Here is a 55,526-nt window from a genome sequence, read left to right on the forward strand (position 1 = left end):
CCCTCAAATACCTCCTTGGTTTGGTGAGCGTTATCACTCGTCAGGACGGCACAAGTGCGCCCATGACTATGAATGCACTCAGCAATGTGCCGCGCGTTTTCCTTACTGGTACTAAAGAATAGTCCTGCACGGCGACCTTCAGACATAACCATGTCTTCCGCGACAGCAACCTCAATGATCTTTTCAGCGGCGGCCGATAGTTGTCCCGGTATGTAATCGCCACCCCTAGACCCAACTCCCTTTAGGTCAATTTTCGCGTTTGTCTTGTGACTGGTGAGCTTCGTCAGGTAGCCATTTTCTATTAACTCCGCGATGCCGATTTCATAAACGACATCGTCAAACAACTTGAACCTGACTTTATTGCCATCCTCATCTACATCGTCGTCGGAATCCATTTCATCGGTCAGACGGCCTGAATCCATACGATAATCGGTTGCTGTAGTGCCAGCCGTTCTGCTGTCTGGGTTCTCCTCACGTACATCTCGAAAGAATTTGCCGTATTGGGTATTAGCATTTCGGCTAATGGCATGAGCCTCGTCGACCAGAACAAGGTCGATCGGGCCCAATTGCTTGACCTTATTCCAAACCGACTGAATGCCACAGAACAGCACTTGCGCCCTACTGTCACGACGATTGAGGCTGGCGGAATAAATGCCAGCAGGCGAAAACGGGCAGAGACCCAAGAACTCCTTGAAGTTCTGTTCGACCAATGACGCCGAATGCGTGACATTGACGATCCGCATGTCTGGGTATTGAGCAAGCAACTCCTCAATGATCTTGGCAATAACCAGGGCTTTCCCGGCACCGGTAGGCAGCACAATTAATCCGTTGCCGCCGCCATTGGCCCAATATTCATAAAGCGCGTCTATGCTTTCGCGTTGGTAAGACCTGAGTTCCAGCATTACAATAGCCGTCCATTTTGTTTCGCAAATTCAAGTGGATGCTTTGCACCCTTAATGTCATTACATAGAGGGCAAAGGATCTGAAGGTTTTCTGGCCAGTTTGATCCACCGAGAGCTAGCGGCATTATGTGATCCACATGCTTAGCTTTTTTGGTAGAAACACCGCACTCAGCGCACTTGTATTTTTGTGCCGCATGGATCCTCAAAATATCTTCCCCTGTATGAACGCCATCAGCTCCACGCCGTCGCGCACGCCTAGTCCTCGAATGTGCATTCACAATTTCTGGGTTTGCTTTCTTCCATGATTTTTTTGCTGGCCGACTTTGATCATTAACCTTTTCGCGGAATCCAGGTTCATTCACTATTCTCCATTTTTTCCGCTCGTTTTGCTTCTTGCGCCGCTCTGGCTTTGCGTCGAGTACGCGGCCAATCTCCCTAACTTTCTCTAGGAATTCAGGATCTTCAGTTTTCCTTTGGGCTTGATAAACACGCATATAATCTCGCACGCTTTGAGCTGTTGCTGCAGATGTCCTTAACTTGAGACCATTTTCATAACTGCAAGCAACGCAGTTGCGGCTAGATGCGAAACGAGGCGATACGTGTCCACGCAGACATGGGTTCCCATTAAAATATTGTGTAGCACCGACAGCGAGTGCCGCCGCCTTAGTGGGGAGCCAAGGACCATAACGAATTGGCTGATTATCATTATCGTATTTCACGCCGCCTTCCTCCCCTCGCCATCAACCCACACCTCACCGCTCTTCATGCGATACGTGATCGTCTCGGCGTCCTCGTCGACGTCGATCTGTTCACCATTCACCATGCCCGGCAGATACAAATGCGCCGGGCAACCGTCGCGTTGCTCGTCGATAGACAAAGGCTTTGCCCATCGTGCGCACGAGATATGGCAATCACCGCCGCTTTCAGGTTGAGCATGAAGGCAGGTTCGGCAGTTCACACGCGGCTGTGCATCGTGATGACAGACGGCCTTGTGCTTGCAAAACATGCATCCGAAGAACTCCGGGTTTTCGCTAATTCTGCTCGGCGGCATGTCCGAAAACACGATGCGTTCGCAGCGAGCGACAAGCCTTAAGCAGAACTCCAGATCGTATTCGATGCGCTCGGAATAGAGACTGTCGCTGTCCTTGCATGAGACGAGATAAAGGCACCGGCTTAAACCGAAGGCATGCATTCCAAGCTGACATTGCGCATAATGCAACGGCTTTGCTTTTTGACAGCCATCCTTAACAATCAGTGCGAAGCCTTTGGCGTTGCTCGACTTGAACTCAAGCAGGTGTTCGGTCTTCGATGCCTCCGGCACATTCATTGCCTTACCGTCGCACTTGCCGCGTACGAAACCTGACACAAGCCGGATTTTGTCTTGCTGCCCGTACACGTCGACGCCGATGCGTTCGAGATCAGCGACGAGACGGTCTTCCTCGATGTTACCCGTTTCAAACAAGCGCAGCTGGCGGCCGCTGTGGACTTCGTGGGCTGACGCCCATCGGAAACCATACCAAAGCGCCCTGTCGCATTCGGTGCCTGCCTCGCCCACGCTGATGCCCCACGAGTCCCAGGATTTCGCCTGGGCCTCGTAAGCAGCATAGATCGCGCCGACGGTTGTAGATTGTGGTTTGGGGAGTGGAGCCACAGTCTATGTCCGCATCGGCATAATTACGCACCTATACCCCGGCCTGCTCGCCGACGTGATGAGCGCAGGCGAACCGGCATCTGCCATTGACATCGTTATTTCATCCGCACCAAATGCTGCCATGAGGTCGGTGACATACTGACCGTTGAAACCGATCGTCAGCGGCTCGCTGCTGAAATTGACTTCCATCTCCTCGGTAGCGTCGCCGCGATCTGGATTAGCGACATTCAATGTCAGAGCATCAGAGGCAAATGAGAAGCGAACGGCCTTCCCACGTTCGCTGGCGATGACCGACGTGCGACCGACAGCTTCGCGCAGTGCTTTTGCCGACAGCGTAGCGACACGCTCTGATGGTTTTGGAATAACGCGCTCGTAATCCGGATATGTGCCGTCGACCAGCTTCGACAAGATTACAGTCGAACCGCTCTCAACCATGACCTTATTCGATGACAACGAAACTGACACGACGCCGGTCGGCAGCAAGGACAGCAGCTTGTTAGGCAGAATGACGGGAGTAAACGTCGCTTCCTGCTCAATGCGTGTCGATGCAAGGCGATGACCATCTGTCGCCGTGGCAACGATATGGCTGTCCTTCGCTTCCAGAAAAACGCCGCAGAGATAATAGCGAGTTTCTTCCGTGCTGACAGCAAACTGCACTTCCTGCACGAGTGATGCCAGATCTACTTTGATCGTGGTGTCGAAGCTTCCGTGGTTGAAGGATGGGAAGTCAGCAGCTGGCAGCGTGTCCAGCTTGAAGCGACTTTTCCCAGATTTAACGACCAGATAACTGCCGTCGGCTTCCAAATTAACGTCGCCAGTTGCCTTCTTGGCAATGTCTGCAAGCAACTTGCCTGCAACCGTGACTGTGCCGTCCTGACTGTCCAGAACCGGCAAGCTGGTGCTGATTTCCAGATCAAGATTTGTACCGGTGATGCTCAGCTGTCCTTTGTCCGCGGACAAGAGCACGTTGCCAAGAATTGGGATTGTCGTTCTGGCCTCGACTGCCTTTGTCACGGTCGACAAGGCATGCGCAAGCTGCGCTCGGTCAAGCGTTACCCGCATGGGTTTCTCCTCGTGTTGGTGGTAGGCGCGGCTGGTGACCGCGCCGTGGTTGGTTCTTACTTAGACCAGGGACGGCTGCCCGCAGCTTTTGCAGGCTGCGCTGGCTTGTTGTTGTTTGCAGCTGCAGGGCGGTTGTCATTGGCTGGTCGCTGCGCTGCCGCCGCAGGCTGCTGAGCGTCAATGCTCGGCTCAGGCACGTTATTTTCGTCGGGGAAGAAATATTTCTTGATCTCGGCGCGCGCCGGATACTGGCCGTCCTTTGAAGGCTTGCCGAGGGCCACTCGCACCGTGAACGACTTGAAGAGCAGGTCGTCGGTGTCTTCTACCGAGGACATTTCGAGCGCGCGGCAAAGGCTGGCGAACTGCCGCTGGCCGATCTCTGCGCCTGCGGATTCTTATTCTCGATGTTGTAGTTGTTGAACAGCTTGCGATCAGCATATTCAACAGGCTCGAGCACCTTCATCGTGGTTTTCAGAATCGTGCCGCTGCCGGTAGATGTTGCGGCAACGTCGGCCGCTTCGATTTCCATCTTGTATGTGCCGTTCGGCAGCTCGGAATAGTCCGACTGCGTCGTGTCGTGTTGGGTGGCGTCAAACGCCGTTCCAAGTCTCGCCATGTGTTAGTTCCTCGTGTTGGTGATGTGGTGAATGCGCAGATTAAGATTTTGCGCGAAACACGGTGGGTCGGAAGAACCCACCGATGAAGCCAAGCGCAGCGCCAATCTGCCAAAGTGACAAGTGACCAGCATTCACGCCTAACGCTGCAAGGAATTCCTGCACTGTTTCAGTGAAGAAGAAACCGACAACCCATCCCGAAAACGCGCCAAAGAGAACGCCGATTAGCGGTGCAAAGAAAAGGATGGCGGCAACCGTGACCAGTCCCGCTAGTGCTTTTTCCATCAAGCAGCCTCCTGCAGCGTGACCGGCCAATACTTCGCAAGCTCGGCGAAGCCCTGCCCTTTGCGGTATGGAACGGCGTCGGGCATTGAATAGCGGTTCTTGGCATTGAAGCCAGCACCTTCATTCAGATGGATCTGGCGCTCTTTGCCGCCCTCTGCATGAGCGACCTTTGTCTGGCGCGCGACTTCCTTTTCCTTGATTGAAACGCGATAGTTCATGAACGCCACAACGTCAGACTTCTCGCGAACAAGTGCGTTGGCGCGCTTGTGAAGCTTCGGCTGATACCTCGAATAAGGATCGGTCGTCGGGCTATCGAACCGGACAATCTCGGGGTGGGCAAGGATGACCACATAAATGCCAGCTTGCGCGAGCGCCGACAGGGCCGACATGAGCTCATTCCATTCGGTGTCAGCTTCCACGTAGCCTTTTCCGAATCCAGCTTCCTCAATACTGGTGATGCCAAGGCGGGCACAGGTCGCAGCCCAGACAAGCGGTTCGAGGCCGTCCGCGCTGTCAATAATGACGGTGCGCCGATCGTGCTCAACTGTCAGCAGTTCGCCGATAATGTTGAGCAAGTCGTCGAAGCTTTCAATCGTGCCTGGCGTTGCCATTTCGACGTCGGACGGCGGACGCTCGCCTTCTGTGGCCAGATAGATCGGATCTGGAAACTCAGCGGCAAGACTGGTCTTTCCGATGCCGTCGACGCCATACAAAAGCATGACTGGCGGGTCGTTTCTCTTCGTCGATTTGAGGCTTGATAGGCTGATAGCCATAAGTAACTCCCCGTGTGTGTTTGGTTGGTAGTTAGTGGCGGAGCGAACCCCGCCAAGTTTGCTTATTGCAGCTGCAGCATTGGCACCGAGCCGCCCGGCAGCATCGTGGTTGGCAACTGGCCATTCCACTTTTCAGCTTGCGTCAGAGCCACAAGACCGGGATTTTCGCGAAGTGCATCGCCGCGTGCCTTGATCGAAGTCGCTTCTGCATCACCCTTAATCCGGATTGCTTCGGCTTCTGCATTCGCTTTTGCACGTACCGCGTCAGCGTTGGCCTTTGCCTGTGTGACCGTGATTTCTGCCTGCACCTTCTCACGTTCGGCGTTCTGGCGAAGTTTCTGCACCTCCACCTCTGCAAGCATGCGTTGCTCGATGCTGGCCTCGTAAGCATCTGAGAAGTCGATATTCTCAATCTGCACACTGTCGATGATGACCGGGCCTTTCACCGAACTTTGAATCGCAGAAGCGACTTCAAGATTAAGGCGGGATCGCTCCTGAATTGCTGCTACTGCAGTGAACTTGCCGAACACGGTTTTGAGGTCTTCATTCACTCGTCGATCGACGAGCCGAGACAAAAGACCATCCTCCCCGCCGTAGACGCTGTAGACTTCTGTCACCTTGTCGGCTGGAATTCGATAATTGACCGACAGGGAAAGAACCGCTGACTGCTGGTCTTTCGAGTAAGCTGGCACTTCCTTATAGAGCTGAGCTCGCGACTGGACTGAGACCTTCACCACCTCTTCGATCCAAGGTGTTTTGAAACCCAGACCAGGTTGAGCAGTACCCACAAGCGCGCCGTTGCGCAGCAGAACGCCTCGTTCGCCTTGGTCGATTGTGTACCAAGAGCCGAAAACAACTGTCAGCGTGATGATGAATGCAAAAAATCCGAAAATAGCTGCGAGAATACGCATTATCTTCTCCTCGTGGTTGGTTTGGTGGTGGTTTTGATGATGATCTGAGCAACGCCGACCGCAATGATCCCGCATAGGACGAGGCCGCCGATTAGAGCTAACGCGTTCATGCCAGCCTCAATCCGATCATCATGGCCAGCAGGATAAGCGACCCGATCAGCCAGACTGGCGCAGAAGTTGTCAGCGTGGGGAACCGTGGGTAGGTCACAACAGCACCCATGAGTAAAAGCCGATGGCCAGAGCTAATGCTGCAACAACTAACAGCCCTTGGACGAAGCGATCACCAAGGCCCAGCGTACTTTCGCTGGACAAGATGCGGTCGTCTTCGACTACGTAGTCTTTGAAGGGCGCCATCAAGCTACTCCCCTCGTCTTTGTTTTTGCGGTCAGCTTCACACCCTTGGTGAAATCGACCGGAATGACATTGTCTTCTTCTGTGCCGATCTCAGAGCCGCCACCGCCGTCGCCATCATTGGCCGGTGGTTCGACTTCGAAGCGCGAAACTTCAATCGTCCCAAGCCCGGTGCCTGGTATCCAGAACCGCACTGTTAGGAACATGCAGCCATCTCGATCGCCGATAATGATGCCCTTCCATCCTGTCAGCTTGTGGGTCACAATTGAGCCGGGCAGATCCCAGCAGTCACCGCACTCGCAAGTCACGCTGCACCCCGCTTCGTTCTGCTGAAGGACACAGGAGCGTTCGAAACATACCGACCGTCTTTAAGGACGGCAGTGTCTCGGGCATGCAGCTTCTGCGCGGCTGTTCGATAAGGCTTGCGGTTCGTCGTGTCCCGCTCACCAGTCCGCGTGAATTTGGTTTGGTAAGCCTTGTGTGGCTCACGCAAGTTATGGGATTTCATTGATATTCCTCCTGTTAGGAGGTTGATCTGTGGCCGGTCAAAAATACGTAGGTTTATAATTCCGACGCGGCCATCGTTGCTCAGGCTGCTATTGCGCCCGGCTCGTAGTTATCGTTCGCGGCTTCTAGCGCACGAATGCGTGGCATTGCGATATAACTGACGCAGTGATTGGCCGTGGACCATCCACCGTTCGAAACACACCGCACAACAATGCGGTCGGCTGTAGGTTTTGGTATCGGACGGCGCAGAATTGAGGCTACTGTCGATCTGGGCAGGCTAAGCGCGTTTCCAATCTCAGTCGGAGTGGCGCCCGCCTCGTGCATACGATGCACCTCTTCTATTGTTTCATAATCTTTCATGCTCTCCTCGTGTTGGTGTTGGTTGACAAATGGCCTTGGTGAAGCCATCTGTCTGGTCGGCCCGGGTGGTACTGGGCAAGGAAACCAGCGTGTAGAAGCGGCGTAAGCCCTCCTCGTGTAAGCGCTGGGATTACGAGGCGGAGCGAGCAGCGGGTGGTGCCGGCTCATAAACTCCGCCTTTTTATGCTTTCGCCGCCTTATATTGCGACCAGATAATGGCGGCGAATTCTTGCCTGTCGGATTCGTCTAGGGCAGCCCATGCATCCCAGAATGCCTGACGATTCTTGTCCTTATTAGACGCCACTGCTTTGGCAGCGTCGTCGGCAATGACATCAAACGCTTTGTCGGCAGTTATTGGCTTGGTATTCGGTGCTGGTCGAGCGCTCACTTTTTCACCCGCTTCGGCACGGGCGATGAGACTTTCGCGCTTGTCGGCGGTAAGCTTAATGAGCGCGTCCATTTCAACGCCACTGTCAAGGCTGGTATTCGCAATTTTTTGGGCATCATCGCCAAGCTCACGTGCGCGACGCAGCTTACGATTGATGTCAACCTTGGACGAACCTGTGACTTCTGCGAGTTCGGCTGCGAATTGTTTGTTCCCGCGCCCGGTAGTTCGTAAAGTGGAACAATTTGTTTCACTTTCTGACTTACTAATCTCACTCCAAATGACCTGCCTCCGCAAGATATGTGCGGCTTCCTGTGCTGGCGACAGTTCGGATCGAGCCAGATTTTCATCGATCTCCATCAGTTCAGCACGAAGTTCATCTACTTCGTAGACCTCACATTCGATCACTTCATGGCCGAGAGACTGCATGGCAAGTAAGCGATGCCGTCCGTAGATGAGGATGGGTACACGCCCCCATTCCTCACCATCAATCACCATCGATTCAACCACGCGGACAGCAGGCGGATTCATCAGCCCGACCTCAGAGATGCTTTTTGCTATCTCTGCAACCTTTTCCATATTCGCGCCGCGCATGCGTTTATCGTCTATATGGATGTCCTGAATATCATACCGCCTGCGTGCCATTTTAAGCTACCTTACGGATGTCTTTATTGAAGACGACTTCGCGGAGCTTGCCACCCGCCTTCCAAGAAATGAAATGATGAACAAATGCTCGCAGCCAACTTTCACGAGACAGCTTTAATTTGTGCTCGGAGTTGAACAATGCCTTATGAAGAATAAGAGCGGGATTGCCACGTTTCATGTCTTCCCCATTCCGAACACGTCGGAAGAAGTCATTAATGTCGTTCGAAATAAATCCGAGTGACAGAAGATGAAGGGCAGCTACGCCACAAACAGACGGGCCAGCGCCCTTAACTGGCGTACCAGCAGCGCTAGCCGCTTCTTCAATCTGGTTGCGATTCTCGTGGAAATAGTCGTCGACCTCTGAAGGTGTCGGTGATCGATCAAAATATGTCTCGAAAGCAAAGGACGCGATTGCTGACAGGCGCACATAGTCGTTTACGCCGGCAATGGCTAATCGGTCCTTTGCTTGACGCTTATCGCCGATATCAACAGTCCGCATTGACTGCTTTGTAACACCGTATGAAACAACCGTCTCGATAGACTTTCCAGTCAGAAGAACCCCAAAAGAGCGATGCTGACCATCGTTGACTGTTCCATCCTTGCAAATGATGATGGATTCACCGTTGACCTCAAAACGACCTTCGGCGATATCCCGCATGATCTTGGCAAGGTTTAGGGCTTTTACGCGACGATTACCGTCGTTGTTCAACAGAAGGATTTGAGCGCGTTCAGATGTGATGATGTGAACATTTGCATGTGGCTCGCCGTCGGTAATCATTCGACGATGCCAGGCTATCGCCTTATTAAACTCAGGCGTGCCGCTGTAAACGAAGAAGCCTTCATCGTTGTCTGCATTGATCAGACGCGCTGCGATACGGGCTGCCTCTTCAAAACGCCCTTCACGCACCAAGCGGAAGACCTTGTCGTGTTCAGTTTCATTCGTCGATGCATGCTTAACGGCTGCCGACCGAGTAGCAAGACCGGACGTAATTGCCGCCTTCGGCGCATCTTCTAAAATACGCGGCTTAGCTGCAGCCGCTGGCTTATTAAACAAAGCCTCCGCGCGAGCCCGCTCTGGCGTGTATCTTTTGTTACGGGTCATTACAGGAATTTCTCGGCCTCTGGCCTGCACAATCTGCATATCAATTCTCCTCATGGTTGTACTTTGTTTGGTTGCATGCTTATGGGTAGATGTCGGTGGGGAGCAAATAGCCACTCTGCAGCTTCGGCTGTTCTCATGTAGGCGAAGCGGCGCATCACTGCGTTCGCTGAGAGGCGGCTTTAACCGTCAGAGCGTGGAGGTATTGGCTTATGCTGAAACCTAAGTTGGTCGCAGTTCGTGCTTACGTTCGTCTGCGATTTGGCCGACTTGAGCATGTCAGTGCTCATTGGCGGTCGTGGCCGGGACAACTGGCCTTCGATTTCTAGGCTGACGTTACAAACCAGCTCAATCCCCACCGGCACCTATTCTTTTGTTCTATATGCTTCTATTCTTGCGCATGCTTATGTGAGAGTGTCGGTGGCCGCTTTCCCCGTGCTCGATGTGTGTCGTGTTAGCAAACACTGGTCATCCATGAATGGCCGTCAGTCTAAACACCCACCAAACACGCGAGGAACAGCAGCATGAAAAAGATTATTGAACGTCTCGTCCACATACGCTCTTATGTACGGTTCAGACTTGGAAGGCTTGAAAACGTCCGAGAGCACACCCGTTCCTGGCCTAATCAGCTTTCATTCAACTTCTAATATTGTACGGCCACCGGCACTCACTAATAAGCACGCGCAACATCGCCAGCCTCATATGTGAGGCCAGCGCTCCTGTTGGTCTACGGTGGGTATTTGTCGTTGACGGCGAAAAGCGCTCTGATCGAATTGGTCATGATTTTCTCCTCGTGTATTGGCTGGTCGTCTTGGGATTTTTTGTAGCTATCTGTCCGGTCGCGGGAGCTCCGGCTTCTCTTTGTGCAACTCATTCTCCTTTTGTGCGTCCCGACATTCTGTGTGTCGGCTGATGATTGGAAGATATACGTGATTCGTATTTATGTCAACGAGATGTGATACGTTTTTCGTATTTTTTAAAAGGATAACAAAAAAGGCCGCTTGCGCGACCTTGAATATTCAAACGATAATCGTATTAGAGTGAGCGCCAAAATTCCCTTGGCATCCGCATTACAAACTTCCTAGCCCACACAATTTCTACATCTTCGATATCCGGAGCATTTGTACTGGTTAAAGTGTAGAGGCCAGGAGCCACACCGCGACGAACGGTTTTTATAAGGACGCGACCATCTTGCAGTTCAACCATGCAAGTCTTGCCGAGTGCGTCTTCGGGTAGCATCTCGATTCCTGAGTAGGCGACGAGATCCCCATCCTCAAAAATGGGATACATGCTGTCGCCGCGAACAATAGCGCCAACGGTGTCTTTCGGCAGCGCGCTACTGATGGTCACGTCGTACAGTGGATCGCCATCGTCGATCGGGTAAACTTCGGCGCCAGCACCTACATATCCAAGCACAGGTATCTTTGTGCTACGATCCGGCAGTGCCATTCCGCTCAGCTTACTCATTATGACCATTTCATTGGCCTTGAGCTGACGCTTGCCTTTCAGAATTTCACTTATCGCAGGCTGTCGGTTTAATCCGAGCTCTTTGGCAACTTGTTCTTGCGTCAACCCACAAGCATCAAGCGCTTCAGCGAACCATTTAATTATATCCGTTTCCATAGAAGATATATCGCATAATCGTATAACTGTGTCATATACGCATTTCGTATTTTCGAGTTGACAGCAAAATACGTTTATCGTATATGTTTTTCCAACAGCACGAAGACACCCAGACGAACGGGCCGATCTGCTGAACCAACCCACACGAGGAGTACCAATTATGACTGCAGTTTCACCGAGAAGAAGAAGATCGCCAGCACCTCGCAAGAACGAAGTAATCGGCGGCGGATTCTTTGTATTCCGCCGCGGCAAAATAACCGGCCGCGTCAGCGTAGCTACTACCCTGCCTTATGAGCACGGCTCTTTTGAGCAAGCACTGGCTGAGGCAACACGCCTCGCCAAGCTCTGCCCGGGCGAAACATACGAAGTTTTCCAGACAAGCGGCGCTATTGCTACCAGCAATGAGGCCTTGTTTGACGCGCTGCCCGCCAGCGCAGAGCCTGCCGACGAAGCCATGGCGGAGGCTGCGTGATGAACCGCGCCCTGCTGGAAATGCTCGCCGACATGGAGCCAGACCTGCACACCGAAGTGCATCGTGCTTGCAGTGACGAACCAATGCGTCGCCCGGATCACCGCGCCAAAAAGCACGCTCGCCCCATGCCTTGGATACGATACGCAGCGCGCGAAGCCGTTGAGATGACGGTTGTCATTGGCTTCTTTGTGACGGTTGGCGCAGTAGGGCTCGGCGTCACATGATTTATCGCGAAAGATAGCGACGGGGCGTAGCGCCTCAGGATTTCCCAAAAATCGACGATCCACGCGTTTTCACGCCACGGGTCGTCACGCTTACCAACACCACACGAGGAGCACCAATGATGTCCGCAAGACAAATCCTTACCGCCGACGAGTTCATTGCTCAGGGAACGACCGCAGCAGCGATCCTTTCGATTGCCCGTTGGTATCGCGTGAGCGACCCGGCGACTGCCGCAAAGATCAAAGACATTGCATATGATGTGTCACGCAAGACGGGCGAGCAGTTCCGTATGCGCCGCGTGCGACCGGTTAACGACAATCGCCGTCCTTTCAAGCGGAGGGCGGCGTGATGGACATACGAGCCCCAGACATACGCGGCAGCAATATCGACGCCGCATTCCTCAACGCGTTGCGGCTAGGCCCGCAGCGCATAGGGAACCACGGCATACCAGCGCCCGTTGCTCGCCGTCTGGCAGCAGCAGGTCGGGCTGTCGTCGTTGGTGATGAGATGCGTTATGTTGGTGAGGTCCTGCGATGAATAATTATCCACAGGCTGCAGGCGTCAGCGTCCAAAATAAGAACAAATGCGGATCAGATGGAGATTCCGCAGCCGCCCCATTCCTGCAACGGGTGTCATCCCCACGTGCGCAGGCGTTGGAGGAAGCGGCTAAATGGCACGAGAGCGAAGCAGAAGGTTATGAGGCTGAAATCGGTGGTACTGACGTTACTGGCCTAATGCTCGCTAAAGAACACCGTATCAGCGCTATAGCCATTCGTGCCCTTTCTTCTCAGCCTGTATCGGATGGCTGGTTGCCTACGCATCGGCATAAGAAGCGCGGCACCGAGTACGCCCTGATCGGCATTGGAAAGATGCAGGCTGACAATTGGCAGGTGAGCCGTGATGGCTTTGACCAGTCAATTGATATGGAAGAAGTCGCAATCTATCGCAGCGTAGATGATGGCGCGATCTGGGTACGCCCACGTGAAGAGTTTGAAGACGGTCGCTTCGTCACCCTCCCAGCCTCACCGGGAGCGTCGGAATGAGAGAGCTTTCAATAGATGCCCGCGTAATTGCTCAATCGGTTTTTGGTTTTGGTGAAAAATCAACACTCCGGGTAGGAGGGACCAGATCGGAAAACGTCCTAACCGACAGGTCTTTAACGGCTATCAATGAGTTGATCGAACATGGCTTTGTTCAGTCCCGACCTTTCAACGATTACGGTCGGATAGAGTATCAAGGCACCGCGAAGCTATCTCAAATCCCTAAGCTAAGTTTTGCGGAAATGGAAACTCATGGACAGTTTTCACTAACCCGCCCGACAGGAGGAAGCAATGTCTAACCTTATTAGTCTGATTGACGCTCTGTTAGAACTTGATGCGAAAGGCGCTCTCGTTCCGCATGGCATCGGTGGACACGCAAGAACACTGCTTCAAAGGTGCAAGGATGAGCTTAACACCCGCCCCGCGCCTGCCGCTACAGATACGGGACTGGTGACGGTAGGATATGTGACACCCGGATGGCTCGCTAAGCATTGTTCGGCGCATACTATTACTGCACAACCAACTCCAGCATGGACAGAAGCAGTCGTCACCCGCTCGCAGGCCGAGGCCATCATTGCGGTGGAACGGGCTATGCGCAAAACCGCAGAGCAACGTCTCGCACAATCTCAAGATGACTTGAAGCAAGTGAGAGCCGACAACGCGGCGCTGACTGTGGAGATAGAACGTCTGCAAAAGATCAACGCCATGATTATGGGCGATGATGAAGCTGCACCACGATACACGACTAAGCGGATGAAGCAGGAAGTCGAGCGCGCCACCCAAGTTATGCGCGGAGAAGCATCAGATCGAGAAGCGTACGTCAGATCCCTCGAAACCCAACTCGCGGCAGCAAGGAAAGCGCTCGAGGAAATCGCCAGTTTCACCCAGACAACCGATCTTTGTGGTGGCAAGAACGCGCCCGCGCCGCCTTGAGACCGCCACATGACCCTCATTGACAGACTATCCAATCTGGACGGGCCTGATAGGGAAATAACCGAACGCGAAGGATATATTCGCGAACTCTCGAAAGGCACTCAATACGGATTTGAGAACGATGCGAAAGCTATTTCCCACCACATGGGTCGCATCGCCCTCTTGCGCGCAAAGGAGGGCAGCAATGCCGAGTAAGGAACTCATAGAGATGGTCGCGTATGGCGACAGAACACAGGCAGAAGCGCTGCGTATCGCCTACGACCGTCTGAAGTCTCTTGGCTGGAAGTTCACCCATCACGATGTTGGAAGGGTTGCGAAGGAGATAATCGAAGCCCTCAACGCCAGCCCACTAGGGGAGCAGAGCGAATGAACCATCAGGAAATCTGGTGCCAGCCTTCCGACCAGCCAAAGCGCCAGTTTATAGTTCTGTTTGACGATATACAGATGGATATGGCCGTCTTTGATGATGAAGATGAAGCGCGGGATTATTGGGAAAAAGCAAACCTTAATTGGAATTGCTACCTACTCGGCACCATGCCTCGCACCCCTGCCGGTCGCCAAGCCCTGAAAGGCGGTGACGCGTGAGCAAATCAAATAATGAGGGAATCAATATGCAGCATGAAAACGACAACGAAGCTGATCTGCTTATGGGCGTCGAGCCTATCGCCAAGTATCTTGGTGTCACCAGGCGCCAAGCTTATCGGCTGGTTTACGATAAAATTATGCCTAGTTTCAAACTTGGTGGCACAGTCGCCGCTCGCCGATCCAGCCTCAAAAAATGGATGGAAAGCTTGGAAGCCGAGCGGACCGCGTAAACCGTGTGCCATGTGTCAAACCATGTGCCGCCGATTCCCCGCGCATTCCTGAAAATGCACGTTTTTCTGGGAAATTCGTGACCATCTGCGGCACATGGCTAAAGCTGCCACACCAAAATCAAACAATTGATATCGTTGAAGATTTTTGGTGAGCGCGCAGGGATTCGAACCCTGGACCTACTGATTAAAAGTCAGTTGCTCTACCGGCTGAGCTACGCGCTCCCTAGAGGAACAAATCGTCCCTGGAAGTGCGGCGGAACATAAGGGCGGCTTTCGCATTGGTCAACACCATAAAATCAAGTTTCTCCAACATAAATTCAAAAAATCAGCGCCAATTGATCGAAACTCCGAGCCCACAGGGCTTGTCGATGAAATCGCCACGCTTGAATTCGTCTTTTTGGCAAAGAATTTGATCTGTTGCGTGCCGAAAAGATAGAATCGCGCCGCTCAATAGCCGTTACAAAGAGCCTAAATGATTCCAGAAATCGATTCCGGTTGTCGAAATGATACTGTAGGCTACTCTGCGTAACTCATTCCAACGTTTCGGTTTTTCATGTCATTTGTCGCCAAAGCCGTTTTTCGTTTCAGACATTCCCTTTCCGGCATCGGGCTGGCACTGGGTACTCTGCTTTTCGCAGCAGCTCTGACACCGAGCCTCGTTCCACGAACATATGTGATGCAAGGTATCTTGTGCGGCGTGGCATTTGGTTCTGGATATGGTCTTGGCGTTTTTTGGCGTTGGATCTGGCACTACCTTGAATTGCCTGAACCTCACGACCGTTTACGCAGCCGCGTTAATCTGGTCGTCGGTCTTATTTGTCTGGCCGTCGCGATAGCAGCACTTTACCTTTCAGCTGGCTGGCAGAACTCGGTGCGATCTGTAATGGGCATGGAGCCCGTGCCAAGCGCTTATCCCGCAAGCGTCTGTGGATTGGCTATCGTTACCTTTCTGATCCTGTTGCTGTTGACGCGCGCGCTCATCTGGCTTGGGCACTACATTTCAGCAAAAATATACCGCGTTGTGCCACGAAGAGTGGCCAATGTGGTGGGGATAGCGCTGACCGTCGCCCTGATCTGGACGATTGCGAACGGCCTTCTTATTCAATCAACATTTGAGGTGCTTGATCGCTCGTTCCGTGAGTTTGACGCATTGATTGAGCCAGATCGTCCGCAACCCGTCGCGGCTGATAAAACCGGAAGCGCCGCGTCTCTCCTGAAATGGCAAGAACTGGGACGTGCCGGTCGTGAATTTGTAGCATCAGGGCCAACTGCTGACGAAATCTCGTCATTCACAGGGCGTCAGGCTGTGGACCCTATCCGGGTCTATGCCGGCCTGAATGTGGCCGATCAGCCCAGGCAGCGTGCAGAACGCGCCCTTGAAGAACTTAAGCGCCAAAACGGGTTTGACCGTTCGATCCTTGTCATCATCACGCCGACAGGTACGGGTTGGGTTGATCCGGCGGCAATGGATGGCCTTGAATTTCTTCATGATGGCGATGTTGCCAGCATTGCTATGCAATACTCCTATCTCAACAGCCCGCTTTCGCTGCTTTTCCAGCCCGAATATGGAGCGGAAGCCTCACGTGCACTGTTTACAACGGTTTATAACTACTGGAAAACCCTGCCGAAAGACCAGCGTCCGCGCTTGTATCTCTATGGCCTCAGCCTCGGTGCAATGAACTCCGAAAAATCCATTGCCCTGTTTGAAATGCTGGCAGATCCGATCAACGGAGCATTATGGAGTGGACCACCCTTCCCAAGCCGGGATTGGAAACAGATCACACGGGACCGAAATGCGGGTTCTCCAGAATGGCTGCCTGTTTTCCGGGACGGCTCTTTTGCCCGTTTCATGAACCAAAAAGGAGAAGCTCCTGGCAACGGTAACCGGTGGGGGCCGCTTCGTATCGTCTATTTGCAATATGCGAGCGACGCCGTGGTCTTCTTTGACAGTCACGCATTCTATCGCCAGCCGGAGTGGATGAACGCTCCACGCGGATTCGATGTTTCACCGCAATTGCGGTGGTATCCGGTGGTTACGATGTTACAGCTCGCGTTGGATATGGCTTTCGCGACCACAACACCGTTGGGTTACGGTCATGTTTATGCGCCGGAACACTATGTAGATGCATGGATTGAAGTCGCAGATGTCGATGGCTGGAGCGAAGATCAGATCAGTCGGCTCAAGCAGTATCTGCATCATAAGATGACCGGCGAAGACGTTGAAGGATACGACCAGCGCGGTGGTTAGAGCGCATCCCGAAAAGTGTGAAACGGTTTTCGGACAAAGATGAGCGTTAAAACAAATATTTGGAGCATCTACGAATTACCTCCAAACAAAAAACAGCCGCCCTTTTGAGGCGGCTGTTTTCCGAAAGCTTAATTTATCAACGGTAAGGCGAATAGCACTGCTGACGCGGACCGTTGTAAGGCTGGAACGTATTGTCCGAAGCACGGTAGGACTTGTAGCGGTTATAGCACCACTGAACGTGGTTGTTGCTATAACGATAAACCGGCTGAGGCGCAGGCTGTGCAATCGCACCGCCGATAATTGCACCAGCGCCGAAGGCTGCCAGTGGATACCACCAGCCATCATTGTGACGACGGTAGCCATTGCGATAGTGGTTATAGCCGCGATGACCGTTCCAATAACCTGGGCGCGGGCGATGATTGCCGTTCCAGCCCGGACGACCTGGGCGATGGCCATTCCAACCTGGACGACCCGGACGATGACCATTCCAATTGCCGTGACCACGGCGATCCCAACGGTCATTCCGAACCGGAACGACGTTATCGCTGCCAGCCACCTGAGCAGTGAGCAAGACCGGAGCAGCAGAAACTGGCGCCATCGCACCGATCATAAAAGTCGCGCCGATTAAGCCAACCATCATTTTTTTCAAGGTGTTAATCATCTTGTTCTCCAGTTCAACTGCACACATCATGGTCGATGTTAGATGAACGTGTGCTGAATGACAGCCAAGAATATATAGCACCCTATATATCTGGCAAGTGATGGGCCTGAGCTCAGCACAAACATAATTAATGCAAAACCAGCCTGGTGCCGATCCGGTGTCATGATAGCGAGTGCATTTTTCGAACCTGACGTATGAAATAGCATTTGCATTGGTCGGGATTCAAACGTCAAACTCTACCCACCAGGAATAAATGTGATTTTATTCGCAATTGCTGCCATTATCAGCTAACTTTACAACCTTCTAAAATGAGTTGTAACGGCGTGTGTGCGTTGGGGGTGTCGTGTCAACTGAATTAGAATCGGCCAGCAATTTCGCCTCGGACTTGATGTCAAAAGAGGCCAATCCATTTCTGGCTGCGGTGGAACATACGCCGACGCCGATGCTGATCACCGATCCACGCTTGTTGGACAACCCAATCGTCTATGCGAACAAGGCCTTCCTGCAACTGACAGGCTATCTGCCAGATGAAATCATCGGGAAAAATTGCAGGTTTCTGCAAGGCGTGGGAACGTCTCCCGAGCATGTGGCGAAAATCCGAGCCGCTTTGACGGCGGAAACATCCATCGATGTCGACATATTGAACTATAAGAAATCTGGCGAGGCTTTTTGGAACAGACTGCATATTTCACCAGTCAAAGGCCCTGATGGCGCGCTTCAGCATTTTGTCTCAACTCAGCTTGATGTCACGCTCGAACTCAAACGGCTTGTCGAACTTCAACAAGAGCGAGACTCGCTATCCAATGAAACAAAACGCCGCCAGAACCACCTCGATTACATCGTAGATGTTGCCAATATCGGCTATTGGACCCGTGATATGAAGACCGGCAACGTCACGGGTTCAGCTGAATGCCGTCGCATTTTTGGGTTCGAGGAAAGCGAACATATCCATTTTGACCAGATCATCGACATGGTAGTGCTCGAAGACAGAATGGCAGTGCTGCAGCAAACTGAAGAGGCCTTCGCGACCGGCGAACCCTATTCCATGGAATATCGGATCGTAAACAGAGCCGGCGAAACCATATGGGTGGAAACACGTGCAAAAGCTCTGCTCGTTGAAAACCCGACATTGCTTGGCGTGATGCTGGATGTCACTGAACGCAAGCAAACCGAAGCCGACAAAGCCCTCGTAACCCGCGAGATTTCTCACCGCTTCAAGAACTCGATGGCGATGGTGCAATCCATTGCTAACCAGACATTGCGCAATGCCAGCAATTCTGAGCAGGCAAGTCAGCTCTTCAACGAGCGTCTGCATGCGCTCGCCCAAGCACATGATATGTTGCTTCAGGAAGACTGGGGCGGCGCGACCATCACGCAAATATCCAATATGGCGCTGGCTCCGTTCAACAGAACATTCGGCAACCGCATCCGCATGAGCGGCCCTTCGTTGTTCGTGAGTGACCGCGTGACAGTGTCACTTTCACTGGGGCTATATGAGCTTGCGACCAACGCCGTCAAATATGGCGCTCTATCCAATGAACACGGCAGCATCGATTTCAACTGGGACGTCGTCGATGATCAGGGTCAAAAGAAATTCCAGATGCGCTGGATAGAAACAAACGGACCGTCTGTCACGCGCCCGTCACACCGTGGTTTCGGCCAGCGCTTGTTACGCCTTGTGCTGGCGGAAGAACTGAAAGCACGATGCGATATTGATTTCGCCGCTTCAGGTCTGAAAATCAATGTTCTGGCACCGATCACCTCCGACGTGTTTCCTGGGTTCGACCACAAGATGAAATCAGGTCAATTGATCGCCTGAGTTTGCTCGACGGCAATGCACAGAGGCATTTTGCCATCTGGCAGAGGCGCAGAAAAAGCGCCATATGCTGCTATCATGAACGATAGCTCCTCCCCCCATTTCACCGCCCGCACGGACGAACCATTATCCTCCACGCGCGATACAGCATCCGGTGGAACGCATTTCCTGCCTCTGACTGCGGATGCTCCGGCAGTTGAATGGCTGATTGCTGAGGGTTTGACCGATTATGAAGAGGCGCTTGCCTTCATGGAAGCGCGCGTTCAGGCCATTCGCGAAGGTACGGCAAATGAGCTTGTCTGGCTCGTTGAGCACCCTTCGCTTTATACGGCTGGCACGAGTGCCCATGCAGAAGATCTGCTGACACCTGATCGTTTTCCGGTCTTTAACACCGGGCGTGGCGGCGAATACACCTATCATGGTCCCGGCCAGCGCGTGGCTTATATCATGCTCGACCTCAAACGACGCCGTGAAGATGTGCGCGCGTTTGTAACGGCGCTTGAACAATGGATCGTCGAGACGCTTGCGCAATTCAACATCAGGGGTGAACGACGCGCAGATCGCGTTGGCGTATGGGTTGTGCGCCCTGAAAAGCCGCCACTTGCCAATGGCGGCATGTGCGAAGACAAGATCGCGGCTATCGGCATTCGGCTGCGTCGCTGGGTCAGTTTCCACGGCATTGCAATCAATGTCGAGCCGGAACTCGAACATTTCGGCGGCATCGTTCCTTGTGGCATCGCCGAATATGGCGTTACCAGTCTGGTCGATCTGGGGCTTCCAGTGACTATGGGCGACGTGGATGTCGCACTCGGCAAGGCCTTCGAAAGCGTTTTCGGCCCTCGTCAGACAAAGGGAAATTAGAGCATTTCTGATGATTCAACTTAATCTAGAAATGATCTAGACGGACTTCACGCGCCTCTCACGCATAAAGACATAGAAGCCCGATCCGACGATGATAAAGATGCCGAACCATTTCGACGGCGTTGGAAAATCACCGAAGACAATCAGTCCGACCAGCACTGCATTGACGATTTCAAGATACTGGAATGGCGCAAGCATCGATGCAGGCGCAAGCTTGAACGCCTGCACGACCAGCAGATGACTGACGGTGCCAATCGTGCCCAGCAGAAGCAACAACAACCATGGTTGGAGGCTGTACGGGAGCGCGAAAGTCAGATCCTCGACACCGATGGCCGTGCCAAGCACCATAGCCAGACCTGCAAGAAAAGCACCGCCGATGCCTGCATAGAGTTGCATGACGACGGGGCTTTCCTTAGCGCCATATTTGCGATTCAGGATCAGATAGATTGCAAAGGTGACAGCGGTCGCCAAGGGCAGCAGTGATACTGCCCCGAAAATCTCAAAACTCGGCTGAATGACGATCATCGTACCGATCAGCCCGATGCCGACGGCACTAAAACGACGCCAGCCAACCTTTTCTTTCAGAAACACAGCAGAAAGCAGCGTCAGGATCAGTGGTTCGGCGAAGAACACCGCCATGGCATCGGCCAGGGGCATATATTTGACCGCCGTGAAAAAGCATGTGCCACCAAACCCCATCAGGGCACCGCGAACCAGATTGCCGGTAAGATGCATCGTGCGCAAAGCTGTGAAGCCGCCCATGACGATCAACACCAGAAACATCAGCACGGACTGGATGAAAAATCGCATAAAGGTGACTGTTGCAGGCGGCATATTATCCATCATGGCAAGCCACTTGCCGATGGCATCCATAAGCGGCAGCAGCAACACCGAGAGCACCATGATTGCCATGCCCTTCACATGCGCTTCTACGCCAACTCTCGCACTGCCCTGCATTTCACCACTCGCAATTTTCTCACCACGCATTGCGCTTACGCGAATGGACTCTTCGTTTCCATCTTAATCAGCCTCAGAAAAGCGTGCGGTTTGACTTTCGCCATGTTTCTGGTGCAAATCCCGTTGCGGACGAATAAAACCCTTTGATAAAGCCCGGCAAAAGCAGAACGTAAGGCGAACTTTAGTCGCCTTTCGTGAATTCCCGTGGCATCATCTATATGATTCGCAGACAGACTATTTTCGGCTTAAGCGTGCATGACGCTGCCCTCGTAGATTCAGACAGAAAGCTTTTCGGACAAAGATGGACGATAACGATCTCTTTTCCAGAGTAGTCAACAATGCCCGCGAACGGGTGCAGGAGCGACAGTCTGAAAAGGCTCCCGCCCCTCGACCTGTTGCGCAGCCGGCAGCGACACCGTTGCCATCTGCCCCAAAGCCCGCACCTGTTGCTACCAAGGCACCACCCGTCTCGTCGGGAAGCGATGATTATAACGCGTCATCTATTCGTGTCCTTGAAGGCTTGGAGCCGGTCCGTTTGCGCCCCGGCATGTATATTGGCGGCACGGACGAAAAGGCTCTGCATCACCTTTTTGCTGAAGTCATCGATAACTCGATGGACGAAGCGGTTGCAGGCCACGCCAACTTCATTGAAGTCAGTCTCGATGCTGAAGGCTTCCTGACTGTTAGCGACAATGGCCGCGGTATTCCGGTGGATGAGCACCCGCAGGTTCCGGGAAAATCCACGCTTGAAGTCATCATGACAAAGCTACATGCGGGCGGCAAGTTTGACGGCAAAGCCTATGAAACCTCCGGCGGTCTGCATGGCGTGGGTGTTTCGGTGGTCAACGCCCTTTCCGATGTTCTGGAAGTCGAAGTCGCACGCAATCGCCGCCTCTATCGTCAGCGCTTTTCGCGTGGCATTCCGCAGGGTGGTCTGGAAGATGCAGGCGAGGTGCATAACCGTCGCGGCACGCGTGTCCGCTTCCATCCAGACCCGGATATTTTTGGCAAAAGCGCCCATTTCGATCCGCACCGGCTTTATCGCATGGCGCGGTCGAAAGCCTATCTGTTTGGCGGCGTGGAAATCCGCTGGAGCTGCGACCCGGCTCTTCTCGACCCGAAAAAAGAAACGCCCGAAAAGGCCGTATTCCATTTCCCAGGTGGCCTGAAAGATTATCTTTCTGCGTCGCTGGGCAAAGAACATCAGGTTACGCGCGAGATTTTTGCAGGCCGTACTGAAAAACAAGGCGGGCATGGTGCAGTTGAATGGGCTGTATCGTGGTATGGCGGCGACGGCTTCGTGAATTCTTACTGTAATACGATCCCGACCGGCGATGGCGGCACGCACGAAGCAGGCTTACGCATTGCTTTGACGCGGGGCCTGAAAGCCTATGCAGAGTTGACCAACAACAAACGCGCTTCAATCATCACCACCGATGACGTGATGATTTCAGCGGCTGCCATGATGTCGGTTTTCATTCGCGAACCTGAATTCGTCGGACAGACCAAAGACAAGCTTGCGACGGTTGAAGCGCAGCGTATTGTGGAAAATGTCATCCGCGATCCGTTTGACCACTGGCTTACAGCTTCGCCACAGGAAGCTTCACGCTTGCTCGACTGGGTTGTCGATCGCGCTGAAGAACGCCTGCGTCGCCGTCAGGAAAAGGAAACTGTCCGCAAAAGTGCTACGCGCAAGCTGCGCCTTCCCGGCAAGCTTGCCGACTGTACGCAGAACGCGGCGGCCGGTGCCGAACTGTTCATCGTCGAGGGTGACTCGGCTGGTGGTTCGGCGAAACAGGCGCGCAATCGCTCCAATCAGGCGATCCTGCCACTGCGCGGCAAAATTCTGAACGTAGCGAGTGCAGGCCGCGAAAAGCTGACCGCAAACCAGCAGATTGCCGATCTCGTGCAGGCGCTTGGTAGCGGTACGCGCAAGAATTATCGCGAAGATGACCTTCGCTATGATCGCGTCATCGTCATGACCGATGCTGACGTGGATGGCGCGCATATCGCATCGCTTCTGATTACATTCTTCTATCAGGAGATGCCGGACCTCATTCGTAACGGCCATCTCTATCTCGCCGTACCGCCGCTTTATCGTTTGAGCCAGGGCGGTAAAGTCGCTTATGCGCGCGATGATGCGCATAAGGACGAATTGCTTCGCACGCTGTTCACCGGACGCGGCAAGATTGAAATCGGTCGCTTCAAAGGTCTTGGCGAGATGCGTGCCGAGCAGCTCAAGGAAACGACCATGGATCCCAAGAAACGCACGCTTCTGCGGGTACACGTCGATGAAGACTATATCGATGAGACGCGCAACACGGTCGATGATCTGATGGGCACAAAGCCGGAAGCCCGCTTCCGCTTCATTCAGGATCGTGCGGCCTTTGTGGAAGAGCTCGACATCTGATCGGGTTCAATCGGGTGGTAATACGTGAAAATACAGATGGCAACTCATCAACAATGAGCTGCCGTTTCTCTGTAAAAAGATCAACTTTTCACATCAATCCCAAGCCTGCTCTCAATCTCTTCGGTGGATTCTTTGACAAAAAACGTGAGGTCCGTGCTCAGCGTTACGATGCGGGTTCCCGTCCCATATGCATTATAGGAAAGAACGTGGTTGAAATTCACTGCAACCCGTTCGCCACTGACATCCGTAAGCATGATCCACATAAGCCCCTCCTCCTGAAAATAGTTGCTATAGAAGAGGATAGGAGCGCGTCTTGAAATGGCAATGCCCGCTTAGAGCGGGTCGCATTTCTTTATATCCATGTGGCACGTTTTAAGTCATTGTTTTCAAGCATGTCTTTATCCCAAAACCGGTTCCCACTTTTGGGCGACATGCTTTAGAGCTTTACCTGCATTCTGACTTTATCGACATTGCGACCAAAGCTCTCGGACCATTCTTCGCTGCGGTGATAGGTCCTGAACCCTGCTTTTTCATACAGCCCGATTGCCGGAAGATTATCGGCATGGGTGCCTATTTCGGCTTCCGCAAAACCATCGAGAACAATCTGCACCATCAGCGCGCCAAGCAATGCGCCACCCAATCCCTGGCCATGGTGGGCGGGATTAACCCAGAGGTCGGAAATATAGTTTGATTTCGGGACGCGCGCACCCCAACCGCAAATCTCACCGTCTAGCGATGCGACCAGAACGCCATCTGCATTCTCGTTCAGATCACGCAGGAATTTCGCTTTAAGCACAGACCGACTTTCATCCGTCAGCTCAATGTCTCGCGCCGCAGTTTGCCATGCACGAACGGCTAGTTCAGCCATAAAAACAAACTCGCCGGACATTTCTGCCCGGCGAATGAGAGGTTCAGATTTTACCACCATTTCTTCGGGGTAAAGCGTCCGGCTGCCTGCTCGATCGCACTGGCTGCCTGGAACAAGGTTTCTTCCTCAAACGGACGACCAATCAGCTGCAAGCCAAGCGGCAGGCCCTGATCGTTAAGACCCGCAGGAACAGCAATGCCCGGCAGACCGGCCATGTTGAGCGTAATGGTGAAGATGTCGTTGAGATACATCTTGACCGGATCGTTCGCCAGTTCCTTGTCGCCAATGCTGAACGCAGCAGACGGCGTTACAGGTGTCAGGATTGCATGAACGCCGCTTGCAAAGACGTTTTCAAAGTCTTTCTTGATCAGCGTGCGAACCTTCTGCGCGCGCAGATAATAGGCGTCGTAATAGCCAGCCGACAGGACATAGGTTCCGGACAGGATACGGCGCTTCACTTCCTTGCCAAAGCCAGCAGCGCGGCTCTGTTCGTACATATCGGCAATATCCTTGCCCGGTACGCGCAGACCATAACGCACACCATCATATCGTGCGAGGTTGGACGAAGCTTCTGCAGGCGCAACGATATAATAGGCGGCAAGTGCGTATTTGGTGTGCGGTAGCGAAACATTGACTATTTCTGCACCCGCATCTTTCAGATATTGGACGCCCTTCTGCCAGAGCGCTTCGATCTCTTCCGGCATGCCATCCATGCGATATTCGTTCGGAATACCGATCTTGAGCCCCTTCAGGGACTTGCCGATAGCTGCTTCGTAATCCGGCACCGGCAGATCAACCGAGGTCGTATCTTTCAGATCAAGCGATGCCATGGACTTGAGCAGGATCGCTGCATCACGCACATCGCGGGCAATCGGCCCAGCCTGATCAAGCGACGATGCATAAGCAACTGTGCCCCAGCGCGAAACGCGGCCATAGGTCGGCTTGATGCCGACAGTGCCTGTGAAAGCTGCGGGCTGGCGGATCGAGCCGCCCGTATCGGTTGCCGTAGCGCCTGCGCAAAGATGCGCCGCAACTGCTGCCGACGAACCACCCGAAGAGCCGCCCGGCACCAGATCGACGTCCGAGCCATCCGCACGCCATGGGTTTTTCACAGGACCGTAATAGGAGCTTTCATTGGACGAGCCCATGGCAAATTCGTCCATGTTGAGCTTGCCCAGCATGACTGCGCCATCTGCCCAGAGATTGGCTGTTACGGTCGATTCATATTCCGGCTTGAAGCCATCAAGAACATGCGAACAAGCCTGCGTGTGAACACCCTTGGTCGCAAACAGATCTTTCACGCCAAGCGGAATACCTTCAAGCGCACCGGCTTTGCCTTCAGCGATACGCGCATCGGAAGCCTTTGCCATTTCGCGCGCCTTTTCAGGCGTCACAGCGACATAGGCATTGAGCTTGTCATTGGCGGAATCAATAGCCGCAATATAGGCATCTGTGAGTTCAGTCGCGGTAAATGCCTTGGCCTTCAGCTTGTCGCGCGCTTCGGCAATGGTCAGTGCGGTCAGTTCGCTCATCGTCAAATCCTGTAAAGTCACGCCTCAACGAGACGCTTTTCAAAAAAGGCGCTGTATTCGGAGTCCGGATAATCCAGAACCACACCACAGCGCACAAAACCCGAATTCTCATAAAGCCGCCAGGCGCCATCGAAGCCGGTGCCAGTGCCCGTTTCAAGGACCAAACGCGAAATACCCCTGGCTCTTGCCAGCTCGACAATCGCATCGACAAGAAGTGAACCGACACGCTTGCCGCGGACTTCCGGGCGAGTGAACATGCGCTTGAGTTCACCCACACCGTTGTCATGCATTTTCAACGCACCACAACCAACAGCCTTGCCGTTCTCATCTCGTGCGACGAAAACCGTGGTATTCACCTCTGCCATCTGTTCGACAGTCATCTTGAACTGGAACTCGAGAGGCGAAAGCGGCAGCATATGCGCATTCAGCGCTTCAACCAGATCGCGCACATCGTCCTGCAGTGGGGTCTCGACGGAAACCCGAACGACCATCGACTTACTCCACGACCTTTGGCACCACGAAGAAATTGTCTTCGGTTACAGGCGCATTGGCAACAACGGCATTGGCGATATTACCATCCGTCACTGCGTCTTCACGCAGGCGCATCTTCATCGGCGTCACCGAAGTCATCGGCTCAACACCTTCAATATCGACTTCGTTCAACTGCTCGACAAAGCCCAGAATTGCATTGAGTTCACCGGTCATGCGTGCAGCTTCATCTTCACTGACAGCAATGCGCGCAAGATGCGCAACGCGCTTGACGGTGGAAATATCGACGGACATCCTGTTCTCCGCAAATGCTTGAGTAGGACAGCATGAGGCTGCCCCGGAAAGGTTCTTTTACCGGCTATAACGGTGCGGGTGGGGAAGCGCAACATTTCTTGCGCTTCCATCCGCAGTTAGAAACTGTGAACAGTGCCGGGTTCAGCCACCAGCACCTTTGTTTCCTTGTGATCGGCCATTGCCGCAACGAATTTGTCTGCTGTCTTTTCAATGAACGGGAACGAGCCGTAATGGCACGGCAACACGGTCTTGAAATTGAAATAGCGCTGGCAGGCGAGTGCGGCAACAGCGCCACCCATGGTGAAGCGATCACCAACCGGCACGATGCCGATTTCTGGCTGATGCAGTTCATTGATGAGAGCCATGTCGGAGAAAATATCCGTGTCACCCATATGATATAGTGTCGGCGCATTTTCGAAATGGAACACCAGGCCGTTCGGATTGCCCATTGATTGCGTGATGCCATCTTCAGTCATCAGTGCAGAAGAATGCAACGCGTTGACAAACGTCACGCTGAAGCCATCGCGAACAATCGTGCCGCCGGTATTGCCCATGCTGAAATTTTCAAGGCCCTGGCGACCGAGCCAGCCAGTTATTTCAGGGTTTGCGATAACCGTTGCACCATGCTCTTTGGCGATTTCGACTGTATCGCCGATATGGTCGCCATGACCATGGGTCAGCGTAATATGCGTGACACCCTGCGTTGCTTCTTTAAAATCGATGCCTTTGGCGCCAGGGTTTCCATTGATGAATGGATCGATCAGAATGACCGCTTTGTCCGTTTCAACACGATAGGCTGCGTGGCCCAACCAGGTGATTTTCATTGCAGTACTCCTTGCGGCTCGATTTTCAGTTTTAAAACAGATATTACGCGAATGAAGTTTCAGGCAATATGACGCCTGATCAAAATGCTATGAGGAACCCAAAGAGGAACAATGGCCGTCGTTGAAATCGAAGACGTTTTGGAAATTCTGCAACCTGGCCAGACCATTGCCGGTCTTGATCTTGGCACCAAAACCATTGGCCTTGCCGTTTCCGATCTTGGCCTGTCCTTTGCCAATCCTCGACCTGTTATCAAACGTGCCAAGTTCACAATCGATGCACAGGTGCTGCTCAAAGCGCTCGAAGCCGACAAAGTTGGCGTCATCATTATCGGCCTGCCGATGAACATGGACGGCACTGCGGGCCCACGCGTTCAGGCAACACGCGCATTTGTACGCACCATGCAGCCGCTGACCGATCTGCCATTCGTATTCTGGGACGAACGGCTCTCGACAGTTGCTGCCGAACGCGTACTGATCGGCATGGATGTTTCTCGCGGCAAGCGGGCCGAACGCATCGATTCAGCCGCTGCATCATTCATTCTGCAAGGCGCACTGGATCGCCTTCACCTGCTCGATCGTCAAAGACACGAGAACAATCCCGAATAGTGGTTCGGATAACCGACAGTCCACAAATTAATGGTCGGCAGAAAAAACTAAAAAATAAATGATTTCACTTGCTCCTCTAGTCACTAGAGGATTTAGACTCGCAAAATAGTTACTTATTTTACGAGATAAATTTATGAGTTTTTTACAAAATTTTATGCGCCGATACGTCGGCAATATGAGCAATGGACATAACGATTATAGAAATGGAACGAACCATGGAAATGGTTATGGGCAGGGCAAATGTCACGGCTCCAAACATGGCAGTTATTCTCCATGGGAAAATCAGCAGGCACAACCAACGCCACAACTGAAGGCCTGTCTGGCATGCAATTTCGGCGCTGACGCCTCAGCATCATATTGTTCGAAGTGCGGTTCCGCCTTTGCAAAACCAAACGAGCAGACCTGCTCCAGATGCCAGACTATGTTGTCATCTGATAGCCGGTTCTGTTCTCAGTGCGGGCAACAAATCAATCCGGCTTGACCTTTGATCAGCTACTCTCTGGATAGAGCTGATCGAGGATCCTGTTGGCATTGTGGCGCGCGTCGAGCATGCCATAAGTCGAGCGCCACTGCCCACCGAGCCGGGTTTCAATGAAAGCATCCGCAATGTCGTCTGCACCAAGATTACGCAGTTCGGCGGCAGCGGCGGCATAGGCAAGCTGTTCCGTTAGCAGACGCGCGACGCCCTGATCGGTTTCAGTCAGCTGCAATGCGGCCTGAAGCACATCGATTGTGCCCTGCCCACGCACACCCAGTTGTTCGCTGATCCAGTCCAGCACTTCATCGAAAAGCGACGGTGCGCGTGACAGCACCCGGGCTACATCGAGCGCCATCACATTGCCCGAGCCTTCCCAGATCGCGTTGACAGGAGCTTCACGATAGGCGCGGGCGAGATTGCCCTCCTCAATGTAACCATTGCCACCAAGGCATTCCATGGCTTCATAAAGCAGTGACGGCGCGATCTTGCAGACCCAATATTTGACAACCGGTGTCATACAGCGGGCAAAAGCGGCTTCCGCCCGGTCACTTGCGGCCATATCGAAAGCACGCGCAAGGCGCATGGAAAGTGCCGTCGCACCTGCAACATCAAGCGCCATATCAGCCAAAACGCGGCTCATGAGCGGCTGTTCGATCAATGGTTTATCGAACACTACCCGATGACGCGCATGATGAACGGCTTCAGCCAGGCCTGAACGCATCAAACCAGCGGAGGCAACCGCACAATCAAGCCGGGTCAACGTTACCATATCCATAATGGTCTTCACGCCCTCGCCGGGATTTCCGACAAGATGGCCGATAGCACCGTCAAATTCGACTTCTGCGGAAGCGTTGGATTTATTGCCCAGTTTGTCTTTCAGGCGCTGGAAGAAGAAGCCATTTCCAGCGGCTTCGTTGGTCAAACGTGGCAACAGGAAGCATGAAAGGCCCTCTTCCGCTTGAGCCAGCACGAGAAATGCATCGGACATTGGAGCCGACATAAACCATTTGTGTCCGCTCAGTGTGTAAGTGCCATCCTCTTTGCGTTCAGCACGGGTCGTATTGGCACGCACATCTGTGCCGCCCTGCTTTTCGGTCATGCCCATGCCGAGCGTGATGCCCTGCTTGTTGAATGCAGGCTTTTGCGAAGAATCATATTTGCGCGACAGAACCTGTGGCGACCATTCCTTGTATAGTTCGGACGACGCCATCACGGCGGCAAGCGATGCATTCGTCATCGTCAGTGGACAAAGATGTCCGGCTTCAAGCTGCGCTGTCAGATAAAAACGCGCGGCACGTGCCTGATGCCTGCGACCTGTCTCAAGAGGATTGGCCTCCCAGATCGAGCAATGCAGCCCTTGCGCAATCGAACGGCGCATCAAGGCATGGTAAGCGGGATGATATTCAACAAGATCGACACGTCGTCCCTGCCGGTCATGCGTACGCAGTTTCGGCAATTCGGTATTTGCAAGCCGTGCGAGATCCTGCGCTTCCGCCGACAAGACAAAACGTCCGGTATTCTCCAGATCGGTATGAAGCTCTTTCGGAAAACGCGCTGCGATTTGTATCAGAAGCGGATCGCCCAGATATGCATTGGTGCCCGTCATGGACGGTGTCTGGTTGGTGACTTCGTGAGTTTTCACAGGCTTATCCGTTTGGTTAGAGCATTTGAGCCAAAAGTGCGAAGCGGTTTTGCGTGAGGCAAATGCGTAAGAACAAGTAGTTAGAGCGATTTCAGCGATTCAGTCTTAACTGGAACCACTCTAAGGTCTGTTGAGAATTAAAGCGGGTACAGAATTCAATTTATGCCCTCATGCATTCCAATTTCCTAACATTTTCCAACGGACGTGCAATTTCCACCCAAAAGAATACAGGTTTTTCTTTGTGAATCGACCAAAGCCATTATAAGGGCGGTTGCGGTCCAGCTTTCGCAGCTCTATACGGGTGACTTGCCATGACAAACCAAACGGTCTCTCCGCTATTCCCTCACCGCCACCTGCTTGGCATCAAGGGGCTATCGCCCCTGGACATTCTTTGCCTTCTTGATCTTGCTGATCAGGAAGTCGCTGTTTCAAGACAGCCAGAAAAGGAAAAGTCCGTGCTGCGCGGTCGCACGCAAATCAACCTCTTCTTTGAAGCATCGACGCGAACACAATCTTCGTTCGAACTGGCTGGAAAACGGCTGGGCGCTGACGTGATGAACATGTCCGTCGGCAATTCGTCGGTCAAAAAAGGCGAAACGCTGATCGATACGGCCATGACGCTCAACGCCATGCAGCCCGATATTCTGGTCATTCGCCATGCTTCGGCCGGTGCTGCGGCACTGCTTGCGCAAAAAGTCGGCTGTGCAGTCGTCAATGCAGGCGACGGTGCCCATGAGCATCCGACCCAGGCACTGCTTGATGCGCTCACCATCCGTCGCGCCAAGGGCGAAATCGGAAACCTTATCGTTGCGATTTGCGGCGATGTACTTCACTCACGCGTTGCGCGCTCCAATATCCTTCTTCTCAATGCACTCGGGGCACGCGTTCGTGTTGTTGCTCCTTCGACGCTGCTGCCCGCTGGCATCGCTGATATGAGTGTCGAAGTTTACAATACCATGGAAGAAGGCTTGAAAGACGCTGATGTCGTCATGATGTTGCGCCTTCAACGCGAGCGTATGGCCGGTTCCTTCGTGCCTTCGGTGCGCGAATATTTCCATTTTTATGGGCTCGACACCGAAAAGCTCAAATATGCAAAGCCTGATGCTCTCGTCATGCATCCTGGCCCGATGAACCGCGGCGTTGAAATCGCCTCCGACATTGCCGATGGTCCACAAAGCATGATCCAGCAGCAGGTTGAAATGGGCGTGGCCGTTCGTATGGCGGTCATGGAAGCGCTGCTTGATCCCCGACGTAGCCAATCGAGCACCGGAGAACGAGCATGAGCGCGGTCCTGTTTGAAAATGCCCGCATCGTTGACCCTTCTCGCGGGCTGGACGAAAACGGCAGCTTGCTCATCCAGGATGGCAAGATTGTCGCAAGTGGTGCCGATGCGCGCAATCAGGGCGCTCCAGAAGGCGCGGAAATCGTTGATCTCAACGGCATGGCAATCCTGCCCGGTCTGGTTGACTCGCGTGTTTTCATCGGTGAACCCGGTGCCGAACATCGCGAAACCATCGCTTCTGCAAGCCGTGCGGCGGCAGCCGGTGGTGTCACCTCCATCATCATGATGCCCGATACAGATCCGGTCATTGATGATGTTGCGCTTGTTGAATTCGTCAAGCGTACTGCGCGCGACACGGCCATCGTCAATGTCCATCCGGCAGCAGCCATTACCAAGGGACTGCATGGCGAGGAAATGACCGAGATCGGTCTGCTTCGCAATGCGGGAGCCGTTGCATTCACCGAAGGTCGTCACACGATTGCCAACACGCAATTGATGCGCCGTGCACTGACCTATGCCCGTGACTTTGACGCGGTCATTGCCTGCGAAACCCGCGATCCCTATCTCGGCGCAAATGGCGTGATGAATGAAGGCTTGTTCGCAAGCTGGCTCGGTCTGTCCGGCAGCCCACGTGAAGCTGAAGTCATCCCGCTCGAACGCGACCTGCGGCTCGCCGCACTGACCAGAAGCAAATATCACGCAGCCCAGATTTCCTGCGCCATGTCTGCCGATGCTTTGCGCCGCTCAAAAGAACTCGGCACGAAAGTCACTGCCGGCGTTTCCATCAACCACCTGTCGCTCAACGAAAACGATATTGGCGAGTTCAGGACATTCTTTCGTCTTTCGCCGCCTCTGCGCAGCGAGGAAGATCGTCTGGCGATGGTTGAAGCAGTCAGGAATGGAACAATTGATATTGTCGTTTCTGCCCATGATCCGCAGGATGTCGACACCAAGCGTCTTCCCTTCGCAGATGCCGAAGCTGGTGCCATTGGCCTGGAAACGCTGCTCGCAGCGGCTCTTCGCCTCTACCACAATGACAGCATTCCTTTGCTGCGCCTTACGGAAGTGCTTTCGACCGCGCCCGCGCGTATTTTCGGCCTTGATGCCGGAACGCTCAAGCCCGGTGCAAAAGCTGACCTTGCCATCGTTGATCTCGACGAGCCGTGGGTCGTTCGCGAGCAGGATCTGCATTCGCGCTCGAAGAACAGCTGCTTTGAGGGTGCTCGCTTCCAGGGGCGTGTGAACCGCACCATAGTTGGTGGCAAAACCGTTTACACAGCTTAGCAATCGCTTAAATAAGCATCCAGAATAATGCCTTAGGCTTTTCTGGCAGCTCTCACAAATTTTAGAAAAGCCGTCTTGCTTTTAGGCGGCTTTTCTTCTCAATTGATTTAATAAAGAAGATATGGGGAGTTTCATGGCCGAAACAGGCATGGTCAATTTGGTGACGCTCGGCACGCTGATATTCGGCTATATCCTTGGTTCCATTCCCTTCGGGCTTATCCTGACGCGGCTTGCAGGGCTAGGCGATGTGCGTTCAATCGGTTCCGGCAATATTGGCGCAACCAACGTTTTGCGCACCGGAAACAAGAAACTTGCTGCTGCAACGCTTCTTCTCGATGCGTTTAAAGGCACCGTCGCCGTGCTGATTGCCTCGCGCTTTGGTGAGCATGCTGCGATTGCAGCCGGGTTTGGTGCCTTTGTCGGCCACCTCTTCCCCGTCTGGATCGGCTTCAAAGGTGGCAAGGGTGTCGCGACCTATCTCGGTATCCTGCTTGGACTTGCCTGGCCCGGTGCGCTGGTGTTCATCGCCGCCTGGATCATCACGGCCTTACTGACCCGCTATTCATCGCTTTCAGCTCTTGTTGCGACCCTCATTGTCCCGATTGCACTTTACGTGCGTGGAGATCTTGCGATTGCAGCATTGTTTGCCGTCATGACGGTGATCATCTTCATCAAACATCATGCCAATATTTCGCGACTTCTGAGCGGCACCGAAAGCAAGATCGGCAAAAAGGGATGAAAGAGGGCGCGAATTCGAAGACTGGAATTCGCCTCTCCGACCGCCAGCGGATAAACTGGCTGCGTCTTATCCGAACCGAAAACATCGGTCCTGTCGCCTTTCGCGATCTCATTCTCTTTTGCGGCTCTGCAGCCAACGCAATCGAACGCTTGCCCGATCTCAATATTCGTGGCGGCGGCTCGCGGCCAGTGCGCGTTTCGTCATTGGACGATGCCGAGCGCGAGCTTGAAGCCATTGAGCATATGGGAGCCCGCCTTGTCGGCATGGGCGAGCCGGACTATCCGCAGCAACTGAAAAACTGTGAAGCACCACCACCATTGGTCACCATAAAGGGCGATGCGAATGTGTTTCGCAAACCGCCCGTAGCAATCGTCGGTTCGCGCAATGCCTCAGTCGTTGGCGCACGTTTCACCGAAAAACTTGCGCGCGATCTGGGTGATGCCGGATTCGCCATCGTTTCAGGACTGGCACGCGGCATCGATGCAGCGGCCCATAAGGCCAGCATGGCAAGTGGCACGATTGCAGTTCTGGCTGGCGGTCTCGACCGGCCCTACCCACCTGAAAATCTGCCAATCTATCGCGCAATTCCCGAAAACGGCGGCGCACTGATTACAGAAATGCCGATGGGTGCAGAGCCCCGCGCGCGCGATTTTCCACGACGCAATCGAATTATTGCAGGGCTGTCGTTGGGTCTGATTGTCATTGAAGCGGCTGAACGCTCCGGCTCGCTTATCAGCGCGCGCATGGCTGGCGAAATGGGGCGAACGGTTTTTGCCGTGCCAGGCTCTCCGCTTGATCCGCGCGCTCGCGGTACAAATGCCCTCCTCAAGCAGGGTGCGACACTCGTTACGGGTGCGGACGACGTGATCGAATCTCTGGCACCACTCATGCCGGACGGCAGCACTGTACCCAATCCGATACAGACTGATCTCCTGAACCAGCTTGATGAAGAACCGGCAGTGCTGCAGCCGATCACTACAGACATGGAGCGCGATCTTATGGTCGACGCGCTTGGCCCTGTGCCGATTGATGTGGACGCTTTGGTCAGGCATGTCGGCATCAATGCTGGTTCAGCACAACTGATCTTGCTGGAACTTGATCTTGCCGGGAGGCTGTTACGCTATCCCGGCAATCAGGTGGCTCTCATGCCGCAAGAGGAACATTTTTAAAGTCAGTCATATATATAGCTATGTTGATTGTCTCGCGCTTCCTGCAGTGCCATATCCATCAGATAGACCAGAAGATGACTATCGGTTGTCCTTGCCATTTTGACGAGTTCTTGCAGCATTTCTTCAATATACGCCAATGTCTCACGGTGAGTTGTCTCCCGTTGAACCATTTATGCCCCCACGACGTTTCCGTTTCCATCACGTGAAAATCACCCTTCTGGTTCAAACCCATCGGATATACCCCAATCGAATACTACCACTGGCTTCACAATCTACAATAGCAATCTTAGGTTGTATTTGACGAATTTTGCCATCATGCTCTTGACCAAACGCAAACCGCTGTTCATGTGAAAGGCAACAATTTGAACGCGATGAAAGGGCATTTTGCCTTGGAAGGTCGCGAATCTAGGCTGCTTTAATGAACGTTGTCGTTGTCGAATCGCCTGCCAAGGCCAAAACCATCAACAAATATCTCGGCTCGAACTATAAGGTTCTGGCCACGTTTGGTCACGTACGAGATCTGCCAGCCAAGGATGGCTCCGTCCGTCCGGACGAAGATTTTGCCATGTCCTGGGAGGTGGACAGTAATTCCGCCAAGCGTCTGGCAGATATTGTCAAAGCGCTGAAGGACAGCGACGGACTGTTTCTGGCAACTGACCCTGATCGCGAAGGGGAAGCCATTTCGTGGCATGTGCTGGAAGTTCTCAACCAGAAAAAGGCTCTCAAGGGCAAAACGGTAAAGCGTGTTGCCTTCAACGCGATCACCAAGAAGGCCGTTCTTGATGCTATCGCCAACCCTCGTGACATCGACGAGCCTCTGGTTGACGCCTATCTGGCTCGCCGTGCTCTCGATTATCTGGTCGGTTTTACCTTGTCGCCGGTTCTGTGGCGCAAGTTGCCGGGTGCCCGTTCTGCTGGACGCGTGCAGTCGGTGGCCCTTCGTCTGGTCTGTGATCGCGAGTCCGAGATCGAGCGCTTCATCCGCGAAGAATACTGGAACATTGCCGCGCTTCTGAAAACGCCACGCAATGATAACTTCACGGCACGTCTCACAGCTGTCGATGGCAAGCGTCTTGGCAAGCTCGACATCAAGAATGAAGAGCAGGCAAGCGCAATCCGAACCATGCTTGAAGGCGCAAGCTTCAAGGCAGTCTCCGTTGAAGCTAAGCCAACCAAGCGCAATCCGGGCCCTCCGTTCACGACCTCGACTTTGCAGCAGGCAGCATCCGGTCAGCTCGGCTTTTCAGCATCCCGCACCATGCAGGTGGCGCAGCGCCTTTATGAAGGCGTGGACATTGGCGGCGAAACCACCGGTCTCATCACCTATATGCGTACCGACGGCGTGCAAATGGCTCCGGAAGCGATCACTGCTGCCCGCGACGCGATTGGCAAAAGCTTTGGCCCGAACTACGTGCCTGAAAAGCCACGTTACTATGCCAGCAAGGCCAAGAACGCGCAGGAAGCGCACGAAGCAATTCGCCCAACCGACTTTATGCGCCACCCGAAAGAAGTGCGCCGTTATCTCGACGAAGATCAGGCACGCCTTTACGAACTGATCTGGAAGCGCGCTATCGCAAGTCAGATGCAGGCAGCCGACATCGAACGCACGACAGCAGACATCGAAGCCTTGAACGGCTCGAAGTCGGCAATGCTGCGTGCCAACGGCTCCGTCACAAAATTCGACGGCTTCCTCGCCGCCTATATGGATCATCGCGAAGAAGAAGATGAGGACGAAGACAGCGCAAAGCTGCCTGAAATCCGCTCCGGCGAAACGATTGCACGTGAAAAGATCGATGCGACGCAGCATTCGACCGAACCACCACCGCGCTATTCTGAAGCTTCTCTCATCAAGAAGATGGAAGAGCTCGGTATTGGTCGTCCTTCGACCTATGCTGCAACGCTCGCAACCCTTCGCGACCGTGAATATATCACCATCGACAAGCGCAAGCTTATGCCGGAACCGAAGGGCCGTCTGGTTATTTCGTTCCTCGAAAGCTTCTTCAAACGCTATGTTGAATATGATTTCACAGCGGACCTCGAAGAAAAGCTCGATCTGATTTCCGATGGCAAGCTGTCATGGAAAGACGTGCTGCGCGACTTCTGGCGTGATTTCTCCGGCTCTGTCGATGACATCAAGGAACTGCGTGTTACCAATGTCCTCGATGCGCTCAACGAAGAACTGGCAACGCTTGCCTTCCCGGATCGCGGTGATGGCAGCGATCCACGCACCTGCCCGACTTGCGGAACCGGTCAGCTTTCGCTGAAGCTCGGCAAGTATGGCGCATTTGTCGGCTGCTCCAATTATCCGGAGTGCAAGTTCACCCGTCAGCTCGGCGGTGAAGGCAATGGCGATGCAGCGGCTTCTGATGAGCCGAAGTCACTCGGCAAAGATCCATTCACCGGCGAAGAGATCACGGCACGCACCGGACGCTTCGGACCTTATATCCAGCGTGGTGAGGGCAAAGAAGCCAAACGTGCCAGCCTGCCGAAAGGCTGGTCGGTCGATACACTTGATCATGAAAAGGCGATGGCCCTTCTGTCATTGCCGCGTGATGTCGGACAACACCCCGAAACAGGCAAAATGATTTCAGCCGGCATTGGGCGCTATGGTCCTTATGTCAGCCATGATGGCACTTTCGCAAACCTTGAAAACGCAGACGAAGTTTTCTCGGTCGGTCTCAACCGTGCGGTTGCCGTACTAGCCGACAAACAGTCCAAGGGTGCGGGTCGTGGACGTTCCACACCTGCAGCGCTTGCCACGCTTGGCGATCATCCTGATGGCGGCTCAATCACCGTCCGTGATGGCCGCTATGGTCCGTATGTCAATTGGGGCAAGGTCAACGCTACACTGCCAAAGGGCAAAGACCCGGCAAGTGTAACACTTGAAGAAGCCTTGGTGCTGATTGCGGCCAAGGCCGGAAGCACCAAAACAAAAAAGGCTCCTGCACGCAAATCTGCCGCTAAGACCGCAGATGGCGAAAAGAAAGCCGCACCGAAAAAAGCTGCCGCCAAGAAGCCGGCTGCGAAGAAAAAAGCCCCTTCCAAAGCAAAGGCGAAGGCGGCAGAGGAGTAAGAATTGGCGCGTCGTTTCCCCAAACCCGATACCGGACGGTCCGCAAGGACCGAGCGGCGTGCTAACAAGGCAAAATCCGAGGCTGCTCAGTCCGGAAACCCAGCCTCCTATTTGCCGACGCGTGAAGAAGTCCTCAAGTTCATTGAGGAAAATCCTGATCGCGCTGGCAAGCGTGAACTGGCCAAGGCATTCAACATCAAGGGCGACGCACGCGTCTATCTGAAAGACCTGTTGCGTGAACTCGCCGATGAAGGGCTCGTTCAAAAGCGCGATCGCAAATTGTCGCGCCCTGGTTCGCTGCCCCCAATCACCACTTTGAACGTCACGGGACGCGACAATGATGGTGGCCTTGTGGCTCGCCCAACGGACTGGGACGAAGTGGAATACGGTCAGGCACCTGTGGTGCTGATCCGCCGTACGCGTCTCAATAAAGCCTCCGATGGCCCCACTGTGGGTGTCGGCGACCGCGTATTGGCAAAGATTTTCCGCAGCAAGGAAAATGACGGTCCGGAATATTCAGCGCGCGTCATCAAGGTAATCGACCACAGCAGCAATGCAGTGCTCGGCGTGTTGCGCAAGTTGAGCAACGGCGAATGGCGGTTGGAGCCGGTTAACCGTAAGCAGCCGGAAGTGCAGCTGGACCCGCAATCTCTACAGGATGCTAAAAGCGGCGATCTGGTCGAAGTCGAGCTTACATCGTCACGCCGCTACGGCCTGCCAGCAGGCAAGGTGCGTCAGGTGGTCGGTTCCATAGACAGTGAAAAAGCGCTGTCGATGATTGCGATCCATGAACATGAAATCCCGCATATTTTCCCGGATGATGTGATCCGCGAAGCGGAAAGCGCCAAGCCTGCAACGTTGGACGGTAGGGAAGACTGGCGTAAGGTTCCACTCGTCACCATCGATCCGGCAGATGCCAAGGATCATGACGACGCGGTCTATGCAGAGCCCGATACGGACCCGGATAATCCCGGCGGACATATCGTTGTCGTCGCTATTGCCGATGTTGCAGCCTATGTGCGCCCTGATTCCGCACTCGATCGTGAAGCACTGAAACGCGGCAATTCGGTCTACTTCCCCGACCGGGTTGTACCGATGCTGCCAGAACGCATTTCCAACGATCTCTGCTCGCTGCGTGAATTAGAAGATCGCCCGGCACTTGCAGTGCGTATGGTGTTCGATGCCAACGGTCACAAGAAGTCGCACAAGTTCCACCGCATTCTGATGCGTTCGGCCGCAAAACTGGCCTATCCGCAGGCACAGGCAGCGATTGACGGTGCGACTGACGATAAGACCGCACCTATACTCGATACCATTCTCAAGCCGCTGTGGAACGCCTATGCAGCACTGAAGCGTGGTCGCGATGCCCGTGAACCGCTCGAGCTGGACCTTCCAGAAAAGAAAATTCTGCTGGCACCCGATGGCAAGGTCGACAAGGTCATCGTGCCGGAACGGCTTGATGCGCATAAGCTCATCGAAGAGTTCATGATTCAGGCCAATGTGGCCGCGGCTGAAGTGCTTGAAGCACGTCGCCAGCCGCTGATCTTCCGTATTCACGATGCGCCTGCACTCGCAAAGCAGGAAAGCCTGCGTGAGTTTCTCCGCACGCTTGATATGAACCTCGCAAAGGGTGCTGAACTCAGACCGGGCCAGTTCAATCGTATTCTCGAAGCTGTTGAAGGTACTGATCATCAGGAACTGGTCAATCAGGTTGTGCTGCGCACACAAAGTCAGGCGATCTACAGCCCTGACAATATCGGCCATTTTGGTTTGAATTTGCACAAATACGCGCATTTCACATCGCCAATTCGCCGTTATGCCGATCTGATCGTCCATCGCGCCCTGATCAAGGCTCTTGGACTGGGTAACGATGGGCTGACCACAATAGAAGAATCGCAACTCGACGAAACTGCCGCGTTGATTTCTTCAACTGAACGACGCGCGATGCTTGCCGAACGAGAAACGGTTGATCGTCTGATTGCGCACTTCCTCGCCGCCCATCTTGGTGACGATTATGAAGCCCGTGTTACAGGCGTTACCAGAGCCGGTCTTTTCGTGTCTCTTGCGACATATGGCGCAGACGGACTTGTGCCCATTTCAACTTTGGGTGATGAATACTATCTATATGACGAAGCGAACCATGCGATCGCCGGAGAAAGAAGCGGAAAAGGCTTCCGCTTGGGCGATACTGTCACGGTAAGGCTTGTTGAAGCGCTCCCCGTTGCGGGCGCGCTTCGTTTTGAGATGGTTTCAGAACCGCATTCCCTGCCGATGTCGACACGTTCGCATCATAAGGCAAGTAGGGGAATGCGCGGGCGCAAAGGAAAGCCAGCAGGCTTCTCCAGCTCCCCCAAAACAGGGTCGAAGAAAGCAGGCCCTAAGAGAAAAGGTCGCAGATGAGCACGTTAGAGGCCAATTCCACCAATAGTCATGTTCAGGTTTTCGGCGGCGAAAGCCATAAAACCGCACGTCCCAGCCGCCCTCTCGGCCAAGCTCTCTGGCGCGGATTCAAATGCCGCTGCCCGCATTGTGGCGAGGGAAAGCTGTTTCGCGCCTTCGTAAAGCCAGTCGATCATTGCTCTGTCTGTGGTGAAGATTATACGGAGCAGCGCGCTGATGATCTTCCAGCTTACCTGACAATTCTGATCGTCGGCCACATCGTGGTTGGCGCATTCATGGGCGTGGAAGCCACAACCAACCTGTCATTATGGGCTCATATGGCGATATGGGGTCCGATGATTGTGATCATGTCCCTGCTCTTGCTACAGCCTATCAAGGGCGCGACCATCGGCCTGCAATGGGCATTGTTCATGCACGGTTTCGGTGGACAGGGTGAAGGCGATTACGGCGACGTCACTTAACAGGCGATTCTGCCGTGACCTCCCCCGTCCGTTCCAATCAGTCATCAACTCAATCGGCGCTGCGTCCACACGATGCAGCGTCGTTGTTGTTGATTGACCGGACAGGCCCCACGCCGCGCATTTTGATGGGCAAACGTCATTCTAGTCTGGTTTTCATGCCGGGCAAATTTGTCTTCCCCGGTGGACGGGCAGACGCAGTGGATGGCGCAATAGCGGCGGCAACAGAACTCAGTTCCAACGACACGCAAAAACTCATGACAGGCATGGGAGCACGTGCTTCACTGCGCCGAGCACGTGCGCTTGGGCTTTGCGCTATCCGGGAAACTTTCGAGGAAACCGGACTGCGGATTGCGCGCACGTCCTTTGACAAGCAATCCTCTGATCAACCCTCTTCTGCCAAACGATTGTCATCTGGCAACATAATAATGCCTGATAACAAGGATTGGTGTGCATTCCTTGAACATGGTGCGTTGCCAGCGCTTGGTGATCTACGCTATTTCGCTCGGGCGGTAACGCCACCCGGCAATGTCCGTCGGTTTGATGCGCGTTTTTTTATCGTTTTTCGTGACAGCTTGCCGGAACTTGAAACAGCAAAACTTGTTCCAAGTGGGGAACTCGAAGATTTGGATTGGGTGGCTATCGATGAAGTTGATAAACTCGACGTCGCCCGTATTACTCAGGCCATTCTAAAGGAAGCGCGAATGCTGCTCACAGAAACCCGGCTCGACCTGCCTGCCACCTTGCCTGTGGCACAATACAGCAAGCGGCATGGCCGCTTTGTCCGTGAAGTGATCTGAACTTATGAACAAAGAAATCCACCCCGCCGATCTTGCCTCCCGGGAACCGGAAGGCGGGCCGAATGAGGGCCAGATGCATTGGCGTTCGCTTGCTGCAGCAATTGCCACGATCAGCGCCATGGGCGCTGCAATTGGCTTGGGCATACCCCTCCTGAGCGTACTTCTTGAAGCACGCGGTCACTCCGCAAGCCTGATCGGCGCTAATACGGCTGTCGCAGGACTTGCGTCGATTGTCGCCGCACCACTCGCAGCACCTATTGCAGCCAGGCTTGGCGTCGCACGCGCCATTGTGCTGATGCTCATCATCGGTAGCGTCGCCTTCCTCGGCTTCCACTTCCTGCAGCCGCTTTGGGCATGGTTTGCGCTGCGAATCGTGCTGCATTTTGCGCTGACAGTACTGTTCGTCCTGTCTGAGTACTGGATCAACGCCTCGGCCCCACCCGAAAAACGCGGGCTTGTGCTCGGTATCTATGCGACATCACTTTCGCTGGGTTTCGCTCTCGGGCCGTGGCTGTTCTCGAAAATAGGCAGTGCGGGAGGCATGCCCTTCTATGTGGGCTTTGCAATTATACTGGTCGCTATTGTGCCGGTGCTGCTCGCCTGGCGCGACAGCCCGGACTTTGAAGAAGGAGACCATGTTCCCTTCCTGCCGTTCATCTTTGCCGTTCCGACAGCAACCATGGCGGTCTTCGTATTCGGTGCCGTTGAAACAGGCGGTTTCGCGCTCTTCCCGGTTTTTGGCGCACGAGTCGGATATGACGAAGGGGATGCAGCACTGCTGCTGACAATGATCGGTCTTGGCAATGTGCTGATGCAGATCCCGCTCGGCATCATAAGCGACCGTATTTCAGACCGGCGCAAGTTGCTTCTGTTCTGTGCTGTGACAGGCCTCATCGGCATGATCGCCCTGCCGTATCTTATGCAGAGCTGGTACCTGATGGCTGCTGTCCTGTTTTTGTGGGGTGGTGTTGTGGCCGGACTTTACACAGTCGGCCTCGCACATCTTGGCTCAGAGCTGACTGGGCGTGAACTGGCGTCCGCCAATGCCGCCTTTGTTTTCTGCTATGCAATCGGCATGCTCGCTGGACCTCAAGCGGTCGGTGTGGGCATGGATGCGATGGGTCCAAAGGGTTTCCCGCTCACTCTTGGCATCTTTTTTGCAGCTTTTGCACTCTTTGCTGCGATAAGACTTGTTCAAAGGAAGAAGCGGGGTTGACTTTTCGCCCTCAATCCGTAGTGTCGCGCCGAATTTCCGCTTCTAGCCAATTGGCGAGACTCGCAGCGGTTTAATCATGAAAGAGCAGGTATTTCGATATGGCCAAGGCTACGACCATCAAGATCAAGCTTTTGTCGACCGCTGACACCGGCTTCTTCTACGTAACGAAGAAGAACAGCCGCACGATGACGGAAAAGATGACAAAGACAAAGTACGACCCGATTGCGCGCAAGCACGTCGACTTCAAGGAAACGAAGATCAAGTAATTTTCGTTTCCGCCGCCAGACATCACTGGCAGGAATCAAAAAGCCGTCTCTTACGAGACGGCTTTTTTCGTTTGCACACGGGATGCGCTTTAACATTTTTTGACGCGCATCTTGCCCGAAAACCGCTTTGCACTTTTCGGGATGGGTTTTTATCCGTCGCGCATCTTGTCCGAAAACCGCTTCGCACTTTTCGGGATGCGTTTTTTATCCGTCGCGCATCTTGTCCGAAAACCGCTTCGCACTTTTCGGGATGCGCTCTAAGCAGCAGACAGAACAATCCTGTTGCGGCCGTTTTTCTTGGCTTCATATAATGCGGCATCAGTCCGTGAGAAAAGCGCCTCGGCAGTGTCACCGCCCATAAGGCGCAGCGATGCAATGCCGATACTGATCGTCATATTTATAGTGTATTTGCCACCGGCCAGCAGGAAAGGTTTCTCCGCAACGGCTTCGCGAATGCGTTCAGCCACTGCGGCGGCTGCCATAATATCGGTATCGGGCAAGACGATTGCGAATTCCTCCCCACCGTAGCGGCACATGACATCCATGCCACGAATCTTCTTGCGCAGCCGCACTGCGAACTCCCGCAGCACATCATCGCCGCCATCATGGCCATATTGGTCGTTCACACGCTTGAAATGGTCAAAGTCGATCATAACGACTGATAAAGGCCGCTCCCGCCCCGTAGCGCGCGAAAGCAGCACCGGCATGTGTGTATCAAGGTATCGACGGTTATGCAGCCCTGTGAGGCTGTCTGTCACCGCCATGGTGATTGTGCGGTGCAGGCTTTGACGCAAAAGATCGTTGTAGCACTTTCGCTTGATCTGCGTACGCAGCCGCGCATAAAGCTCAAGCTTCTCCAAAGGTCGCATCACATAGTCATTTACGCCCAGCTCAAGAGCACGGACCACCAGCGAACCTTCATCCTCGTTCACGATCAGGATGATCGGCACAAGCCTTGTACGCTCGATTGTACGCATCTGCGAGCAGAGCCGTAGCGGATCGTAATAGGTAAAATCGGCTGAAATGACGATACTGTCGTAGTCACTCTCAATCGCCTTGATCAGCGCGCCATTGGCATCATGCGCAACATCGACAAAATAATCTTCACCCAAAATCATGCGAAGGCGAGCGGCAGCCAGTTCGTTCTCATCTACAACGAGAATGCGTGCGGCATCCTCGCCGCCCCCAAAACGACCGGAGAGCTTAGTGACAAGCAGCGCTTCCACTTCCGTGTCGGCAACTGTTCCGGTGCGCTGGAACAATTCGTCGGAAACCATCTTGAGCCGGGCAAGGCTCTTGACGCGGGAAAGCAGCTGAAGATCTTTGACTGGCTTCGACATGAAGTCATCTGCGCCTGCTTCAAGTCCCTTGATTTTGTCTTCTGCGCCATCCAGCGCTGTCAGGATCACAACAGGAATATTGGTAGTGCGCGGGTCATCTTTTAAGCGGCGGCAAACTTCAAAGCCATCCATTTCGGGCAGCAAGACATCGAGTATGACCACATCAATCTGACCACCGAGGCAAATTTCGATGGCTTCTGCGCCGTTACTGGCGGTCACAACCTCGTAGTACTCGCGCAAGAGCAGAGCTTCCAGCAGCTTTACGTGTGATTCCGCATCGTCAACGACGAGAATTCTTGCCGTCATGATTGCCTAGCCCCCCAGATCCTCACGCCGTAAACTTCCCCGCCTTGGAAGTGATCAGGCGTCACCCAGATAAGATTTTATGGTCTCGATAAAACGCGGAACCGAAATCGGTTTGGAAATATAGGCCTCACAGCCTCCCTGACGAATACGTTCCTCATCGCCTTTCATGGCAAAGGCCGTCACTGCAATCACCGGTATGTGGCGCAGTTCTTCATCATCCTTGAGCCATTTCGTCACTTCCAGCCCGGAAACTTCAGGAAGCTGAATATCCATCAAGATAAGATCAGGGCGATGCTCGCGGGCAAGATCAAGCGCCTCAAGACCGCTTCGGGTCCTGATGGTTTCATATCCGCTGGCTTCGATAAGATCGCGAAACAACTTCATATTGAGTTCGTTGTCCTCGACGATCATCACACTTTTGGTCATCGAATATTCCCTGGCCTTATTCTTTCCTGTTCAAAGACAGGTTTGTCTGCCCATCACACCGATATCGTTCCTATATAGTCTAAGCGCATTTCATTGACGAATGGCAAATATTCACCAAATCTCACGTTGTCGCGCAGCTATTGTAAGATATATCCCAGAAGAACAGGAATCGGCGTTTCGGGGCCTGAAATGCCAAAACAATGATCGAAAGTGAAGAAGCAGATGAAAAGCCTCATGAGCCAAACGGATGCAGAAAACCTTGCAGTCGAAGCACTTGTATGGCTGGCTCAGGACAAGGATCTGATGCCGCGTTTTCTCGCACTCACGGGCATAGAAGTTTCGTCAATTCGGTCTGCTGCTCAGGAACCGGGTTTTCTGGCGGGCGTTCTGCAGTTTTATCTCGGTCACGAACCGACCCTGCTACGCTTTTGCGAAGAGACTGGGCGCGATCCTGCGACCATTGAAAAGGCAGCCTCACTGTTGCCCGGCGGCTTAAATCATCATCTTTAAAGCACGTCGCCTTTTATCATGCCCAGACGACGCTTTAGAGCGCGTTTCGATCTGATTATTTGTTTTAACGCGCATCTTTGTCCGAAAACCGTTTCACACTTTTCGGGATGCGCTCTAAGTCTTTGTTTTTACGCATATCGTTAACGGAAAACCGGTCCCCACTTTTCCGCGACATGCTTTAGAACGGCACAGCGAATGCTGAACCAGCTCAACAGTTCTCCAATATAAAAAGCGCCCTTACGAGGCGCTTTTTTACGTCACTAAAATTTACTCTGCGCTTGCAGCTTCTGCAGCCGACACGCTCAAAACGCTCAGCTCATGTGCTTTGCCGTCGCGCGCAATCCAAGACATGGACTGACCTGGCGTCAGACCGATAAGTGCCGTGCCGATTGGCGTCAGAATAGAAATCTTGCCCTGAGCAATATCCGCCTCGCCCGGATAAACCAGCGTGACCTTGCGCTCGTGCCCGTCATTGGAGCGAAATTCGACTGTCGAGCCCATATGTACGACATCCACCGGCAGTTTCTTCTGCGGCACCACCTTGGCGCGGTCGAGTTCCTGCAACAATTCCTCGGCCACTTCCTCCAGCTTTTCGGAGACGTTCCCGGCCAGAATTGTCAGGCGTTCGTGGTCGATGTCGCTGACGACGATCTTGGGCTTCTTGCGATTCTTTACGCTCATGACGATAGCTCACTGCTGTCTAATGATAATTGTTCCCCGTAACGATTCCGGTCCGGAGTAACTGATTGAATTTTGGAAGAAAGCGCTTTTAGTAATTCCGCTTGAAGGCAAGCGGCAAACCGTCCCCCGGAATCCTCTGCGCTGAGCAGGACTCGAGGGTTGCTATCCCGTGATCGGTTGAACCCGATGGAGTATGGAAGCAAAACGGTTGTTCATGATGCTAAACTTGGTGATATCCTTGCCAATGTCAAGTGCACTGCTGACAGGACATGAGAGTGGCGGTGGCATTGCCAGGCTTTAGTGCTATAAAACGATGTTCCTTTTATGTTCATGAAATCGCACGCAGCCATGGTCGATCAGTTCGCAGAAAATAGTTCAGAGCAAGGTTTCTGCCGCGATTGCTTGTCGCTGCAAAAGCTCGAGTCTGCGCGACGCTGTCGTGCCTGTGGCAGTCCACGTCTGGTTCGCCATAAAGAACTTTACAAATTGTCGCTCGCCCATGTCGATTGCGATGCTTTTTATGCCTCAGTTGAAAAGCGAGACAATCCGGAGCTTCGCGACAAGCCGCTTATCATTGGCGGCGGCACGCGTGGCGTGGTTTCGACCGCTTGTTATATTGCGCGCATTCATGGTGTGCGGTCTGCCATGCCAATGTTCAAAGCACTGGAGGCCTGTCCCGAAGCGGTTGTGGTTAAGCCAAATATGGAGAAATACGTTCGCGTCGGGCGTGAAGTCCGACAGCTGATGCTCGACCTTACCCCACTTGTCGAACCCATTTCCATTGATGAGGCATTTCTCGATCTGGGGGGAACTGAGCGGCTGCATCGTGCACCGGCGGCGATTGTGCTGGCGCGTTTTGCCAAACGTGTCGAAGAAGAAATTGGCATCACCATTTCGGTCGGTCTGTCCTATTGTAAATATCTGGCGAAGGTCGCGTCTGATCTTGAGAAGCCGCGCGGCTTCTCGGTCATCGGCGAAGCCGAAGCGCTCGATTTTCTGCGTAACAAGCCGGTCAGCATGATCTGGGGTGTCGGAAAATCCTTCAACGCCAAGCTTGAAAGCGACGGCATTCGCACAATCGGGCAACTTCAGACCATGGATGAAGGTTCGCTCATGAAAGCCTATGGCACCATGGGTCAGCGGCTATTCAGGCTTTCACGTGGACAAGATAGCCGCAAAGTTGAGCCCGAACACGATATGAAAAGTGTTTCGGCCGAAACAACATTCAACAAGGACCTCTCGCAAGCGAGCGATCTGGTGCCGGTGCTGCGCGCCTTGTCTGAGAAGGTTTCGCAGCGTCTGAAGGCTGGCGACATTGCCGGACGGACGGTCGTGCTCAAGCTTAAAACACAAGATTTCAAATTGCGGACGCGCAATCGTCAGCTTGCAGATCCTACTCAGCTTGCAGATCGTATTTTCCGTACGGGCCTTCAGCTTCTGGAAAAAGAACTGGATGGAACCAAGTTCCGGCTGCTTGGCATCGGGGTTGGTGAACTCTCGCCGGACGACCGCGCCGACCCGCCGGATCTCGTTGACACACAGGCTACAAAGCGTGCGGTCGCAGAAGGCGCTATCGATCGCTTGCGCAACAAGTTTGGTCGCAACGCAGTCGAAACCGGCTACACATTCTCAAAAGGCAATCTCGCACGCCCGCAAACGCCCGCCGACCGTGACCCGGACGAATGACACTGCCCTCGACAACCCGCAACAAAGCCTGGGAGAAAAATAAATCAATCACGGCTAACCGCTTGACGAAGCGTGTCTGGATCAATATTGGAACTGCTCAAGAGAGCGCTGACTGATTTGACAGACCTCTTACGGATGGCCTCATGGCGGAGTGGTTACGCAGAGGACTGCAAATCCTTGCACCCCGGTTCGATTCCGGGTGAGGCCTCCAACATTTTCCCCAACGAAAACAATATGTTAAGATGCATCGCAGGCTTATGTCAGCCTGATTACATGTTGCATCTTGTCACAAATAGATTCCCTGCAATTACAACTGGTTACAAAAAACCCCGGCGAATCCATGCAACATGGAATGCCGATTAATGCCTTTAGGAATCACCCCTTTTTATCCTGCGCCGACACAGCAAGAACCTGATCAAGACGTGTGTTTGTTCCGCTTGAAACCTCGCGCGTCTCGTCCGGCAATTCTCTTACACTATCTCGCAATTGCTTTCCTTAATGCACTGGTGTCCAGACTGAGTGTATCGCGATACGATCTTATAGGGATGCCACTACAGCAACAGCCGCCAGCGGCAAGACATCGAAAGGCTTCCCGGCAGATTTGTTAAAGTCGGCATTTTTGCTTTGTTTGGACGGATGCAGGCGCTGAACAAGTTGAGATTGTTGATTACCATTAATATCAGCCAAGACAATCCAAGGAGGGTGATCATGGCGAATATTCAACTACCCCCGGTCCATCCCGGCGAAATCCTTCGTGAGGAGTACCTTATTCCGCTTGGCATGATTGCTGGAGCGCTTGCCAAGGAATGAAACGTCCCTCGCACTCGTATTGAGCGCTTGCTAAAGAACAGACTTCCTTGACACCAGACACTGCTTTGCGCCTTGCCAAGTTCCTCCGTACAACACCAGAATTCTGGATAAACATGCAGGCAAGCTATGACCTTAAGACGGAAGCCGCAGCCATTAAGGATGAACTTGCGGAAATACATGAGCTTGAAGCTGCTCGATGCCCCCCCGCTTCGGCGGGGTTTTTATTTGCCTCGACACACTCCTCCGACTTACTGCAGAGTAGGATGGGGTATCGTCATCATCGGCCTTGACTCGACATCCCCATATCGGAACATCATTGCCTCTAACGTCTGCGCGGTCGAAAGGCATATCATGCGCATTATTATCATTCTCGGCTGCCTAATCGTTGGAACGGTTCTTGGTATTTATCTGTTTGGAGTTATCTGGCGCGCCAGTTCTCAGGAAGGATCAATGGCAATGATCGTTGGAGGAGGAACACCGGTTGTCCTTGCCGCACTGGCGTTTCTCAATACAAGAGGAGCGGATGGTCAGCTGCCAAGCCTCGGAAACGTGCGGACATGGCTCACCCTTTTGGGAATAGCAGCACTTGCAGCGGGGCTCTTCGTGATTTTGATCATCGCTCTGTTCCTGCTGGTTCAGCGCGGCTAGAGACCGAATTTTGCCCCGTGCGGTCAGTGTGTGTCATGTTGACACGAATAGTTTTGGTGCGGCCTTCCAAGAAAACACCCTCTGGCATCTGTTGCGCGGAAGGGCTTTGCACGGTTTCGTTTGCCGATACCGAAATTTGGGTCGTCTGCTGAGATGCGAACCGGATCCAGTGTGTTACGCTGGCAATCGGTCCTGTCCATACCTACCTTGTCCATATTAGGTTAGTATTCATCACTGGCCTATAAGGGAGGCGTATGAGAAACCTGATATTACTTGGAATTGCTGCACTCGCATTGAATCCGGCCGTCGCGCTTGCTGCCACGGATGCGGAAATAGTGACCGAAATGGCAACCAAGTGCTGGATACTCCCCGAAGGCGTTGATTACCAAAGGGCTTCAGCCACATTCGAAGTCACTTACAACTCAGACGGTGAGTTATCGCGTGTTGTAACAGTAGACTATCAGCCTGTACGCAAGGCCGGTGAAGTATTTGCTATCAGCGCCCAACAGGCATTGATGGAATGTGCAAACAAGACCTCTGTTAAATCGAGAACCATACGCGTTGTCATGAGGTTTACAGCCCCTCAATCAAACGGGCCGTTGATAATGAAAAGGCCTCTTCGTTAAACTTCTCCACTGAAGTCCCAGCCTCGACGCTTACAAGCCGTGAGTTACGCATCAAAGCCAGAAGCCGCCGGTTACGTTTGGTTGCCTCGGTGACCGGGCTTATTTCCCAATTTTATCCCTCTTCCCCCGCAAGTTTCGTAATCTTGCCGGGCGGCGTCAGAGGCTCAGGAACCGGAACGCCTGTGTGCAGCTGTTCAAGGCCAGAATAGAGATCGCCCTGCACCTGAGCTGTCAGTCGTTCGGCATCGCGCATGCGAATATCGCGTAGCGTGTCCTCTGCCAGGCTTTCATCCAAGCCAAGCTCGCAAAGCGCTTCCTTTCCGAAAAGAAGTGCGGATTCAAACGTTTCGCGTAACTCGAAATCCACGCCCGCTTTCAACAACTCAATGGAATGCGTGCGATCAAAGGAACGCACCATGATCTTGGCCGCCGGAAAATGAGATTTGACCAGATCCACGATCCGGTTGGCCGTCTTCCGGTCATCCACGCATATCATGACGACTTCAGCCTCGTCGGCGCCCGAATGATGCAGGATATCGAGACGCGATCCATCGCCATAAAATATCTTGAATCCGAACCGCCCAGCTTCGCGAATACGGTTGGGATCAGCCTCTATAATCGAAACATCCGATCTCTGGGCAAGGAGCAATTGCGCCGCAATTTGTCCGAAGCGCCCGAAGCCGATCATCAATACCCGGCCTTTGAGATTGTGCGCGGATTCAACGCCTTCGAGAGACGGCGCTTCCTCGCGCAGAAGCCGGGAACCCAGAAGCAGCACAAACGGTGTAACGGCCATCGACAAAATGATGACGGTTGAAAACAACGCGTTGTCGCGTGCTGAAAGCAGCCCGTTACCGAATGCCGACGTGTAGAGCACGAAGGCGAATTCGCCGCCCTGCGCAAAAAGCAGTGTCCGTTCGAGCGCCGAACGATGGTTGGAGCCGAAAATTCGGGCGACGGCATAGATGCCGATTGCCTTGGTAATCACATAGGCAATGAGGAAGATGAGGACTGTGGACCAGTCCGAAGCAACCACGCCAAGATCGAGCGACATGCCGACAGCCAGAAAGAACAGCCCCATCAGGAGTCCCTTGAATGGCTCGATGTCGCTTTCGATCTGGTGCCTGTAACTTGAACCGGACAGCATGACCCCGGCCAGGAAAGCGCCCATCGCCATGGAAAGGCCACTTGCTTCCATCAGCAGAGCCGCCCCGAGCACGACAATCAGGGCGCCAGCCGTCAGGACTTCGCGCGCTCTCGCACGCGCCAGCAAGGAGAAGAAGGGATCAAGCAGCCAGCGCCCGACAGCAATCAGCAGCAAAATAGCGCCAATGGCCGTTGCAATGCCCAGGATTCCACCGGATTCATGCTGGGAAGGTGAAAGAAAAGCAACGAGCGCCAGCAGCGGCACGATCATCAGGTCTTCAAGCAGGAGGATGGATACGGCCTTCTGGCCATCGGACGTGGCGATTTCCCCTCGCTCCTGCAGTATCGACATGATGACGGCTGTGGACGACAGCACGAAACCGGCCCCCGCGATCAAGGCCGTTATCGGAGATAGGCCCAGAAGAACCCCCGTCCCCGTCAGAAGGACGATACAGCCGAGAACCTGTGCAAGACCGAGACCGAATATCTGCTGCCGCATCGTCCAGAGCTTGCCGGGGCGCATTTCAAGTCCGATAACGAACAGGAACATCACCACGCCAAGCTCGGAAAAATGCAGGATCGTAGCGGGATCTGTGAAGAACCCGAAAACCGAAGGCCCCACCAGAGCACCGGCAGCGAAATATCCCAGCACCGAACCGAGACCCAGTTTCCGAAACAGCGGCACCGCCACAACACCGGCGGCGAGCAGAACCACTGCGGGCCCAAGTGTCTGTCCAAGTCCTTCAGTCGCCATAGAGTCTCCGTGTCGGGATCTGTTTATTCCGCCTTACTAATATAACAAGTCAATAAAAACTGAACAATTAATCCATTTCCGTCAACCGGTTTTGAACTCCATCCATGCTGTCAAGGCCAAGCTAATTAGCAATTATATTACAAGCAGTTAGACAGAAAAGCCTATTGCGGATCGGTAAGCTGCGACTTGGCAACTGTCTTGACCACCCAGTCGGCAAAGACGCGAAGGCGGTTGCTGAGATGCCGGTTGGGTGGATAAACCAGATAAATCGGCATCGGCTCGATCTGCCATTCCTGCAGGACAGGGCGCAACGTGCCGTTTTCGATGTCGTCCCTCACCATGAACAAAGGTGCCTGCACCACGCCCAATCCAGCGCGCGCGGCGGCGAGATAGGTGGTCGATTCGTTCGCTGCCACGACGTAGCGCCCATTGACTTCGATTTCCTCCGTTCCTTTTTTGAAACGGAACGGCATCTGCTGGCCAGTTGTGGGGCGGAAATAGCCGACCACCGTGCAGTTCCTGCTCAGATCGGATGGATGGAGCGGCGTGGAACAACGGTCGAGATATTCGGCGGAAGCACAGGCGATGAAATGCATGTCGCCGATGCGCCGCGCAATCAGCGACTGATCGGCCAGCTCGCCAATGCGGATGGCGCAATCGACGTTCTCCGCCACATAATCGACAGGCCGGTCCGATACGCCGAGATCGATCTGGATATCCGGATAACGCTGGTGAAACTCGATCAGCGCCGGAATGATGATCAGATTGGCGACCGCGCTCGCCATTTCAACGCGCAGACGCCCCTTGGGCAAGGTCTGAGCACTCGACAGGCTGCCGTCAAGTTCCGCGAGATCGGCCAGTAATCGTGCTGCGCGCTCATAGTAAAGTGCGCCGTCCGGTGTTACGAGAACACGGCGGGTCGTACGATTGAGGAGTTTTGTACGAAGATGGGCTTCCAATCCCTGAATGAGATTACTGATCGTGGCTTTAGGCACATTGAGAGACGCGGAGGCGCGCGTAAAATTCCCGGTTTCAACGACCCGGAGAAACGCGCGCATGGCCGAGAGTTGATCCATTTTCAATAGCCATCATTGTTCGAGATTATGGATAGTGTAACCAATTTAAGGTGACTATTCCAGACAGTAGACAATGATACTATCTCAACATGGCAGTTTGCCGCTAGTGGTTTGATTCCGACATTTGCTCTTAAGTGCTACGACTGTCGATAAATGCCGGAAACAGACCACTAGTCACGAAAGCAAGAAAGATGTGCGAGAAATTTACGGTTGGAACAATGCAGGCTGGTGATACCGACTGCACGGCGCGCATTTATCGCGGTGCCAAGTTGCTTTCACCGCCGCCAGTGGTTTTACACCTGCATGGGGGAGCGTTCTCGAATAGCTGTCTTGGTGCCTGCGAACGCGTTGCAGAAACACTTGCCGAGGCAGGTGCGGTAGTCGTGTCGCCGGAATATTCATCGGCCTGTCTCAATCCGTTCCCGGCGGCGCTTGAGGTGGCTTATTCAATTATGACTTCGATGCGCGCACGTTGCCCGGAGTTTGCGCACAAGAAGTCGATGCTGTTCGTCGCCGGTGAAGAGGCGGGTGGCAACATTGCTGCCGGTTTGGCGCTCATGGCGCGAGATCAAAATCTGGCAGAGCTCAAGGGTCAGATATTGCTTTCGCCTATGCTCGACCCCTGCCTCGCTACAGCGTCTTTCCGCAAATATTGTCCGGAAAGTGCGGTTCAGTCGATGGCGGATGGCTGGCAGAATTATCTTGGAGAGTGTGCAGGGTTTACGCACCCTTATGCTGCTCCCGCACTTTGTACGCGTCTGGCGGGGCTGGTGCCAACTCTGCTTGTGTCCAGTGCCCAGTGCCCGATGCGCGATGAAACGCAGGCCTATGCCGAGCGTCTCCGTCAGGCGGGCGTGAAGGTACAATCGCATGTCCTGCCCGGAAAAGCCGGCTGGATAGCCGAAAACAAGGTGGCGGGCACCGACTGGTCGCCACAGGAACATAAACTTATCGACCTGTTTTCCGATTTCTTCCGGCAGGCAGGAGCAAAGTCAATCGCAGCATAAAGCATGTCTCCCAAAAGTGGGAACCGGTTTTGGGATAAAGACATGCTTGAAATAACCAGTTTTAAAGTCCTCCCAAGCTTTGATCTGGTGCTCACATTGAAGCCGGCCCCCATCGGTTAGAGCGAAGCTCTAACCTCCTTTATTGAAAGCATAATCTGACCGATCCTCGTTCCCCTCCGGTCGGATTATGCTCCAGGAGATACACAATGACATCGATCACAGCCCGCCGGGCCCTATGGGGCGCCGGCCTGAGCATCCTATTGTCTGCAGCTGGCGGCGGCGCCATTCTCTTCGGCGCGCCTCACCTCAAGGCCGATGCTGCAACCGATATTTCCGCTCCACCGCCTGCCGTGCCGGTATCGGTCGCCAAGGCAGAATCGCGACGCATCGTGAGCTGGGAAGAATTTTCCGGTCGTCTGGAAGCCATTGACCGGGTGGAAATTCGCCCACGCGTCGGCGGCGCCATCCTGAAAGCCCATTTCCGCGAAGGCGCTCTGGTGAAACAGGGCGATCTGCTCGTCACCATCGATCCAGAGCCCTACGCGGCAGCGGTCGAAAAGGCAAAAGCGCAGGTTTCAGCCGAAGAGGCCCGCGTCGCGCTGGCCAAGACCGAACTGGAACGTGGGCGCCAGCTCGTGACCACCCGTACGATCGCCCAAAGCGGCCTCGACCAGCGCTCCAGCGCCTATGACGAGACGCAGGCAACCTTACGTTCCGCCAAGGCTGCCCTGCGTTCAGCCGAGCTCGATCTTCAATATACCGAAGTGCGCGCACCGATTTCCGGTCGCGTCGGGCGGCTGGAAGTCACGGCGGGCAATCTCGTTGCGGCAAGTTCCGCCTCGCCGGTTCTGACCACACTTGTTTCGGTCGATCCGATCTATGCAAGCTTCAGCGCCAATGAGGAAGTCGTCACCAAGGCGCTTGCCAAGCTTGCAGCCTCGCCGGGCGGAAGCGCCATCGAGCGCATTCCTGTCCAGATCGGCACTGCTTCCGATGAAGGCACCCCGATTTCCGGCCATATCCAGCTCATCAACAATGAAGTCGATGCCACAACCGGCACAATTCGGGTTCGTGCGGCAATCGACAATCCGGACGGAAGGCTCATTCCGGGCCAGTTTGTCCGCATTCGTTTCGGCGAGCCGGAACCGGATGAAAAACTGGTGGTGAGCGACCGGGCGATTTCTTCCGATCAGGATAAGAAGTTTGTTTTCGTGGTCGGCACGGATAACAAGGTTGAATACCGGCAGGTGGTTCTCGGTCGCAACTATGACGGCTTGCGTATTGTCGAAAGCGGGTTGAAGCCCGGCGAGAATATCGTCGTAAACGGCCTGCAGCGCATTCGTCCGGGCGTGGTCGTCGCACCGCAACCCGTCACCGAAACGCTTGCAAAAAATTGATCGCAGCAGTGCGCGCCTGAAGCGCGCATAAACGCAAACGCTCAGCCTAAGCAACCCGCGAGAACACTTGTTCCCGCGGGCCGGGAGAGT

The 55,526-nt window shown here is 53.8% G+C and carries 63 protein-coding genes, 2 tRNA genes and 1 pseudogene (1 of these 66 only partly in view); 35 read left to right on the forward strand and 31 right to left on the reverse strand.

What is annotated here, in order from left to right:
• From C9380_RS16115 to C9380_RS16175, 15 genes are all read right to left on the reverse strand, one after another.
• Window positions 1-902, reverse strand: the 5' portion of a protein-coding gene (locus C9380_RS16115) for a DEAD/DEAH box helicase (protein ID WP_128094026.1). The gene continues 850 nt to the left of window position 1, outside the view; the window shows 902 of its 1,752 coding nt (coding positions 1-902); it begins with the start codon at window positions 900-902; its stop codon lies off the left edge, out of view.
• Window positions 902-1,621: an HNH endonuclease gene (locus tag C9380_RS16120; RefSeq protein WP_210249775.1), complete on the reverse strand. Its 720-nt coding sequence runs from the start codon at window positions 1,619-1,621 to the stop codon at window positions 902-904. The genes C9380_RS16115 and C9380_RS16120 overlap by 1 nt, the downstream gene beginning before the upstream one ends.
• Window positions 1,618-2,553 (reverse strand): PDDEXK family nuclease, encoded by a 936-nt coding sequence (locus tag C9380_RS16125; RefSeq protein ID WP_128094027.1) that lies wholly within the window; start codon window positions 2,551-2,553, stop codon window positions 1,618-1,620. Before C9380_RS16125 ends, C9380_RS16120 begins: the two co-directional genes overlap by 4 nt.
• 3 nt (window positions 2,554-2,556) lie before the next feature.
• Window positions 2,557-3,615, reverse strand: a complete 1,059-nt coding sequence (gene dnaN / locus C9380_RS16130; protein ID WP_128094028.1) for a DNA polymerase III subunit beta — start codon at window positions 3,613-3,615, stop codon at window positions 2,557-2,559.
• Between the two features lie 56 nt (window positions 3,616-3,671).
• Window positions 3,672-3,950: a hypothetical protein gene (locus C9380_RS27545; RefSeq protein WP_247877613.1), complete on the reverse strand. Its 279-nt coding sequence runs from the start codon at window positions 3,948-3,950 to the stop codon at window positions 3,672-3,674.
• On the reverse strand, window positions 3,938-4,231 hold the full coding sequence (locus C9380_RS27550; protein ID WP_247877614.1) for a DUF669 domain-containing protein: 294 nt from the start codon (window positions 4,229-4,231) through the stop codon (window positions 3,938-3,940). The genes C9380_RS27545 and C9380_RS27550 overlap by 13 nt, the downstream gene beginning before the upstream one ends.
• Before the next feature lie 40 nt (window positions 4,232-4,271).
• Window positions 4,272-4,514, reverse strand: a complete 243-nt coding sequence (locus tag C9380_RS16140) for a hypothetical protein (RefSeq protein WP_128094029.1) — start codon at window positions 4,512-4,514, stop codon at window positions 4,272-4,274.
• Window positions 4,514-5,287: an ATP-binding protein gene (locus tag C9380_RS16145; protein ID WP_128094030.1), complete on the reverse strand. Its 774-nt coding sequence runs from the start codon at window positions 5,285-5,287 to the stop codon at window positions 4,514-4,516. Before C9380_RS16145 ends, C9380_RS16140 begins: the two co-directional genes overlap by 1 nt.
• Window positions 5,288-5,349: 62 nt before the next feature.
• A complete protein-coding gene (locus C9380_RS16150) occupies window positions 5,350-6,198 on the reverse strand; it encodes an SPFH domain-containing protein (RefSeq protein WP_105534705.1) in 849 nt (282 codons plus the stop codon).
• 204 nt (window positions 6,199-6,402) lie between these two features.
• On the reverse strand, window positions 6,403-6,552 hold the full coding sequence (locus C9380_RS26910) for a hypothetical protein (protein ID WP_164844674.1): 150 nt from the start codon (window positions 6,550-6,552) through the stop codon (window positions 6,403-6,405).
• On the reverse strand, window positions 6,552-6,857 hold the full coding sequence (locus C9380_RS16155) for a hypothetical protein (protein ID WP_105534706.1): 306 nt from the start codon (window positions 6,855-6,857) through the stop codon (window positions 6,552-6,554). Before C9380_RS16155 ends, C9380_RS26910 begins: the two co-directional genes overlap by 1 nt.
• Window positions 6,858-7,137: 280 nt before the next feature.
• A complete protein-coding gene (locus tag C9380_RS16160; RefSeq protein ID WP_128094031.1) occupies window positions 7,138-7,416 on the reverse strand; it encodes a hypothetical protein in 279 nt (92 codons plus the stop codon).
• Window positions 7,417-7,597: 181 nt separating this feature from the next.
• The gene (locus tag C9380_RS16165; RefSeq protein WP_128094032.1) at window positions 7,598-8,446 is read right to left on the reverse strand and encodes a ParB/RepB/Spo0J family partition protein; all 849 of its coding nucleotides are present in this window, start codon (window positions 8,444-8,446) and stop codon (window positions 7,598-7,600) included.
• A 1-nt stretch (window position 8,447) separates the two neighbouring features.
• The gene (locus tag C9380_RS16170; RefSeq protein ID WP_128094033.1) at window positions 8,448-9,587 is read right to left on the reverse strand and encodes a hypothetical protein; all 1,140 of its coding nucleotides are present in this window, start codon (window positions 9,585-9,587) and stop codon (window positions 8,448-8,450) included.
• Window positions 9,588-10,580: 993 nt separating this feature from the next.
• Entirely contained in the window at window positions 10,581-11,168 is a 588-nt protein-coding gene (locus tag C9380_RS16175; RefSeq protein WP_128094034.1) for a S24 family peptidase, read from the reverse strand.
• Window positions 11,169-11,328: 160 nt separating this feature from the next.
• On the opposite strand from C9380_RS16175, the gene C9380_RS16180 reads away from it, so the two are divergent.
• The 11 genes from C9380_RS16180 (at window position 11,329) to C9380_RS16230 (ending at window position 14,650) form a co-directional block, all read left to right on the forward strand.
• Window positions 11,329-11,640 (forward strand): hypothetical protein, encoded by a 312-nt coding sequence (locus C9380_RS16180; protein WP_247877615.1) that lies wholly within the window; start codon window positions 11,329-11,331, stop codon window positions 11,638-11,640.
• On the forward strand, window positions 11,640-11,864 hold the full coding sequence (locus C9380_RS16185) for a hypothetical protein (RefSeq protein ID WP_128094035.1): 225 nt from the start codon (window positions 11,640-11,642) through the stop codon (window positions 11,862-11,864). Before C9380_RS16180 ends, C9380_RS16185 begins: the two co-directional genes overlap by 1 nt.
• 119 nt (window positions 11,865-11,983) lie before the next feature.
• Window positions 11,984-12,211, forward strand: a complete 228-nt coding sequence (locus tag C9380_RS16190; RefSeq protein ID WP_164844675.1) for a hypothetical protein — start codon at window positions 11,984-11,986, stop codon at window positions 12,209-12,211.
• Window positions 12,211-12,399, forward strand: coding sequence for a hypothetical protein (locus C9380_RS16195; protein ID WP_128094037.1), 189 nt, complete (start codon window positions 12,211-12,213; stop codon window positions 12,397-12,399). The genes C9380_RS16190 and C9380_RS16195 overlap by 1 nt, the downstream gene beginning before the upstream one ends.
• Window positions 12,396-12,905 carry a hypothetical protein gene (locus tag C9380_RS27085; protein WP_210249776.1) on the forward strand — a complete coding sequence of 170 codons (510 nt, stop codon included), beginning with the start codon at window positions 12,396-12,398 and terminating at the stop codon, window positions 12,903-12,905. The genes C9380_RS16195 and C9380_RS27085 overlap by 4 nt, the downstream gene beginning before the upstream one ends.
• The gene (locus tag C9380_RS16205; RefSeq protein ID WP_128094038.1) at window positions 12,902-13,201 is read left to right on the forward strand and encodes a hypothetical protein; all 300 of its coding nucleotides are present in this window, start codon (window positions 12,902-12,904) and stop codon (window positions 13,199-13,201) included. Before C9380_RS27085 ends, C9380_RS16205 begins: the two co-directional genes overlap by 4 nt.
• The gene (locus C9380_RS16210; RefSeq protein WP_128094039.1) at window positions 13,194-13,835 is read left to right on the forward strand and encodes a hypothetical protein; all 642 of its coding nucleotides are present in this window, start codon (window positions 13,194-13,196) and stop codon (window positions 13,833-13,835) included. The genes C9380_RS16205 and C9380_RS16210 overlap by 8 nt, the downstream gene beginning before the upstream one ends.
• 9 nt (window positions 13,836-13,844) lie before the next feature.
• A complete protein-coding gene (locus tag C9380_RS16215; protein WP_128094040.1) occupies window positions 13,845-14,030 on the forward strand; it encodes a hypothetical protein in 186 nt (61 codons plus the stop codon).
• Complete coding sequence (locus C9380_RS16220; RefSeq protein WP_128094041.1) at window positions 14,020-14,205, forward strand: hypothetical protein; 186 nt, start codon at window positions 14,020-14,022, stop codon at window positions 14,203-14,205. Before C9380_RS16215 ends, C9380_RS16220 begins: the two co-directional genes overlap by 11 nt.
• Window positions 14,202-14,420, forward strand: a complete 219-nt coding sequence (locus C9380_RS16225; protein ID WP_128094042.1) for a hypothetical protein — start codon at window positions 14,202-14,204, stop codon at window positions 14,418-14,420. Before C9380_RS16220 ends, C9380_RS16225 begins: the two co-directional genes overlap by 4 nt.
• On the forward strand, window positions 14,417-14,650 hold the full coding sequence (locus C9380_RS16230; protein WP_235822369.1) for an excisionase family DNA-binding protein: 234 nt from the start codon (window positions 14,417-14,419) through the stop codon (window positions 14,648-14,650). The genes C9380_RS16225 and C9380_RS16230 overlap by 4 nt, the downstream gene beginning before the upstream one ends.
• A 146-nt stretch (window positions 14,651-14,796) precedes the next feature.
• Here the strand turns inward: C9380_RS16230 and C9380_RS16235 are convergent.
• Window positions 14,797-14,872 (reverse strand) — tRNA-Lys (locus C9380_RS16235).
• Window positions 14,873-15,203: 331 nt separating this feature from the next.
• Here C9380_RS16235 and C9380_RS16240 point away from each other — a divergent pair.
• Window positions 15,204-16,898 (forward strand): alpha/beta hydrolase, encoded by a 1,695-nt coding sequence (locus tag C9380_RS16240; protein WP_024900248.1) that lies wholly within the window; start codon window positions 15,204-15,206, stop codon window positions 16,896-16,898.
• A gap of 136 nt (window positions 16,899-17,034) precedes the next feature.
• Here C9380_RS16240 and C9380_RS16245 read toward each other — a convergent pair whose 3' ends face one another.
• The gene (locus tag C9380_RS16245; protein WP_100557211.1) at window positions 17,035-17,559 is read right to left on the reverse strand and encodes a BA14K family protein; all 525 of its coding nucleotides are present in this window, start codon (window positions 17,557-17,559) and stop codon (window positions 17,035-17,037) included.
• A 388-nt stretch (window positions 17,560-17,947) separates the two neighbouring features.
• Here C9380_RS16245 and C9380_RS16250 point away from each other — a divergent pair, with 388 nt between their 5' ends.
• Window positions 17,948-19,378 (forward strand): HWE histidine kinase domain-containing protein, encoded by a 1,431-nt coding sequence (locus C9380_RS16250; RefSeq protein WP_128094454.1) that lies wholly within the window; start codon window positions 17,948-17,950, stop codon window positions 19,376-19,378.
• 30 nt (window positions 19,379-19,408) lie between these two features.
• Window positions 19,409-20,236 carry a lipoyl(octanoyl) transferase LipB gene (lipB, locus tag C9380_RS16255; RefSeq protein ID WP_105707616.1) on the forward strand — a complete coding sequence of 276 codons (828 nt, stop codon included), beginning with the start codon at window positions 19,409-19,411 and terminating at the stop codon, window positions 20,234-20,236.
• A 36-nt stretch (window positions 20,237-20,272) separates the two neighbouring features.
• Here the strand turns inward: lipB and C9380_RS16260 are convergent, their stop codons facing one another.
• Window positions 20,273-21,193: a DMT family transporter gene (locus C9380_RS16260; RefSeq protein WP_128094455.1), complete on the reverse strand. Its 921-nt coding sequence runs from the start codon at window positions 21,191-21,193 to the stop codon at window positions 20,273-20,275.
• Between the two features lie 301 nt (window positions 21,194-21,494).
• On the opposite strand from C9380_RS16260, the gene parE reads away from it, so the two are divergent.
• Window positions 21,495-23,603 (forward strand): DNA topoisomerase IV subunit B, encoded by a 2,109-nt coding sequence (gene parE / locus C9380_RS16265; protein ID WP_024900243.1) that lies wholly within the window; start codon window positions 21,495-21,497, stop codon window positions 23,601-23,603.
• A gap of 80 nt (window positions 23,604-23,683) precedes the next feature.
• On the opposite strand, the gene C9380_RS16270 is transcribed toward parE, so the two are convergent.
• From C9380_RS16270 to C9380_RS16295, 6 genes are all read right to left on the reverse strand, one after another.
• Window positions 23,684-23,866, reverse strand: coding sequence for a hypothetical protein (locus C9380_RS16270; protein ID WP_024900242.1), 183 nt, complete (start codon window positions 23,864-23,866; stop codon window positions 23,684-23,686).
• A gap of 173 nt (window positions 23,867-24,039) precedes the next feature.
• Window positions 24,040-24,471, reverse strand: coding sequence for a GNAT family N-acetyltransferase (locus C9380_RS16275; RefSeq protein ID WP_247877616.1), 432 nt, complete (start codon window positions 24,469-24,471; stop codon window positions 24,040-24,042).
• Between the two features lie 50 nt (window positions 24,472-24,521).
• Window positions 24,522-26,003, reverse strand: coding sequence for an Asp-tRNA(Asn)/Glu-tRNA(Gln) amidotransferase subunit GatA (gene gatA / locus C9380_RS16280; RefSeq protein ID WP_128094044.1), 1,482 nt, complete (start codon window positions 26,001-26,003; stop codon window positions 24,522-24,524).
• Between the two features lie 17 nt (window positions 26,004-26,020).
• Entirely contained in the window at window positions 26,021-26,494 is a 474-nt protein-coding gene (locus tag C9380_RS16285; RefSeq protein ID WP_100557217.1) for a GNAT family N-acetyltransferase, read from the reverse strand.
• 4 nt (window positions 26,495-26,498) lie between these two features.
• The gene (gatC, locus tag C9380_RS16290) at window positions 26,499-26,786 is read right to left on the reverse strand and encodes an Asp-tRNA(Asn)/Glu-tRNA(Gln) amidotransferase subunit GatC (protein ID WP_024900239.1); all 288 of its coding nucleotides are present in this window, start codon (window positions 26,784-26,786) and stop codon (window positions 26,499-26,501) included.
• A 116-nt stretch (window positions 26,787-26,902) separates the two neighbouring features.
• On the reverse strand, window positions 26,903-27,610 hold the full coding sequence (locus tag C9380_RS16295; protein WP_024900238.1) for a metal-dependent hydrolase: 708 nt from the start codon (window positions 27,608-27,610) through the stop codon (window positions 26,903-26,905).
• A gap of 111 nt (window positions 27,611-27,721) precedes the next feature.
• Here C9380_RS16295 and ruvX point away from each other — a divergent pair, with 111 nt between their 5' ends.
• On the forward strand, window positions 27,722-28,216 hold the full coding sequence (ruvX, locus tag C9380_RS16300) for a Holliday junction resolvase RuvX (RefSeq protein ID WP_128094045.1): 495 nt from the start codon (window positions 27,722-27,724) through the stop codon (window positions 28,214-28,216).
• Window positions 28,217-28,391: 175 nt separating this feature from the next.
• Window positions 28,392-28,697, forward strand: a complete 306-nt coding sequence (locus tag C9380_RS28540) for a double zinc ribbon domain-containing protein (protein ID WP_353954649.1) — start codon at window positions 28,392-28,394, stop codon at window positions 28,695-28,697.
• Window positions 28,698-28,704: 7 nt separating this feature from the next.
• Here C9380_RS28540 and C9380_RS16310 read toward each other — a convergent pair whose 3' ends face one another.
• Window positions 28,705-30,336, reverse strand: a complete 1,632-nt coding sequence (locus C9380_RS16310) for an acyl-CoA dehydrogenase family protein (RefSeq protein WP_105707587.1) — start codon at window positions 30,334-30,336, stop codon at window positions 28,705-28,707.
• Between the two features lie 311 nt (window positions 30,337-30,647).
• On the opposite strand from C9380_RS16310, the gene C9380_RS16315 reads away from it, so the two are divergent.
• The 10 genes from C9380_RS16315 (at window position 30,648) to rpmG (ending at window position 43,023) form a co-directional block, all read left to right on the forward strand.
• Complete coding sequence (locus C9380_RS16315; protein ID WP_128094047.1) at window positions 30,648-31,619, forward strand: aspartate carbamoyltransferase catalytic subunit; 972 nt, start codon at window positions 30,648-30,650, stop codon at window positions 31,617-31,619.
• Window positions 31,616-32,902 (forward strand): dihydroorotase, encoded by a 1,287-nt coding sequence (locus C9380_RS16320; RefSeq protein ID WP_024900234.1) that lies wholly within the window; start codon window positions 31,616-31,618, stop codon window positions 32,900-32,902. The genes C9380_RS16315 and C9380_RS16320 overlap by 4 nt, the downstream gene beginning before the upstream one ends.
• Before the next feature lie 133 nt (window positions 32,903-33,035).
• On the forward strand, window positions 33,036-33,641 hold the full coding sequence (plsY, locus tag C9380_RS16325) for a glycerol-3-phosphate 1-O-acyltransferase PlsY (protein ID WP_128094048.1): 606 nt from the start codon (window positions 33,036-33,038) through the stop codon (window positions 33,639-33,641).
• Window positions 33,638-34,810 carry a DNA-processing protein DprA gene (gene dprA, locus C9380_RS16330; RefSeq protein ID WP_128094049.1) on the forward strand — a complete coding sequence of 391 codons (1,173 nt, stop codon included), beginning with the start codon at window positions 33,638-33,640 and terminating at the stop codon, window positions 34,808-34,810. The genes plsY and dprA overlap by 4 nt, the downstream gene beginning before the upstream one ends.
• 418 nt (window positions 34,811-35,228) lie before the next feature.
• Window positions 35,229-37,883, forward strand: coding sequence for a type I DNA topoisomerase (gene topA / locus C9380_RS16335; protein ID WP_128094050.1), 2,655 nt, complete (start codon window positions 35,229-35,231; stop codon window positions 37,881-37,883).
• A gap of 3 nt (window positions 37,884-37,886) precedes the next feature.
• A complete protein-coding gene (gene rnr / locus C9380_RS16340) occupies window positions 37,887-40,283 on the forward strand; it encodes a ribonuclease R (protein WP_100557224.1) in 2,397 nt (798 codons plus the stop codon).
• A complete protein-coding gene (locus tag C9380_RS16345; RefSeq protein WP_024900229.1) occupies window positions 40,280-40,744 on the forward strand; it encodes a DUF983 domain-containing protein in 465 nt (154 codons plus the stop codon). The genes rnr and C9380_RS16345 overlap by 4 nt, the downstream gene beginning before the upstream one ends.
• A 155-nt stretch (window positions 40,745-40,899) precedes the next feature.
• The gene (locus C9380_RS16350) at window positions 40,900-41,541 is read left to right on the forward strand and encodes an NUDIX hydrolase (protein ID WP_245872377.1); all 642 of its coding nucleotides are present in this window, start codon (window positions 40,900-40,902) and stop codon (window positions 41,539-41,541) included.
• Between the two features lie 73 nt (window positions 41,542-41,614).
• Window positions 41,615-42,757, forward strand: coding sequence for an MFS transporter (locus C9380_RS16355; protein ID WP_024900227.1), 1,143 nt, complete (start codon window positions 41,615-41,617; stop codon window positions 42,755-42,757).
• A 98-nt stretch (window positions 42,758-42,855) separates the two neighbouring features.
• A complete protein-coding gene (rpmG, locus tag C9380_RS16360) occupies window positions 42,856-43,023 on the forward strand; it encodes a 50S ribosomal protein L33 (protein WP_007878621.1) in 168 nt (55 codons plus the stop codon).
• A 257-nt stretch (window positions 43,024-43,280) separates the two neighbouring features.
• Here rpmG and C9380_RS16365 read toward each other — a convergent pair whose 3' ends face one another.
• Window positions 43,281-44,669, reverse strand: coding sequence for a PleD family two-component system response regulator (locus C9380_RS16365; RefSeq protein ID WP_128094052.1), 1,389 nt, complete (start codon window positions 44,667-44,669; stop codon window positions 43,281-43,283).
• A 54-nt stretch (window positions 44,670-44,723) separates the two neighbouring features.
• Window positions 44,724-45,095, reverse strand: a complete 372-nt coding sequence (locus tag C9380_RS16370; RefSeq protein ID WP_024900225.1) for a response regulator — start codon at window positions 45,093-45,095, stop codon at window positions 44,724-44,726.
• 222 nt (window positions 45,096-45,317) lie between these two features.
• On the opposite strand from C9380_RS16370, the gene C9380_RS16375 reads away from it, so the two are divergent.
• On the forward strand, window positions 45,318-45,605 hold the full coding sequence (locus C9380_RS16375; protein WP_024900224.1) for a DUF3572 domain-containing protein: 288 nt from the start codon (window positions 45,318-45,320) through the stop codon (window positions 45,603-45,605).
• 267 nt (window positions 45,606-45,872) lie between these two features.
• On the opposite strand, the gene rnk is transcribed toward C9380_RS16375, so the two are convergent.
• Window positions 45,873-46,286 (reverse strand): nucleoside diphosphate kinase regulator, encoded by a 414-nt coding sequence (gene rnk, locus C9380_RS16380; RefSeq protein ID WP_036568655.1) that lies wholly within the window; start codon window positions 46,284-46,286, stop codon window positions 45,873-45,875.
• 348 nt (window positions 46,287-46,634) lie between these two features.
• Here rnk and C9380_RS16385 point away from each other — a divergent pair, with 348 nt between their 5' ends.
• The gene (locus C9380_RS16385) at window positions 46,635-47,972 is read left to right on the forward strand and encodes a DNA polymerase IV (protein ID WP_100557227.1); all 1,338 of its coding nucleotides are present in this window, start codon (window positions 46,635-46,637) and stop codon (window positions 47,970-47,972) included.
• Between the two features lie 137 nt (window positions 47,973-48,109).
• Window positions 48,110-48,183, forward strand: a tRNA-Cys gene (locus tag C9380_RS16390).
• A 326-nt stretch (window positions 48,184-48,509) separates the two neighbouring features.
• Here C9380_RS16390 and C9380_RS26915 read toward each other — a convergent pair.
• The gene (locus tag C9380_RS26915) at window positions 48,510-48,659 is read right to left on the reverse strand and encodes a hypothetical protein (protein WP_162693535.1); all 150 of its coding nucleotides are present in this window, start codon (window positions 48,657-48,659) and stop codon (window positions 48,510-48,512) included.
• 21 nt (window positions 48,660-48,680) lie between these two features.
• Between C9380_RS26915 and C9380_RS16395 the strand changes: the two are divergent.
• The 3 genes and pseudogenes from C9380_RS16395 to C9380_RS16405 all read left to right on the forward strand — a co-directional run.
• A pseudogene (locus C9380_RS16395) lies at window positions 48,681-48,976 on the forward strand (HigA family addiction module antitoxin); the annotation flags it as partial.
• 157 nt (window positions 48,977-49,133) lie between these two features.
• Window positions 49,134-49,430 (forward strand): hypothetical protein, encoded by a 297-nt coding sequence (locus C9380_RS16400; protein WP_111786354.1) that lies wholly within the window; start codon window positions 49,134-49,136, stop codon window positions 49,428-49,430.
• Between the two features lie 254 nt (window positions 49,431-49,684).
• Window positions 49,685-50,056, forward strand: a complete 372-nt coding sequence (locus C9380_RS16405; protein WP_024900219.1) for a hypothetical protein — start codon at window positions 49,685-49,687, stop codon at window positions 50,054-50,056.
• A gap of 112 nt (window positions 50,057-50,168) precedes the next feature.
• Here the strand turns inward: C9380_RS16405 and C9380_RS16410 are convergent, their stop codons facing one another.
• Entirely contained in the window at window positions 50,169-51,956 is a 1,788-nt protein-coding gene (locus C9380_RS16410; RefSeq protein ID WP_128094053.1) for a monovalent cation:proton antiporter-2 (CPA2) family protein, read from the reverse strand.
• A 161-nt stretch (window positions 51,957-52,117) separates the two neighbouring features.
• Window positions 52,118-53,032 (reverse strand): LysR family transcriptional regulator, encoded by a 915-nt coding sequence (locus C9380_RS16415; RefSeq protein ID WP_024900217.1) that lies wholly within the window; start codon window positions 53,030-53,032, stop codon window positions 52,118-52,120.
• A 191-nt stretch (window positions 53,033-53,223) separates the two neighbouring features.
• Between C9380_RS16415 and C9380_RS16420 the strand changes: the two genes are divergently transcribed.
• Both C9380_RS16420 and C9380_RS16425 read left to right on the forward strand, forming a co-directional pair.
• Window positions 53,224-54,039, forward strand: coding sequence for an alpha/beta hydrolase (locus C9380_RS16420; RefSeq protein ID WP_164844676.1), 816 nt, complete (start codon window positions 53,224-53,226; stop codon window positions 54,037-54,039).
• Window positions 54,040-54,245: 206 nt separating this feature from the next.
• Window positions 54,246-55,436, forward strand: a complete 1,191-nt coding sequence (locus C9380_RS16425) for an efflux RND transporter periplasmic adaptor subunit (RefSeq protein WP_128094054.1) — start codon at window positions 54,246-54,248, stop codon at window positions 55,434-55,436.
• Window positions 55,437-55,526: the final 90 nt, after the last annotated feature.

It is taken from the genome of Brucella pituitosa (assembly GCF_003049685.1).
Classification (GTDB): domain Bacteria; phylum Pseudomonadota; class Alphaproteobacteria; order Rhizobiales; family Rhizobiaceae; genus Brucella; species Brucella pituitosa.

Coding starts and splice junctions, on each gene's coding strand:
- C9380_RS16165 (WP_128094032.1), bottom strand. CDS start 8,446: ATGGCACGCAGGCGGTATGATATTCAGGACATCCATATAGACGATAAA.
- C9380_RS16180 (WP_247877615.1), top strand. CDS start 11,329: ATGACTGCAGTTTCACCGAGAAGAAGAAGATCGCCAGCACCTCGCAAG.
- C9380_RS28540 (WP_353954649.1), top strand. CDS start 28,392: ATGAGCAATGGACATAACGATTATAGAAATGGAACGAACCATGGAAAT.
- C9380_RS16410 (WP_128094053.1), bottom strand. CDS start 51,956: ATGGCGACTGAAGGACTTGGACAGACACTTGGGCCCGCAGTGGTTCTG.
- C9380_RS16270 (WP_024900242.1), bottom strand. CDS start 23,866: ATGTGGATCATGCTTACGGATGTCAGTGGCGAACGGGTTGCAGTGAAT.
- C9380_RS16250 (WP_128094454.1), top strand. CDS start 17,948: ATGTCAAAAGAGGCCAATCCATTTCTGGCTGCGGTGGAACATACGCCG.
- C9380_RS16210 (WP_128094039.1), top strand. CDS start 13,194: ATGTCTAACCTTATTAGTCTGATTGACGCTCTGTTAGAACTTGATGCG.
- C9380_RS16385 (WP_100557227.1), top strand. CDS start 46,635: ATGGTCGATCAGTTCGCAGAAAATAGTTCAGAGCAAGGTTTCTGCCGC.
- C9380_RS16285 (WP_100557217.1), bottom strand. CDS start 26,494: ATGGTCGTTCGGGTTTCCGTCGAGACCCCACTGCAGGACGATGTGCGC.
- C9380_RS16140 (WP_128094029.1), bottom strand. CDS start 4,514: ATGGAAAAAGCACTAGCGGGACTGGTCACGGTTGCCGCCATCCTTTTC.
- dprA (WP_128094049.1), top strand. CDS start 33,638: ATGAAAGAGGGCGCGAATTCGAAGACTGGAATTCGCCTCTCCGACCGC.
- C9380_RS16145 (WP_128094030.1), bottom strand. CDS start 5,287: ATGGCTATCAGCCTATCAAGCCTCAAATCGACGAAGAGAAACGACCCG.
- C9380_RS16195 (WP_128094037.1), top strand. CDS start 12,211: ATGGACATACGAGCCCCAGACATACGCGGCAGCAATATCGACGCCGCA.
- C9380_RS16350 (WP_245872377.1), top strand. CDS start 40,900: ATGCCGGGCAAATTTGTCTTCCCCGGTGGACGGGCAGACGCAGTGGAT.
- C9380_RS16205 (WP_128094038.1), top strand. CDS start 12,902: ATGAGAGAGCTTTCAATAGATGCCCGCGTAATTGCTCAATCGGTTTTT.
- gatC (WP_024900239.1), bottom strand. CDS start 26,786: ATGTCCGTCGATATTTCCACCGTCAAGCGCGTTGCGCATCTTGCGCGC.
- C9380_RS16215 (WP_128094040.1), top strand. CDS start 13,845: ATGACCCTCATTGACAGACTATCCAATCTGGACGGGCCTGATAGGGAA.
- C9380_RS16260 (WP_128094455.1), bottom strand. CDS start 21,193: ATGCAGGGCAGTGCGAGAGTTGGCGTAGAAGCGCATGTGAAGGGCATG.
- rnk (WP_036568655.1), bottom strand. CDS start 46,286: ATGAGCGTAAAGAATCGCAAGAAGCCCAAGATCGTCGTCAGCGACATC.
- C9380_RS16170 (WP_128094033.1), bottom strand. CDS start 9,587: ATGCAGATTGTGCAGGCCAGAGGCCGAGAAATTCCTGTAATGACCCGT.
- C9380_RS16420 (WP_164844676.1), top strand. CDS start 53,224: ATGTGCGAGAAATTTACGGTTGGAACAATGCAGGCTGGTGATACCGAC.
- C9380_RS27550 (WP_247877614.1), bottom strand. CDS start 4,231: ATGGCGAGACTTGGAACGGCGTTTGACGCCACCCAACACGACACGACG.
- C9380_RS16320 (WP_024900234.1), top strand. CDS start 31,616: ATGAGCGCGGTCCTGTTTGAAAATGCCCGCATCGTTGACCCTTCTCGC.
- C9380_RS16405 (WP_024900219.1), top strand. CDS start 49,685: ATGAGAAACCTGATATTACTTGGAATTGCTGCACTCGCATTGAATCCG.
- C9380_RS16225 (WP_128094042.1), top strand. CDS start 14,202: ATGAACCATCAGGAAATCTGGTGCCAGCCTTCCGACCAGCCAAAGCGC.
- C9380_RS16365 (WP_128094052.1), bottom strand. CDS start 44,669: ATGACGGCAAGAATTCTCGTCGTTGACGATGCGGAATCACACGTAAAG.
- C9380_RS16355 (WP_024900227.1), top strand. CDS start 41,615: ATGCATTGGCGTTCGCTTGCTGCAGCAATTGCCACGATCAGCGCCATG.
- C9380_RS16415 (WP_024900217.1), bottom strand. CDS start 53,032: ATGGATCAACTCTCGGCCATGCGCGCGTTTCTCCGGGTCGTTGAAACC.
- plsY (WP_128094048.1), top strand. CDS start 33,036: ATGGCCGAAACAGGCATGGTCAATTTGGTGACGCTCGGCACGCTGATA.
- C9380_RS16150 (WP_105534705.1), bottom strand. CDS start 6,198: ATGCGTATTCTCGCAGCTATTTTCGGATTTTTTGCATTCATCATCACG.
- C9380_RS16295 (WP_024900238.1), bottom strand. CDS start 27,610: ATGAAAATCACCTGGTTGGGCCACGCAGCCTATCGTGTTGAAACGGAC.
- C9380_RS16370 (WP_024900225.1), bottom strand. CDS start 45,095: ATGACCAAAAGTGTGATGATCGTCGAGGACAACGAACTCAATATGAAG.
- C9380_RS26910 (WP_164844674.1), bottom strand. CDS start 6,552: ATGGCGCCCTTCAAAGACTACGTAGTCGAAGACGACCGCATCTTGTCC.
- C9380_RS16315 (WP_128094047.1), top strand. CDS start 30,648: ATGACAAACCAAACGGTCTCTCCGCTATTCCCTCACCGCCACCTGCTT.
- dnaN (WP_128094028.1), bottom strand. CDS start 3,615: ATGCGGGTAACGCTTGACCGAGCGCAGCTTGCGCATGCCTTGTCGACC.
- C9380_RS16375 (WP_024900224.1), top strand. CDS start 45,318: ATGAAAAGCCTCATGAGCCAAACGGATGCAGAAAACCTTGCAGTCGAA.
- C9380_RS16400 (WP_111786354.1), top strand. CDS start 49,134: ATGCGCATTATTATCATTCTCGGCTGCCTAATCGTTGGAACGGTTCTT.
- gatA (WP_128094044.1), bottom strand. CDS start 26,003: ATGAGCGAACTGACCGCACTGACCATTGCCGAAGCGCGCGACAAGCTG.
- C9380_RS16175 (WP_128094034.1), bottom strand. CDS start 11,168: ATGGAAACGGATATAATTAAATGGTTCGCTGAAGCGCTTGATGCTTGT.
- parE (WP_024900243.1), top strand. CDS start 21,495: ATGGACGATAACGATCTCTTTTCCAGAGTAGTCAACAATGCCCGCGAA.
- C9380_RS16425 (WP_128094054.1), top strand. CDS start 54,246: ATGACATCGATCACAGCCCGCCGGGCCCTATGGGGCGCCGGCCTGAGC.
- C9380_RS16240 (WP_024900248.1), top strand. CDS start 15,204: ATGTCATTTGTCGCCAAAGCCGTTTTTCGTTTCAGACATTCCCTTTCC.
- C9380_RS16245 (WP_100557211.1), bottom strand. CDS start 17,559: ATGATTAACACCTTGAAAAAAATGATGGTTGGCTTAATCGGCGCGACT.
- topA (WP_128094050.1), top strand. CDS start 35,229: ATGAACGTTGTCGTTGTCGAATCGCCTGCCAAGGCCAAAACCATCAAC.
- C9380_RS16185 (WP_128094035.1), top strand. CDS start 11,640: ATGAACCGCGCCCTGCTGGAAATGCTCGCCGACATGGAGCCAGACCTG.
- C9380_RS16220 (WP_128094041.1), top strand. CDS start 14,020: ATGCCGAGTAAGGAACTCATAGAGATGGTCGCGTATGGCGACAGAACA.
- C9380_RS16275 (WP_247877616.1), bottom strand. CDS start 24,471: ATGGCTGAACTAGCCGTTCGTGCATGGCAAACTGCGGCGCGAGACATT.
- C9380_RS27545 (WP_247877613.1), bottom strand. CDS start 3,950: ATGTCCTCGGTAGAAGACACCGACGACCTGCTCTTCAAGTCGTTCACG.
- ruvX (WP_128094045.1), top strand. CDS start 27,722: ATGGCCGTCGTTGAAATCGAAGACGTTTTGGAAATTCTGCAACCTGGC.
- rpmG (WP_007878621.1), top strand. CDS start 42,856: ATGGCCAAGGCTACGACCATCAAGATCAAGCTTTTGTCGACCGCTGAC.
- C9380_RS27085 (WP_210249776.1), top strand. CDS start 12,396: ATGAATAATTATCCACAGGCTGCAGGCGTCAGCGTCCAAAATAAGAAC.
- C9380_RS16190 (WP_164844675.1), top strand. CDS start 11,984: ATGTCCGCAAGACAAATCCTTACCGCCGACGAGTTCATTGCTCAGGGA.
- C9380_RS16160 (WP_128094031.1), bottom strand. CDS start 7,416: ATGAAAGATTATGAAACAATAGAAGAGGTGCATCGTATGCACGAGGCG.
- C9380_RS16345 (WP_024900229.1), top strand. CDS start 40,280: ATGAGCACGTTAGAGGCCAATTCCACCAATAGTCATGTTCAGGTTTTC.